The organism is Cetobacterium sp. ZWU0022 (assembly GCF_000800875.1).
In the GTDB taxonomy this organism is placed as follows: Bacteria; Fusobacteriota; Fusobacteriia; order Fusobacteriales; family Fusobacteriaceae; genus Cetobacterium_A.
In genome coordinates this window covers 1-57,671 of the sequence record NZ_JRJZ01000089.1, presented here as the reverse complement: position 1 = coordinate 57,671, position 57,671 = coordinate 1, and the positions used below count along the sequence as shown (strand labels likewise).

The following is a 57,671-nucleotide window of genomic DNA, read 5'->3' as shown; positions in this document are numbered from 1 at the left end:
TCGAATTTATTTAAATTTAAGATATAATTTGTATAATTTACAGCTTCAATATGACCATTTTCTATTTTTTCCTTGTTAAAATATTCTAGGAATATTTTTCTAAATCCTTCAATACCAACTTTTTCAACAAGGAATCTAAGTCTAGCTTGCATTCTATTAACTCTGTCTCCACGGTCATGGAAAAGTTCAATCATAGCTTTAACAGCTTTTAATAAATCTTCTTCAGGTAAGAATTCAAGTAAAATATGTCCAATTTTACTACCTCTTCCCATTCCACCACCAGCAAAAACTTTAAATCCTTTTTTTCCATTGATCTCTTTAGCTACAAATCCCATATCTTGGACAGCCATAACAAATTCATCTTCAGTGTTATTAGAGAAACCAATTTTTAATTTTCTTCCAAAATCAAAAGCTTTATCCATCAGGAAAACTTCATTTTCAATCATTTTTGCATAGGGAGCAACATCGAAATTACTTTTTTTATCTACACCAGTGTATGTAGAAACTAAAATACTTCTGAAAGTATTTCCACCTCCACCTCTAAAGTACATCTCTTTTTCATTACAAAGGTTAATTGTTGATTTTACTTTATCGAATTCAACTTCGTGAAGTTGATAGTTTTGTCTAGTAGAAAGATGTAAGTAAGGTATATTTTCACTATACATAATATCAACTAAATTTTTAAAATTCTCCTTTGAAAGTTCGCCTCCAACAGCTTTCAATCTAAGCATCATTTTTTTACCTTTTTGTTCATAAATCCCAAATTTAGATCCTTTCTTTTTTAAATCAGGGGATTTGATGATGTTGTTTGAGTAGTCTGTGATTCCTGTTTCAAGTTCGAGATACTCTTTTTCAATTTCGTGCAGTTTACTTTTAATTCTTTCCATAATAAAACTCCTTTATTAGAACATATTCTTTTTTAGTATTTTACAACTTTTTGAATAATAATTCAACAAAAGAATTTGTTTTTTACAAAAAATTAACTCTAAAAACTATACAAAATAAGTTTTAATATGTTATAATAGTACAACATTAACTAAAAACGGGAGGGTAAAATGAAAAAAGTATTATTAATGATTTTTTGTTTATCACAATTAGCTTTTGCTTATAAAGCGAAATCAGAAGATTTAGGAAAATATTCGATAGAGGGATACAAACCACAAATTGAAGAAGCTATAAAGAAATCGGGGGTAACTTTTGATAATTTAGGAGATGTATACGAGGCACCTAATTTGGGATATTATAATTTTGCGACGATAGAAAAAGATGGAAAAGTTGTAGCTTATACTGGATTAACACATGTAAAATCTTATAATAAGCATGAGGCATTAATAACAGTTATATCTCCAGAAGGAAAGTTACTAGGTTTTTATTTACCAGATGCAAATGACAAACATCAGAATGTTCACGATCAAGAATGGATAAATAAATATTTAGGAAAAGCTGCCGAAGAATTACCAGTGGATTCTTTAGCGGGATCAACATTCCATGCAAATAGTGTAAATGGAGAACTTAGAAATACATTAAAAGCTTTTGATTATAAAAAAGCTGATTTTAAAAAATAAATTTAAAATAAAAAAGCCCTTTAGGGCTTTTTTTGTTTTAGAATTATTCTAAGAAATATTTTTTAGTAAGTTCAATAAAACTTTTTGAAGCTTTTGTTAAATATCTTCCTTTTTTATAGCTAATAACGACGTCCCAGGTAGGATTTCCTTTCAGATGGAAAAAGGAAAGTGTTTCAGAATTTTTTTTAGCATAATATAAAGGTACAATTCCGCAGCATAAAGATGATTCAACAGCCTGTACAATACTGCTGGTGTAGGTAGTTTCAAAGAGAACTTTCGGATTTACATCAGCCTTAAGTAAGATTTCATTAATAAGATTTCTATTGGTAGACTCTTGATTCATAAAGACGAAAGGTTCATCTTCGAAATCTTTTAAATCGATATTTTGATTGGAATTTTTATTGTTGAACGGATGAAGTTTAGAGGTAATTAATACCATCTCTTCAGAATATATTACGACATGCTCATCTTCGGTTCGTTGGTCTTTAGAGAGAGTCATAAAGCCGATATCTATTTCGCTAGTAGATATTTTTTTTTGCTGCTGATAAACAGGTAATTCTACAGGAATTATTGAGATATTTGGATGGAGCTCTTGGAATTTTTTAAAAATAGATGTAAAAAGTTCAATGCCTCTTCCAGGACTTAGTCCTACAACTAATTCTCGTTTTTTATTTTCAATACAATCATAAATTTTATTATAAGCATCTTTTTTTATGTTGAGAATTTTATTGGCGTGTTCGAGATAAATTTTTCCAACAGGAGTAAGCTCCCAATTGGGTCTATTTCTATAAAAAAGTTTCGTTCCAAGTTCGTTCTCTAATTTTAATAGTTGTTGATTCAACGCTGATTGAGATATAAAGAGCTTTTTAGCAGCATGAGTAATGTTCTTTTCATTTATAATTTCAATTATATATTCTATTTGTTTTAAATCCATAAATATACCTCCGAAACAAAATACTTTAAAATATTATAGAACTTATTTTTTTTAAAATCAAGAGAGAATAAGAAAAAATAAGAGATATCTTAAAAAATAGAATTTTACTTAATAGACAAAAAAATATATAATTGGCATTGAAAATAATGTTTGTAATCGAAATGAAAAGATCGTTAATGAAATGGGAGGTTTGGAAAAATGATAAGAAAGATAAAAAGATGTGTTTTGGGGTTGGTTTTAGCTGGAACGGTAATAGGATGTGGAAAAACTGAAAATACAAATACCTTTAAAGGAAAAAATATACGAGCGGTCATTGGATCTACTTCAACATCGGGAGATTCATATTTGATTGCAGATATGACTTCGAGAAATTTAGAAAAAGCTTTAGAAGCTAAAATAAAGGTTGATGCAGTTGGAGCAGCAGAAGCTTTGGCGACAATGCAAAGTACTAAGCCAGATGGGAACACAATTATGATTTTCCATGATATGACTTATTTAGGAGTAGACTTTGGAGCATACGATAAAGAGTATGATTTAAAGAATATGACAATAGGACCAAGAGTAGCTCAAAATCCAGGGGCAGTTTGGGCAGCTAAAAAAAATGCACCGTATGAAACATTGGTTGATATTCCAAAATATTTACAAGAAAATCCATCTGAAATAATAAGAATGGCTTGCGAAGCTGGGGGAGTATCGCAAATTGGATTTATCACATATTATGACTGGGTTCTTCAAAATTATGGGCAAGATGTAGCAAATAGAATTGTAGTTGTTATTGGTGGATCAACAGCTGACAAAGCTCAACTTTTATGGGATAACAACTGTGATATAATTTTCGCAGACTATACTTCTTTAAAAGATTACTCTGAAACAGATGATATGAAAATTGCGATGAAATTTGTTGGTTTATTAGATAATATAGATGGAGTAGATGTAAAATCATATAAAGATTTAGGAATTACTTTAAGTGGTGAAGAGTTTAGATTCTCTAAAGATTTCTTAATCTATATGCCTAAAGGAGTTTCAGAAGAGCTTTTAAAAGAGTTGGATTTAGCTGTTGAAAAAATTTCTGTATCACCAGAGTATAATGCAGGATTACAAAGAATGGACTACCGTTCTGCTTTCTTAGACTCTAAAGCTGCAGCAGAATTTATAACAGAAAAAAGAGAAGATATAAAAAAATTAATTGAAACTTCACCATCATTAGATGAGTTAGTTAGAAAATAGGAGTAGATATGAGAATAAATTATGTACCATCAACTTCACACTTAATTTTTCCGCCGATTATATTTGGAATACTGGTATTTTTGATTGCAATTATGGTTATTCAAAAAATAATAGCTTGTAGAAAAGATAATGTAAAAATATTAAATTTAAAAGAATATAGATTTTTCGAAGAAAACTTCGACAAAATTAAACTTTTTGGGACATTACTATTGTTTATTCTGTATATAAAAAGTATGGTAATATTTGGATTCTTGATATCGAGTATAGTTTTTATAACAATGTTCAATATTATTTTTGCAGGGATAAAGAGTGGTAAAAAATCTATATATAATTCAATTATTATATCGTCTGTATTTTCAGTTAGTATTTGGTTCCTGTTTGGATACGTATTTCAAATTACATTACCTTAAAAAGGAGAGAAACATGATAACTTTTGGATTTGTACAATTGGTTATGATAATTATAGGAGTATTGGTTGGAATAATATTTGGAGCTCTTCCAGGAATGACTGCAACAATGGCAATCGCAATATTTCTTCCGTTAACATACGCTTATGATTTAAATACATCTTTATTCTTACTACTAGGACTTTATGTAGGAGGGATAAGTGGAGGATTGATCCCAGCAATTTTAGTTAATATCCCAGGAACACCATCGTCAATAACGACAGGATTTGATGGACATCCAATGGCTAAAAAAGGAGAGGGAGAGAGAGCTTTAAAAATTGGAATAACAGCATCGTTAATTGGAGGAATAGTTAGCTTGATAGCACTTTGGTTATTTACTCCACCTTTAGCAAGATTAGCTATAAAGTTTTCAGCTGTTGAAAAATTCTTGATAATATTGTTTGCAATGACAGTAATAGCTGCTTTATCAAAAGGGCATATGATAAAAGGTATATTTGCAGGTTTCTTAGGAACTTTTGTAGCTTTGATTGGGCAGTTCCCAGATAATAATATGGTAAGAATGGTTCCTAATTTTGTAAGAGTAGAGCTGAGAAGTGGATTTCAATTGTTACCTGTTTTAATTGGACTATTTGCTTTAGCACAAATTTTCCAAGAAGCAGAAAAAGGAATGAAAAGTAACAATTTATCAGCTGAGATGAATGGAGAAAGTTTAAGATTTAAACTAAAAGATTTTAAAGGACAAGGCTTAAACTTATTGAGGTCTAGTGCAATAGGAACATTTATGGGAATTTTACCAGGAGTTGGAGGAAGTGCGGCATCACTACTTTCATATTCTCAGGCGAAAAATTTCTCTAAGACACCAGAAGAATTTGGACACGGTTCATTAGAGGGGCTTGTAGCTAGTGAAAGTGCAAATAATGGATTGACAGGTGGAGCGTTGATACCTCTTTTATCTCTAGGAATTCCAGGAGATAGTACAACAGCAGTGCTTGTAAGTGCTTTTATGTTACAAGGGATTCAAGTAGGACCACTATTTATAACTAGAAATCCAGAAATATGGCACACAATTTTATTCGGATTATTAGTAGCGAACATATTGATGTTTGTAATGATGTTTTACCCGATAAAATATATTGCTAAAGTTATAACTATACCGAAGCAAAGAATGTATCCAGTAATAATTTTGATGTGCGTTGTAGGAACGTACGCTATTAGAAGTGGGAATATGTTTGATGTATGGACACTACTTCTATTTGGAGTTGTTGGATATATATTTGGAAAAGTTGGAATAGCGAGTGCGCCATTCTTAATAGGATTTATCCTAGGAAGAGATCTAGAAAAGTATTTCGTAGATTCGATCAAAGGATCTGGAGGAAGTTTGATGTGTTTCTTTCAAAGACCGATAGGATTGGGGATTTGGGTGTTGATACTTCTTTCGATAGGATACGCTATATATGATAATAATAAAGAGAAAAAAATAAAGATAAAAAAGAGGGAAGAAAATGGAGAAGGGGTTGTGTATTAAGGTTCATTCAAATGATAACGTGGCAATAGCAGTTAAAGATATATCTGCAGGCGTTGAGGTTTTTTCAAATATTAAAACGATTGAAAATATACCTCAAGCTCATAAAGTTGCTTTAAAAGATTTAAAAAAAGGTGACAAAATAATTAGATATGGAGTAGTATTAGGTTATTCATTAGTGGAAATAAAGAAGGGACAATGGATCAATGAAAATATGTTAAAACTTCCGAAGTCACCAACTTTAGAAGATATGGAGTTTGGAGTGGATTTAGAGAGAGAGCTCCCAAATTCAAAGATAAAAACATGGATGGGATACAAAAATCCTGATGGTGGATATGCTGGAACAAGAAATATTTTAGGTATAAATACAACGGTTCAGTGTGTAACAGGTGTTGTTAATAAAGCTATTGAAAAGATGAAAAAAGAACTCCTACCAAAATATAAAAATGTAGATGATATCGTTGCAATTAATCATGCATATGGATGTGGAGTAGCAATAAATGCTCCAGAAGCTGTTATTCCGATTAGGATTTTAAAAAATGTTTTAAAACATCCTAATTTTGGTGGACAAGTAATGGTTGTAGGTCTAGGGTGTGAAAAATTAACAGTAGAGATGTTGTGTGATGAAAAAGATATAAATGAAGAGAACGTAATAATTCTTCAAGAAAAAAATGGATATAAAGATATGATTGAATCTTTAGTTCTTATGGCGGATAAAAAACTAGCTATATTGAACGAACGTAAAAGAGAGGAGTTAGATTTAAGTGAGTTATTTATAGGTATGCAATGTGGTGGAAGCGATGCATTTTCAGGAGTGACAGCTAATCCAGTTGCAGGATATGCAACAGACTTACTAGTTTCTGGAGGTGCAAGTGTAGTATTTTCAGAGGTAACAGAGGTAAGAGATGGAGTTCATATAATAGCTCAGCGTTGTACAAATCAAGAAGTAGGAAAAAAATTAGCTAATGAAATGAAATGGTATGATAATTATTTAGAAAGTGGAGAGGTTGATAGAAGTGCCAATCCAACTCCTGGAAATAAAAAGGGTGGGCTTTCAAATATAGTAGAAAAAGCAATGGGATCTATTGCAAAATCAGGAAGTGCTCCAATAGTTGAAGTTCTTTCGCCTGGAGAGAAACCAACTAAGAAAGGGTTAATATATGGTGCAACTCCTGCAAGTGATATAGTATGTGGACCTTGTCAACTCGCATCAGGAATAGGACTTCAGGTATTTATGACAGGAAGAGGGACTCCTTATGGGCTAGCATTAGCTCCAGTTATAAAGGTGTGTTCAAGAGATGAGATGAAGGATAAATGGTCAGACTTGATTGATATAAATGCAGGTCCGATATCGACTGGAGAATCATCAATCGAAGAGGTTGGAGAAAAATTATTTGAAGAGATAATTAAAGTTGCTAATGGAGAGAAAAAAAGTTTAGCTGAAGAGTATGGTTTACATAATGATTTTTGTTTATTTAATCCAGCACCTATAACATAAAAAATAAAAAAAAGACGAAATGTGAGGAGAGTACAAAATGATACCAAAGATAGTAGAGATGAATGTAATTCCGGTTGCGGGTTATGATAGTATGCTTTTAAATTTAAGTGGTGCTCATGGGCCATATTTTACAAGAAATATAGTGATATTAAAGGCGGATAATGGAGATATTGGATTAGGAGAAGTTCCTGGTGGAGAGAAGATAAGAAAAACTCTTGAGGATGCAAAGGAACTACTTGTTGGGAAAAGCATAGGTGAGTATAAAAACTTAGTAAAAACAGTATATGAAGAGTTTAAAGATAGAGATAAATCAGGAAGAGGAACGCAAACATTTGATTTAAGAACTACAGTTCATGTAATGACAGCTGTTGAAGCAGCGTTGTTGGATTTATTAGGGAAATTTTTAAAAGTTCCTGTAGCTGCTCTTTTAGGAGAGGGACAACAAAGAGAGAAAGTTAAAATGTTGGGATACTTATTCTATATAGGAGATAAAAATAAAACTGATTTACCTTATATAGATTTAGATGATGAAACAGATAACTGGGGAAAAGTTAGAAGAAAAGAAGCTATGACACCTGAAGCAATTGTAGAGTTAGCGAAGGCAGCATATGAAAAATATGGATTTGAAGACTTTAAATTAAAAGGTGGAGTACTAAAAGGTGAAGAGGAAATAAAAGCAATAAAAGCATTGCATAAGGCATTCCCTAACGCAAGAATAACACTAGATCCAAATGGTGCTTGGTCATTAGAAGAAGCGATAAATTTATGTAAAGATATGCAGGGGATATTAGCTTACGCTGAAGATCCGTGTGGAGCAGAAAATGGATTTTCTGGAAGAGAGGTAATGGCTGAGTTTAGAAAGGCAACAGGATTACCTACAGCGACAAATATGATAGCTACTGATTGGAGACAAATGCAACATTCGATAGCATTAAATAGTGTTTCTATTCCTTTAGCAGATCCACATTTCTGGACTATGGAAGGGTCAGTAAGAGTAGCTCAAATGTGTAATGAGTTTGGATTAACTTGGGGATCTCATTCAAATAACCATTTTGATATTTCGTTAGCGATGTTTAGTCATGTTGCAGCAGCAGCACCTGGAAATATTACTGCGATAGATACTCATTGGATTTGGCAAGATGGGCAAAACTTAACAAGAAATGCACATAAAATTGTAAATGGAGAAGTATCAGTACCTAAAGACGTTCCAGGATTAGGAATAGAGATAGATATGGAAAAATTAATGGCAGCACATAAGCTTTACGTAGAAAAAGAATTAGGGGCAAGAGACGATTCAGAAGCTATGCAATATTTAATAAAAGATTGGAAATTTGATAATAAAAAGCCTTGTTTGGTAAGATAATAGAAGAGAATATAGAGGAGGAAAAATGAGAGTAGGATTTATAGGATTAGGAATAATGGGAAAACCAATGTGTAAGAATGTTTTAAAAGCAGGATATGAAGTTACGGTTTTCGATAGAAATACAGTAGCAGTTGAAGAGTTAAAAAATGCTGGAGCTAAAGTTGCAGCATCAGGAAAAGAAGTTGGAGAAAACAGTGAGGTATTGATAACGATGTTACCAAACTCACCACATGTAAAATCTGTTTTATTTGATGAGAACGGAGCTTTAGAGGGATTAAAAGAGGGAACAGTTGTAATTGATATGAGTTCGATAAATCCTGTTGAAAGTAAAAATATAGCAGAAGAATTAGCGAAAAAAGGAGTATTACTACTAGATGCGCCTGTATCAGGAGGAGAACCTAAAGCTATCGATGGAACAATATCAGTTATGGTTGGAGGAGATGAAGCTGTATTCAATAAATATTATGATTTAATGAAATCTATGTCTGGTTCAGTTGTAAGAGTGGGAGGCGTAGGAGCTGGAAATACAACAAAATTAGCGAATCAAATCATAGTTGCATTAAACATTGCTGCGTTAAGTGAAGCGTTTATTCTTTGTGAAAAAGCAGATGTAGATCCACAACTTGTATTCGAAGCTATTAGAGGTGGATTAGCAGGAAGTACAGTAATGAACGCTAAAGCTCCAATGATGATGGAAAGAAACTTCGATCCAGGATTTAGAATAGATTTACATATTAAAGATTTACAAAATGCATTGGATACATCTCATGCGATAAATGCGTCATTACCATTAACAGCTCAAATCATGGAAACTTTACAAGCTTTAAAAATGGATGGGAAAGGTGATAGAGATCACTCAGCTATAGTAAATTATTATGAGAAGCTTAATAACATAACTGTTGGCAAAAAGTAGGAGTTAAAGAGGAAGGATGGAGGCAAAAATGAATTTAGAATGGCTAAAAGGGATATATGTACCAATTCTTACACCTATGAAAGAGGATGAAAGTGTTGATTTTGAAAAATTAAGAAAACAAGTAAATTTCATAATAGATGGAGGAGTTCATGGTATTCTTGCGCATGGGAGTAACAGTGAGTTCTATATGTTTGAAGATGACGATTATGAGGAAATATTTAAAGTAATACTTGAAGAAGTAGCAGGGAGAGTACCTGTAATTATGGGAATTGGAGCGATAAGAACATCTAAATGTGTAAAGTTAGCAAAATTAGCAGAGAGATTAGGTGCAGATGCAGTTGCTATTTTACAACCGATGTTTTTAAAACCAACTGATGAAGAGCTATACTATCATTTTAAAACTATAGCTGATTCAGTAAAAGAATTACCAACTTTGCTATATAATAATCCTAGAATCGGTTATACACTTTCTTCGGATTTGGTTGAGAGATTAGCAAGAGATGTAAGGAATATTGTTGGAATAAAAGATTCGAGTGGAGATATCAATCAACTATTAGAATTTATTAGAAAGACAAGAGATTTAAAATTCAAGGCTTTTGGTGGAAAAGATACTCTTCTATATTCATCACTGAATATTGGAGCAGTTGGTGGAGTATGTACAACAGCAAATATATTCCCAGAACTAGTGACATCAATATATAACACATATGTTGATGGAGACTTGAAAGAGTCTTTAGAATTACAATTTGAACTAAATCCTGTGAGAATGTCAATGGATAAGGCCAGTTTTCCAGTAGCAACAAAAGATATGGCTAACATAAATGGAATGGATGTAGGAAAACCAATAAAGCCAAATCATGCGTCGCCTAGTGGTGTAGTTGAGAGTATGAGAAAAGAGATGGCAAAAGCAGGATTATTAAAGGGGTAAACCTATGAATAGATCGGAAATTAAAGTTGTTGTGGCGATAGATTCTTTAAAGGGAAGTATATCTTCGAAGAATGCAGCGATATCAATTGAAAAAGGAATAAAAAAAGTTTTAAAAGGTGCGATAGTAAAAAAAATTACTATCGCAGATGGTGGAGAAGGAACTGTAGAAGCAGTTGTTGAAAGTACAAAAGGCGAATACAAAACCTTAGAGGTATGTGGTCCTTTTGGAAAAAAGGTAAATGCGAAAATAGGGATTTTAAAAGATGATATAATAGTTATGGAGATGGCGGAATCATCGGGATTAAATCTAGTACCGAAAGAAAAGTTGAATCCACACATAGCAACAACGTATGGTGTAGGAGAGATGTTAAAGTATGCACTAGATATGAAAGCAAAAAAGATATATATCGGATTGGGTGGAAGTGCAACGAGTGATGGTGGGGCAGGAATGCTAAACGCACTTGGAGTGAAATTTTACGATTCGCTTAAAGAGGAAATCGGATCTACACCAAAAGAGTTAAGTGCGTTGGAGTTTGTAGATTTTTCAAATTTAGATAAGCGTTTAAAGGATACTGAGATCTGTATTTTATCGGATGTAAATAACCCACTGTGTGGAAAGAATGGAGCGGCATATATATATGGGCCACAAAAGGGAGCGACACCAGAGGATGTTATTGTTTTAGATAAAATTTTAAAAAGATACAGTGAAAAGATTGATGGGATTTTGGGTGTAGAAAACGCTGAAAAACCTGGAAGTGGAGCAGCAGGAGGATTGGGATATGCGCTTCTAGCACTTTGTGGAGGAACTTTCAGTCAAGGGATAGAAGAGATTTTAAAAATTGCAGATTTTGAATCTGAAATTTCTGATGCGAATCTAGTAATAACTGGCGAGGGACGAATTGATAATCAATCAATAAATGGAAAAGCACCTGTGGGGATCGCAAAACTATCTAAAAAACACGGGAAGCCAGTGATAGCGATTGTTGGAAGCTCGAGTTTAGAGCTAGATAAAATATATGAAAGTGGAATAGATTTGGTTTTAGATATAGTGAATGAGCCAATGGCTTTAGAAAAAGCGATGACAAACGTTGAAAAATTATTAGAATTTACAGCAGAAAAAGCTATGAGAGCATATTTATTAAACAGATAAATAGAAATAGGAGATAAAACTCCTATTTTTAATATCGACATAATTCTGAAACAAAAATTTTGTATTATAAGTTATAACATAAAATTTTGTTAAAGGATGTGAGAATGTGACTATAATTTTACTTATTTTAATCATTTTTTTATTAACAGAAAGAAGAGAAAATATTACATACGATTCTATAGGAACTAGAAAGGGTAGTTTTAGTTTAATCTATTTTTTAGTAGGAATTTTTATAGTTATGATAATAGGTCATATAATAACATTTTTCGGAACTAGATATCTATATTTAAATGGCATGTCACCATTTATGTTTAGAGGGTTTGGAAATTTTTTATTAGGTTGTTAGGATAAAAAAACTAAAAAATAGGAGAAGAAATGAAGAGTAATAAAATAGAATTTGGATTGATGATTTTGGTAGGGATGATATTTTTAGGAAGTACGATTTTAACTAAGATTTCGGTGGTTTGATAAAAAGGGGCTTTTTTTAAAGCCCCTTTTTAGTTATGTTATTTATAGAAGTTTTCACCCATTTTCCAGCAATCTCCGACTTTATCACCAAGTTTGTAGTATGACTTAGTAGGCATTTCAAAAAGTATAGGTTTTAGAAGATCGTAGTTAATGTTTCCATTTTCATTTAAGACTTCAGGTTTTATATGCGTATGTCTAACTTTAAAGATATATTGATTGTGCTCCTTAGTTTCAAAATTATCAGTTAGTTCACACTCCATAACAATAGGAGAAAGATTGATCATAGGAACATTTCGTATTCCCATAGTATATTCAAAAACATTTGATTTATCAACTTTTCTACCACTAACTATCCCAACAAAATCTGTAGCTTCTAGCATCTCTTCTGTAACTATATTCACAGAAACAGCATATTTATCCTTAATAATTTCATTGCTAAAATGAAGCTTATTGATACTTAGCATAATCGAATCTAATCCAATAAGTCCAACATGAGCAACATTAATCCAATTAATTTTCTCATCTTCATCAATCATTCCTACAACTACAGTGGGAGTAGGATATAAAGCAACAATTGGTCCAGCATTTTTCCACATAAAATCACCTCATAAAAATAGTCGTATACTTCATAAGTCAATACTGTCAAAAAAGAAAAATCCTTTTATAAAAATATTATTTTTTTTGTTGATAAGTTTCAAAGAATTCATGATTAGCAATTCTATAGATTTCAGAGTAATCTAAGGGTGAAACTAAGAAATCATTCTCTTTTACTATCATTTTTTCTCCCCACGGTGCAATAATGAAAAATTCCTCTTTATTTTTAACTTTTATAGCTTTTATCTCTCCGATTGGTTTGAAAACATTCCAAGTAGAGTTTTCTTTTTTTAAGAACACATATCTTTTATCAAATTTATCTTTTGGAACAATGTACTCCTCTTTAGCTTCCGTTGTATTTTTAACTATGTAGCTTGGAACAGTAACGGTATTAGTTGTTTCTAATCCATCTTTAGTAAAGGTTTGAATAGTTTCACCTAATACAGCTTCTCTAGCTAAAATTGGTTTGAATTTTTCAAAAACAACACTTGTCTCTAAATTCGGTAGAAGTTGATCTTTTAATTGAGATTGATTGATAACTCTAGTATTTGCGTAAAGCAATGAACTAAATAGTAATCCTGTAAATATAAATTTTTTCATTTTTCCTCCAAAAAGTGATATTCATAAAAATAGTTATTGATAGCTTAACATATTTTTTTCTAAAAAACATTAGAAAGATTGAAAAAGAAAATTAAAAATAGTATACTTAAGTTGTATAAATGGAGGTGCATTAATTTATGATTGGAGTATTTTATAGTAGTCAAAGAGGAAAAAGTGAGTTTGTTACAACTTTAATTAAGGATAGATTAAAAGAAAAGTGTGGTGTATATAAAGTTTCGGATGAAGATTTAGTTGAGAAAGTAAATGGATACAACAAGTTAATTTTTATAATTCCAACATATGGTTTTGGAGTTCCTCACCAAGACTGGATAAATGTAATTGAAAAATTAAGAGGGATAGATTTTAGTGGAAAAGATGTGGGATTAATAGGAAGAGGAAATCAGGGTTTTTATGCAGTTACTTTTGTTAATGGAATGAAACTTATTTATGATGTATTATTAGAAAAAAGTGCTAATATAGTTGGAGAAACTTCAATAGAGGGATATGATTTTGTGAAGAGTACAGCTGTAGTGAATGGCAAATTTATAGGATTAGTTTTAGATGAGATGTTTATGTTAAATGAGATAAAAGATAGACTGAATAGTTGGTTGATAGAGAATTTTGAAGAGGTTTTAAATGAAGAATAAAAAGAGATATTTAAAGTTTATAGAAGTTTTCCAAAATGAGAGAGATTTCTTTGAGTGTCATGAGATTTTAGAAGATGTTTGGGTAGAGGAAACAAAGTGTGAAACAAGAAAACACGTAGCGATAAATTTGCTGCTAATTTCGGTTGGATTGCTTCATTGGAGAAATAAAAACTTTAAGGGCGCAGTTCAAGTTTTAGAAAATTCACTTAATAACTATGAAGAGGTTTCATTTTTGATAGAAGAACTAGGGATAGATTCAAAAGAGTTAAAAGATATGATTCAAGATACAATATCAAAAATTAAAAAGCAAAAAGATTACGAAGAGCTTTACCTGCCTTTGTATAAATAATAAAAACTACCCTGCTATTTATAGCAGGGTAGTTTTTAAATTATTCTTCTATAGAACAATATTTTTCACAATGAACTTTAGACTCATCGTATCTATCTATAAATTTATTTTCCTCTTCTGAATATCCAAATGACACAACACCAAATGGGATTATATGTTCTGGTAGATTAAAATATTTTTTTATTTTTTGAACTCTTTCAACTTCAGGATAGAATCCAAGCCAAACACCACCTAATCCTTCTTCAACAATCTGAAGTAGCATATTTTGAATAGCTGCTCCTAAATCTTGCTGTAGCCACATATCATCTTTTTCTATTAATTTTGAATTTCCTAAAACAACAATAGAAATTTTTGATTTTCCAGCTGGCGTTGCATGAGGGCTCATTAAAGAGATTTCTTTTTTCTTTTCATCACTTTCAACAATTATAAACTCCCACGGCTTAAAATTATGAGCTGATGGTGCTTGCATAGCAGCTCTTAAAATACGCTCTATTTTTTCACACTCGACATCTTTATCAGTAAAATTTCTAATACTTCTTCTATAAAAAATTGAATTCATTTTAAACTCCTTCATTTATTTTTTTAAGTTAAAAATACATCTTTTTCCTGGTGTAAAGTAGCATTTATTACACGATACACATTTAGGTCTTTTTAAATCTCCAGACATCCAGATATTAACTAAATCAGGTTCGCAAGTAAGTGGTCTAGATAAAGAGAAATACTGCACTTTAGAAGAATTTAAAATATCTTCCATAACATCCACATGTCTATTTCCACCGATTAAAATAATAGGAGTTTCTATCTCTTCTGCTAATTTTTTAGCATAGTTTTTAAAGTATGATTCATTTTCTTTTGAAACAATAACCTTTGTTCTTGCAGCACCCAAATTATTTTCTCCAACCTCTTTTATCGACTCATTTCCACCAGTAACCTCTATTGCATCGATTCCAAGTTCAGACAACTTTTTAGCTACAAACATACTATCTTCTTCTGTAAGACCTCCATCTTTAATGAAGTCAGCAGAATTTAATTTTATCCAAATAGGAAACTCTTTTCCTACAGCCTCTCTCATTGCTGTAAAAATTTCAAAAATGATTCTTCCTCTATTTTCGATACTACCACCATACTCATCTTCTCTTTTGTTGTAGTACGGAGATAAAAATTGACTTAATAAATATCCATGTCCTCCATGTATTTCAACACCATCAAATCCAGATTTTTTAACTCTTAATGCAGCATCAGCAAATGCTTTAACTAAGTATTTAATCTCCTCTTTAGAGATCTCTTTAGCCCAAGTTCCTGTATTTTCATTTTGCATAGTTGATGGGCCCCAAATAACTCTATCTCCAACTTTATAGTTTGTCATAAATCCACCATAAACTATTTGCATGATAATATTAGCTCCATATTTGTGGATTTTATCAGTAAATATTTTGTATTCATCTATAAAACTATCATTATATATTCCCATCATTCCAGGGTTAGGTTGTTCATCTTCAGTAACAAAAGCATATCCAGTTATAAGAGTTCCTGCTCCACCTGCTGCTAGCTCTTCATATATAGCTGAAAGCTCAGGAGTCATATGACCTTTTTCATCTGCTAAATCTTCCCAAAGTGCTCCTCTTATTATTCTGTTTTTCATTTCTAAATTACCTAATTTTGTTTTATCAAAAATACTTTTCATGGTTTCTCCTTCTAACTATTTATAAATTTATATTATATGTGGATTATAATTTATTTTTTTATTTCAAACAAGTAGGCACATTTTTGTAAGGTTAGTTACAAAAAAGTAAGAATTGTGTAAAGTAAGCTATAATAGAACGAAAAATATTTTGAAATTATTTTATAATTTGACATTATTGATTGAAATGTTAAAATGAAAAAAGAATTATAAACTGAAAGGAGATGAAATGTTAAATTATAAAGATAAAAACTATTTTTGCCAATTAGATTTAGGATTGGAGTTTATTCGTGGAAAATGGAAAGGCCTTATTATTTGTCATTTAAAAAATGAACCTGTAAGATTTTTGGAGCTTCAAAGAAGAACGAAGGGTATTACTCAAAAAATATTAAATGAACAATTGAAAGCACTAGAAGAAGAAGGAATTGTTGAAAGAATTGTTTATCCAGAAGTTCCACCAAGAGTTGAATATAAGCTTACACAAAAAGGATTGGCTCTTTTACCAGCTTTAGAAATGATTGAAAAATGGGCTGAAAACTATTTAGATTCTTGTGACATTGGAGATTAAATAAAAAAGTGGAGTTATAAAGATAACTCCACTTAAAAGTTTATGAGTATTTTTTAGGGAGTAATTAAGTTATTTAAATCATAACGAATAATATTTGAGAACTTATCTTCTAAAATATCTTTAATTATATCTCTTTCGTCATCATAAAAAGTTGAATGGTCATAACTTCTTACTCTAATAGTATAATTTTCACTGAAGTCAAAATATTTTGTAAATGTTTTTCTATTCGGTGAATAAATTTTGTAAAATCCACTTATTGTAACTCTTTTATTAGCAATAAATATTTTATTTTTATCTTTTATCTCTTCTCTTGTTTCAAGTGTTCTAATATATACATTTGAGAAGTTAAAATCAATAAAATAATTTTTAGATGTAGGTGTTATTGAACTTGAAAAACCTTTAAATATGGTATAATTTCCAAGATTTCTATTAATATTCATATCAGAGGCATGAATTAATGCGTTTGTAACTAAGTAGTCTAATTTAGAAAATCCTCTGAAAGATGAAGAGATATATAGGTTGATAGTAACATCTCTTTCAAGACTCTGAATAGCACTATTTATTATATAACTATTTATATATTTATTTAAAGTTTTATAATAGTTAATATTTTGTATTTTTTGATTTCTTTGAATGTAGATTTTCTCATCTTTTAAAACAAAATCTTCAAATATCTTAGTAATTTTTAACTTTGAAGAGTTAAAATCATTGTAATCAATTTTAACTGTAGGAAATTTAGAATGTATTTTTCTAAACTCTTCAACAGTGAGTAGATATAGATTTAATGAGTTCAGATTTTGTTTTGAAAAATATTTGTTTTGAAGCAATTTATTTTTTATGGATGTAATTTCAGAGTATTGTTTTTGATATTGAGCTATACCAACACCTGAATCAGGTGAATAGTTCAACCCAGATATTAAATCAAGGGTTCCTTCAGAGGTCAATCCTCTCGAATAGTAGATCTTAATGGAATTATCAATCTTACTGTTTCCAATAGAGGTCATAATAGCACTACAACTGGTTAAAAATAATATCGAAAAAAATATTAGAGCGATTTTAAAAAAAGAATATTTTTTCATAATTGAGGATCCTTTCATTATTAATATAATAGCTAATTATAACATAGATTTCAAAAAAATAATAAGTATATATTTTTCACAAGGTTATTGAACTTTACATACAAATATGGTATTATAATCAATAAAAGTTTACTCGTATATTTTGGAAATAAGGTCCAAAAGTTTCTACGTCCTAACCACAAATATGGATGCTATGGGTAGAGATTATACTAAAAATCTCTTAAAAATCTATTTTAAGTGGTAATTGAGTGTAAATTCTATCCTAGATTAGAGTTTACACTTTTTTTATTATTTAATCGGAGGTTTTTTGTGAAACAAATTTTAATAAAGAATGCATATATAGTTTCTATGAATGCAAAAAGAGAAATTTTTAACAACGGTTCTATCTTAATCGAAAATGATAGAATAAAAGAGATTGGAAAAATAGATGAGAAAAATTTATTAGCAGATGTAGAAGTTTTAGATGCAAAGGGGAAAATTGTATTACCAGGATTTGTAAATACTCATGTTCATTTATCTCAGCAACTAGGAAGAGGGATTGCAGATGATGTGGATCTTTTAACTTGGTTAAGAGAGAGAGTTTGGCCATATGAAAGTAGTTTTGATTATGAAAGTTCTTTAATATCATCAACAGCTTGTTGTGTTGAGATGATAAAATCTGGAGTTACAACATTTTTAGAATCTGGTGGACAATATGTGGATGCTATGGTTGAAGCGGTAAAAACTACAGGAATTAGAGCAGCACTTTCAAAATCAGTTATGGATGAGGGCGTTGGACTTCCAGAAAACTGGATAAAAACAGCGGATGAAGAGATTGCAACTCAAAAAGATTTATATGATAGATTTAATAATACCGCAGATGGAAGAGTAAAAATATGGTTTGCATTGAGAACTATATTTAATAATTCGGATGAGTTAATATTAAAAACAAAAAAGATTGCAGACGAGTTAAATACAGGAATTCATATGCATATAGCAGAGATAGCAGCAGAGAATGATTATGTAAAAGCGAATAGAGGAGATTCAACAGTAGAGCATCTACATAAATTAGGTGCTTTAGGACCAAATTTATTAGCGGTTCATACAGTTTGGCTAACTGATAGAGAGATAGATCTGTTTAGACTATATGATGTAAAAGTATCACATAATCCAGCAGCAGCAATGAAAGTTGTTTTAGGATTTGCAAGAATTCCAGAGATGTTAGAAAAAGGATTGAATGTTTCTATAGGAACAGATGGAGCACCTTCTAATAATAGAATGGATATGATGAGGGAGATGTATTTAACATCACTTATTCATAAAGGAAGAACTTTAAATCCAAAAGCTGTTCCAGCAGAGCAAGTATTAGAGATGGCAACAGTTCACGGAGCTAAATGTGCACTATTAGATAAAGAGATAGGAAGTTTAGAGGTTGGAAAAAAAGCTGACTTAATAGTTTTAAATCCAAATACACTTCACTCATTACCACTTCATGACCCTATAGCTAATATAGTTTATACAATGTCGAGTGAAAATGTTGAATCGACGATGTGTAATGGTCAGTGGTTAATGAAAAATAGAGAGATTTTAGTTTTAAATGAAGCTGATTTAATTGAAAAATTAAAAATCAAGGCAGAAGAGATAAAAAAGAAAGCAAAGATTGAATTACCAAATAGATTTCCAGTAGTGGACATAATATAGTGGAGGATAAAGTGAGCACATTAACAGATAAATTAAATAGATTTTTTAAGATAGAGGAGAGAGGAAGTTCTGTTAGAACAGAGGTTTTAGGCGGACTTACAACGTTTTTAACAATGGCATATATAGTATTCGTTAATCCAGCAATACTATCAGCTACTGGAATGGATAAAGGAGCACTAATAACAGTTACTTGCCTAGCAACTGCGATAGGAACAGGAATAGCTGCACTGTGGGCAAATGCACCATTTGCTTTAGCACCAGGAATGGGATTGAATGCATTCTTTACTTATACACTAGTTTTAGGGCAAGGAGTTTCTTGGGAGGATGCATTAGGTGTTGTATTTATATCAGGACTATTCTTCTTGCTTATGACACTAGGTGGAATAAGAGAAAAGATAGCAAATGCTATTCCATCAGTTGTTTCAACAGCGGCGACATCAGGAATTGGATTATTTATAGCATTCATAGGACTTAAAAATATGGAGGTAATTGTAGCCAATCCAGCAACTTTTGTAGGATTAGGAAAGTTCTCTTTACCAACTGTTTTAGGAATTTTAGGATTGGCTATAATGGCTGTTTGTGAGATAAAAAGAGTTAGAGGTGGAATTTTAATAAGTATAGCAATAACAACTATAATTGGTATGTTTTTAGGAATAGTAGATGCACCAACAGCAATAGTTTCAATGCCACCGGCAATAACACCGATCTTTATGAAGGTTAATATTTTAGGAGCTTTAAAAATATCATTAATAGGATCGATTTTCTCGTTTATGTTTATAGATTTATTTGATTCTTTAGGATTTATGATGGCTTGTTATAAAAATATGGGACTAGTTCAAGGGGATGAAGGAGCAAAAGGTTTAAAAAGAATGCTTCAAGTAGATGTATCTTCAACTTTAATCGGAGCTGTTTTAGGAACGAGTACAGTAACATCGTTTGCTGAATCAGCAGCTGGAATAGCAGCTGGAGCTAGAACAGGATTAGCTTCATTAGTTACAAGTGGACTATTTTTATTAGCGTTACTTTTCACTCCTTTAGTAGGAGTAGTTCCAGGGTACGCATCAGCACCAGCATTAGTACTAGTTGGAGTATTTATGTTTAAATCTATAGGAAATATAGATTTTACAGATATGAAGTTAGCTGTTCCAGCATTTATAACTATAGTTATGATGCCGTTAACTTACAGTATTAGTATTGGATTAAGCTTTGGATTTGTTGCTTATATAATAACTCACGTAGCTGCGGGAGAGATAAAGAAAATAAATTTAACACTTTGGGTAATCGGTGCATTATCAGTTTTAAATTTGGTTGTATCTTAATCAATAACTTTGAAAGAGAGAATTTATTTCTCTCTTTTTTTTAAGAAATTTTTCAAAGGAATTGAGAAAATTCCGAGGAAAATGTATAATGTAAATTGACAAAACTAATTTGGAGGAAGATATGGACACGTTATCACTAGTATTAATATCTATAGGATTGGCTATGGACGCATTTGCAGTTTCATTGACAGAGGGATTGGCAATGAAGAGATTAAAAAAAAGGAACATATTTAGAATTGCACTTGTTTTTGGAGGATTTCAGGCTTTGATGCCGTATATTGGATGGAGAATAGGTGGAGTTTTTGCAGAAAAAATATCGCAGTATGATTATATTGTAACAACAATACTATTATTATTTGTTGGTGGGAAAATGATTTATGATGGATGGCAAGAGCAAGAGTGCGAAGAGAAAGGTAAATGCGATATGGTGTCGAATTTACTTTTATTAGGGTTTGCTACAAGTATTGATGCTTTGGCTATTGGATTTTCATTCTCATTGGTTCCAAATTTAGATATATATTATTCGATAGAAATAATTGGAATAATAACTTTCTTTATAGCTTCAATTGGAGTTTTCTTAGGACATAAGATGGGGCATCTAATAAGTTATAAAACAGAATATCTAGGTGGAGGAATTTTAGTTTTAATGGGGTTGAAAGCTTTCGTAAGTCACTTTATCTAAAGAGGAGAGATCTATGGAACGATTGTTTTTAGTAAATTTTATGTTTTTATTAGCAATTTTACCAATTATATATTTAAGACGTAGTTATTTTAGAAGAAATATTTTTTTAGGAAGATTTTTGGGTAACTATATTTTTATAACTCACTATATATTTTTTCTATTGATTATACTAGGAGTTGTAAATCATTTTTACAACTTAACTAAATTTGATATGTTAACTGTAGCTTTTATAGTTTTACCGATATTTTTTGTTTTTTCTTATTACAACTTTTCAGTTGCTAGAGTAATAAAAATGGAGATTCATTTAAAAAATCATAATATAGGTAAAAAGTTGAGAATAGCTTTTATATCTGATGTTCATCTATCTGCATTAACTAATAAAAAAAATATAGAGCGTTCGTTAGAGCGAATGTTTGAAGAGGAACCAGATATTCTTTTAATAGGTGGAGATTTAATAGATTATAGTTGTAGAGATATAAAATCGAATTTTTCAAATAGTTTTAGAAGGGTAACGCCTAAATATGGTATTTATGCTATTGTTGGAAATCATGAATATCAAGGCGGAGTTGAATCTAATATAAAATATATTGAAAACTTGGGGATAAAAATTTTAAGAGATGAAGTTTTAACAGTTGATGGAGTAAATATAATTGGAAGAGATGATGTTACAAATAAAAGAAGAAAAAAAATTGCGTATTTAACAAAAAAAATAAATACTGATTTACCAACAATCCTTCTAGATCACAATCCGAATTCAATAGAGGAAGCAATTTTAAATAAAATTGATTTAGAGCTTTGTGGACACACACATAGAGGACAGTTTTTTCCATATAATTTAATTGTAAAAAAAATGTATAAGAATTATCATGGATATAAAAAATTTGAGGAAACTCATACACTTGTGAGTGCTGGATTTAGCTCATGGCTTATACCGTATAGAGTTAACAGTACGAGTGAGATAAATATTATAGATTTATATTATTAAATTAAAAGCCTAGCAAAAATACTTTTTGCTAGGCTTTTGTTTTAGATGAAAAATATAAATAGACTTCCTAAAAGAATTAGAATTGCAAAATTTAAAATTGAAAAAATCTTAAAATATTCTTTTTTATCTTCAGGATATTCATCAAGATATAGTTTATACGATATTAAACTAGCTAACGATGCGATTAAAGTTCCAAGACCACCAATATTAACTCCTATAAGAAGAGGTTTCCATTCTGCTGTGAAACCAGAAATAAGAATTGCAGCAGGAACATTACTGATAATTTGACTCATAAAGATTCCAGTTAAATATATTCCTAAATCAGTTGCCAGTAAATTTGTCATTATCTCTTTTATAAAAGTTATATTAGAAAGATTACCAACAAATATAAAGAAGCTGACAAAAGTAGCCAAAAGAATCCAATCTAATTCTTTTAAAATATTTTCTTTTCTTAAAATAAGATAAGTTAGATTTAAAAGAGTTACATAGGTTATTGGAAATTTAAAAAATATATTCATCAAAACTAAAATAAAAATAGTTGATGAAAATAAAACATTTAAATTTTTATTCAAAATAGGTATGTCTAACTCAAAATATAGCTGATCCTTTGGTGTAAAAAAATTAATAACTAAAAGAATAATTAAACCTAAAGATGATATTCCAATTGTAATTTTAAAAAACTCTATAGCTAAAGGTGCAAATTTAGAAAATATAAAAATATTTTGAGGGCTTCCCATAGGGGTTAAAGCACTTCCTAAATTAGCAGCAATAGTTTCTAAAATAACAATTTTTAAAGTTGAAAAATTTGATTTTTTTCCAATTATTATAGTTAGAGGTACAAAAGTTATAAGTGCCACATCATTAGTTAAAAACATACTAAAGAAAAAAACTAAAAATATTAGAGCAGCACATATAACTCTTTGATTATTATACTTTTTTAAAAAACTGATAGCTATAAAATCCAAAATACTCTCTTTTTTGTAGAGTTCAACAACAACCATCAGATTAAAAAGTATCATCAATACATGAGTATCAATATATGAAAATTTTGGTAATGAAATAAAACTGCTCAAGGCAGCAAAAAGGGTCGCTATAAGAAATAGCGACTCAGATTTTAATCTATTAAATAACTCTTTCAAAATTTATCCTCTCCAGTATACTATTCAAAATGACAGAGAATAAGTTCATATATTATGTTTGCCATCAATCGAGATGTTCTATCATCATAGTCGAATGTAGGATTGATTTCAGCAACATCAATTGTTAAATTTTTAGAATATCTAGCAATTGTTTTAAGTAGTGGTAAGGCATTTCTAGGATTTACACCAAAAGTTTGAGGTGCACTAACTCCTGGTGCAGATGTAATATGAAATACATCAGTACATAAAGTTAGATGAATATAGTCATTCCTATTTAAAATAGAGTAAAGTTCATCGTTAGGAATTGTTCTTATCTCTTCTGCAAAATAGTATTTTACACCAAGATGATCAGCTCTATCAAAAAGCCTTTTTGTGTTAGAGAATTTTTGAATTCCAAAAACATTGTAATCAAAATTAAGGTTCTTTTCTTTACATATATCAGCTATTTGTAAAAACATAGTTCCTGAATTTCTTCCGTTAGAGTACTCTCTCATATCAAAGTGGGCATCAAAGTTTATGATTCCAATTTTAGGGGTTGTATTTTTTTCTAAAGCGTATTGTAAAATACCACTATAGTTAGCAAAGGCTATATCATGTCCACCGCCTAAAAGAACAACTAAGAAATTTCTCTTCTTAAGTTCTGCAACAATATTAGCTAATTCAGTATGTGCAGATTCAAGATCATGCCCAACAACTTCAATTGGAAACTTTAAATCATAAAATTTTAGATTCTCTTTAAATATAGGAAAGCCTGACAAAGCTTTTTTAACTTGAATCCATCCATCTTTAGCTCCCAATCTTCCAGAGTTTCTTCTCACACCTTCATCCGAGTTAAAACTAACAAAACATACTTTTTTTTCATCGAAGTCCACATTAACTAACTCTTCAAGAGTCATAATTTTAACAACTTGATGAATTCTAAGAACATCTAACTCTTCACCGTCTACTCTTCCATTCCAGTACATAACTCACTCCTGTTATTTATCTAATAGTTTATTAATTAAGTCTTCACTAGCAATATATGGTAGTGTGATGTGATCAGTTCCAAGATTATTGTTGTTAAACTCGATAACTGTTTCAATAGAGTGTGGGTTTCTTGCCCAAGCTCTTCTTGCAACCCCTCCCATAACATCCCAAGGCATAGCTGTAGATAAGATCTCATCTACTCTCTTGCTTCCATCTAGGACCATTCCAAATCCACCGTTGATAGATTTTCCTATTCCTACTCCTCCACCATTGTGAAGAGCAATCATAGTCATTCCTCTAGCTGCATTTCCGGCAAAACATTGGGTTGCCATATCAGCCATGATATTACTTCCATCTTTAATATTTGAAGTTTCTCTGAATGGAGAATCAGTTCCAGATACATCATGATGATCACGTCCTAACATAACAGGACCAATCTCTCCTTTTCTAACCATGTCATTGAATTTTAAAGCTATAGCAGTTCTACTCATAGCATCTTGATAGAATATTCTAGCTTGAGTTCCAACAACAAGGCCATTTTCATCGGCATCTTTAATCCAAACATAGTTATCTCTGTCTTGGTATCTTCTATTTGGATCAACTAACTCTAGAGCGGCAGCATCAGTTTTAAGTAAATCCTCTTTTTTTCCAGATAAACAAACCCATCTAAAAGGACCATATCCATAATCGAATAATTCAGGACCTAAAATATCTTCAACATATGATGGGAATATAAATCCACCTTTATCGTCTCTTCCATTTTTTGAAATCTCTTTAATTCCTATATCATATATAGATTTTAGGAAGCTATTACCATAATCAAAGAAATACACACCTTTACTAGTTAAACTTTTAATAACATTATAGTGTCTTTCTAAAGTTTCATCAACTAATTTTCTAAATGTTTTTCTGTCTTCAGCTAGAAGTCTAGTTCTCTCTTCAAATGTTATTCCAACAGGACAATATCCTCCATCGTAAACAGCATGACAAGAAGTTTGATCAGATAGAAGATCTATATGAATGTTGTTTTTGTCAGCGTATTCTAATAGATCTACAATATTACCGTGATAAGCTATGGCATATGGAGTTTTAGAATTCATTTTCTCTTTTGCTAAAGTGAAAACTTCAGCTGGAGTAGAAAGGAATTTGTTTATCCATCCTTGTTCTAATCTAGTTTGAATTCTAGATAGATCTACTTCTGCAATAATAGAAACCCCTTTAGCAATTACAGTAGCTTTTCCTTGAGCTCCACTCATTCCACCAAGACCTGACGTAACAAAAAGTTTTCCTCTTAAGTCACCATCAGCAGGAACTCCACAGAAAAGTCTACCAGCGTTTAAGATTGTTGAATAAGTTCCATGAACAATTCCTTGTGGACCGATATACATCCATCCACCTGCTGTCATCTGTCCATAATTAGCAACTCCAAGGGCAGCGGCTCTAGCCCAGTTGTCATAATCATCAAAAGCTCCAATCATAAGAGCGTTTGTAATTATAACTCTAGGAGCTGAAGGGTGAGATTTAAAAAGTCCAGTCGGGTGACCTGAAGCTACAACAAGAGTTTGATCCATTGTTATATTTTCAAGATACTTTTTAATTAATCTATATTGCATCCAGTTTTGACAAACTTGTCCTGTTTCACCATAAGTAACAAGTTCATAAGGATAAAGAGCGATGTCAAAATCAAGGTTATTATCAATCATAACTTGGATAGCTTTAGCATCGGTACAGTTTCCTTTGTATTCAAATATAGGTTTACCATAGATATTTCCAGTTGGTCTAAATCTATACCCATATATTCTCCCATAAGTCTTAAGTTCATCTAAAAACTCAGGAGCAAGCATTTCATGAAACTCCTCAGGAATATATCTAAGAGCATTTTTAAGAGCAAGTGCAATTTCATCTTTTTCTAAGTGAACAACTCTTTTAGGAGCTCTTCTGATTTTAGGATCAAATTTTTGAATCTCTAAAGGAATATCAGCAGCAGTTAATTTAATAGTCATCGCATTGAAAATTTCTTGATTTAACATAATCTCCTCCAGTAAATAAAATATATTTAAGAACAGTAATTTATTACCTCATAAAGTCATAAAAATAAAATATATTCTATATAGAATTAGAATTAAAAAAATATACTGTATAAATAAAAATAAAAAAAGTGAAAAAATTTTTTCAAAAAAAGATTGACATTTTCATATCAAATCTGATATTATCATTTCAAATAAAAAATTAAAGGAGGAAAGCAGATGACTATGAGAAGGATTTTAAGGACACAAACTAGAATTAACAAAAAGAATATATTTTTGTGTGCCCTAAAAAACAATCTCATTAATGTTGTTATGCTATAGATTTTTTATTATTCTATAAAGTTACAATTGTATTTTGAGTCAGTGTTTTGATAGCACTGACTTTTTTTATACTCAAAAATAAAATATATAAAAAATAAAAATTAGGAGGTAAGTATTATGAAAAAGATGTTATCAGTAGTTTTATTTTGTATTATGGGAGTTTTAGGTTTTGGAAATGATGTTTTATATGTGGGAACAAATGCGGAGTTTGCACCATTTGAATATATGGAAAATGGTGAGATAGTTGGATTTGATATTGATTTAATAAATAAGGTCGGAGAAAAAATAGGAAAGGAGATAAAAATAAAAAACATAACATTTGATGGACTGCTTCCAGCACTTCAGACAAATAAATTGGATTTAGTCATTGCTGGAATGACTATGACAGCTGAAAGAGAAAAGTTTGTAGATTTTTCAGATGATTATTTTGTAGCTAATCAAGTGATAATAGTACCTGAAAAGGATTCAACTATTGCAAATCTAGATGCATTAAAAGGGAAAAAAGTGGGAGTAGTATTAGGATATACGGGAGATTTGATGGTTTCAAAAATTGAGGGTATAGATAAAATCCAATACAATTCAGCACCGGGTGCAATCATGGCTTTAAGTTCTGGAAAGATAGACGCTATGATTCTTGATTCAGCACCAGCAGGAAGCTACATATCACAAAATAAAGGGTTGAAAGTTGTAAAAATTGATGCAGAAGAGGAGAAGTATGCTATAGCTGTTGCTAAAGGGAAAAAAGAGCTTGTAGAATCGATAAATAAAGCTTTAAAAGAGATAAAAGAAGAGGGAACTTACGACAAACTTATTATAAAATATTTTAACTAGGGAGGATATTAATGAAAGAAAAGGTTATTTTAGCGTACTCTGGGGGATTAGACACATCGGTTATAGTACCTTGGTTAAAGGAAAATTATGATTACGAGGTTATAGCTGTTGCTGTGGATGTTGGACAAAAAGAGGATTTTAAAGCCATTGAAGAGAAAGCTTATGTGACAGGAGCATCAAAATTTTATTTGGTGGATAAAGTAGAGGAGTTTGTAAATGATTATATATTTCCAACTCTGAAAGCTGGTGCAATATATGAAAATAAATATCTGCTAGGAACTTCTATGGCAAGACCAGTAATAGGAAAAGCCTTAGTAGAGATAGCACACAAAGAAGGAGCGAAATATATTTCGCACGGGGCAACAGGAAAAGGAAATGATCAGGTTAGATTTGAATTAGCTATAAAGGCTCTTGATCCATCTTTAAAGGTAATAGCACCGTGGCGTATTTGGGATATAAAATCTAGAGAGGAGGAGATAGAATATTTAGAGAAAAAAGGGATAACTCTTCCATTTCATAAAAAATCTCCATACAGTAGAGATGAGAATCTTTTTCATGTGAGTCACGAAGGGTTTGATTTGGAATATCCATCAAAAGAGCCAAATTTTGAAAATGTTTTACAATGGGTAAAAACTTTAGAAGCTGCAAACGAGAAGAGTGAATATATAACTTTAGAGTTTATTAAAGGAGTTCCTGTAGCTTTAAATGGAGAGAAGTTATCAGGTGTTGAAATCATAAAAAAACTTAATAAAATAGGATCAGAGCATGGAATTGGTGTTTTAGATATGGTCGAAAATAGATTGGTTGGAATGAAATCAAGAGGAGTCTATGAAACGCCAGGTGGAACGATTTTATATTTTGCACATGAAGAGTTAGAAAGATTGTGTTTAGATAAAGATACCTACCAAGAGAAAGTAAAACTTTCTCACGATTTTTCAAAATTAGTTTATAATGGGCAGTGGTTTACAACTTTAAGAGCGGCAATATCAGCTTTTATAGACGTTACACAGGAGTTTGTGACAGGTGAAGTGAAATTAAAATTGTATAAAGGAAATATAATTTTAGCAGGAACAACATCACCATTTTCATTGTACTCAGAGGAGTATTCAACGTTTGAAAAAGATAGTGTTTACAACCAACAAGATGCAGAAGGATTTATAAATCTATTTGGTCTACCGATTAAGATTGAAGCCTTACTAAGAAAAAAGTTTTGACATTCTAAAAAAAAAATGATATTCTACCTTAAATTAATATTTTGATAGAGGTTGCGAAATTCAAAAGTAAACAAACTAAGATTTAGTAGGTCAAAGAGGTTTGTTGAAAGGGAAGTTCGCCGAAGTTCAACTTTTTCTACTAGAAAGATGAGCTGGGTGTATAAAGAAGATTTATACAACTGTCACCGAAATGGTGTTGTGCTATCGTAGATTATTATTTTAAGCTAACATAGTTGAAATGAGTTTTTCAGGCGATAGTTATTTTTTTGACTATCGTTTTTTTTATTATAATGTCATCGGAGGAGGAACTAATGAGAGTAGTAAAAAAATTTGGTGGAAGTTCAGTTGCAACAACAGAAAAAATAAAAAATATAGCTATGGATATAGCTAAAAATTATAAAGAGGGTGATGAAGTTGTAATTGTAGTTTCAGCAATGGGTAAGACAACGGATGCACTTATAAAGTTAGCTAAGGAGATATCGGATACCCCTGATGTAAGAGAACTAGATTCTCTTTTATCCACAGGAGAGCAGCAAACAACATCTCTTTTGAGTATGGCTTTAAAAGAGCAGGGGTGTAAGGCAATATCTTTAACAGGAGCTCAAGCAGGAATTAGAACTGGTGGAGTTCATACAAAAAATAAGATAGAGAGCATAAAGATAGATAGAATAGAAAAACATCTAAAAGATGGAAAAGTAGTTATAGTTGCGGGGTTTCAAGGTATAAATGATAATGGTGATGTAACAACTCTTGGAAGAGGAGGATCAGATACGAGTGCTGTAGCTTTGGCAGCAGCTTTAAAATGTGATTGTGAGATTTATACAGATGTTACCGGAATATTTGGAGTAGATCCTAGAGTTTATAAAAATGCAAAAAAACTAGAAAAAATTTCATACGAGGAGATGATGGAGATGGCAAATTTAGGAGCTGGTGTAATGGAGACAAGAGCGGTTGAGATAGGAAAAAAGTATGGAGTTAGAATATATGTTGGGCAAACTTTAGGGGTTGAAACAGGTACATATATTTGTGATAGTAGTGAGATAATAGAGAAAAAAGCTGTGACTGGAATATCTATAAATAAAAATGTTATAATGGTAAATCTAGAGAATTTTTCAGGAGTACCTAAAAATGTAGCTACTGTTTTTAATAATCTGGCAAAGCATAGTGTAAATGTAGATATGATATCACAAAATGAGGTTCAGAATATAAAAGGAAGTATAGGATTCACTTGTCCTTTAACAGATGATCACTTTCTAAATAACTCATTAGAGGATATTAGAAAAGAGATTCCTGCAATAGAAGTTACAAAAAGAACGGGAGTTGTAAAAATATCTTTAGTAGGAATAGGAATGATAAGCAACTTTGGAGTAGCAGCAAAAGTATTTGAAGTTTTAGCAGATATAGATGCAGCGTTTTATCAGTGTACAACATCAGAGATTTCAATATCGTTAATCATAAAAGAGGATGAAGCGGTAAAAGTAGTAGAAAGACTAGCAGAAGTATTTTCAATATAATAGGAGGATAAAGCAATGTATAATATAGCGATAGTTGGAGCGAGTGGATTAGTTGGAGGAACATTTTTAAAAGTTTTAGAGGAGAGGGATTTACCGATAGATAATTTATATCTATTTGCATCAGCTCGTTCAGCAGGAAAAGAGGTTATTTTTAAAGGAAAAACTTTAGTTATAGAGGAGCTAATTGAAAATAGTTTCGATAGGGATATAGATATAGCACTATTTTCAGCAGGAGGAGATATTAGTAAAAAATTTGCACCTATTGCGAGTGAAAAAGGTGTAGTTGTGGTTGATAATAGTAGTGCTTGGAGAATGGATAAGGATGTTCCTTTAGTTGTACCAGAAGTAAATCCTGAGGATATATTTAAAAATAAAGGTATAATAGCTAATCCAAATTGTTCAACGATTCAATCGGTTGTTCCTTTAAAAGTGATTAATGATCTTTATGGAATAAAAAGAGTTGTTTATTCAACTTATCAAGCTGTATCTGGAAGTGGAATAAAAGGCATAGAGGATTTAGAGAGAGGACTTAAAGGAGAGGCACCAAAAACTTATCCTCATCCAATAGTGAATAACTGTTTGCCACAGATAGATTCTTTCCTAGAAAATGGGTACACAAAAGAAGAGGAGAAAATGATAAACGAAACTCGTAAAATTTTAGGTAATTGGGAGCTTCCTGTGACGGCAACTTGTGTTAGAGTTCCAGTTATGAATGGGCATTCTGTATCTATAAATGTTGAGTTAGAAAGAGAGCCTAATATAGAGGAGTTAAAAGCTAAATTTAGAGAGTTTGATGGAATAATTTTAGAGGATGATGTACAAAATAGTATTTATCCTTTAGCTGCGTCAGCAACAGGAAAAGATGATGTTTTTGTTGGACGTATCAGAAAAGATTTTAGTATCCAAAATGGATTAAATCTTTGGGTTGTAGCTGATAACATAAGAAAAGGAGCAGCAACGAATGCAATTCAGATTGCAGAGGTTTTAATGAAAAAGTAGTTCGAGGAGAAAATATGTTAAAAGTAAATCCAAATTTAGATAAAATAGAGATATCTGTTATTAGAAAAATAGCAGAAGCGTGTAGAGAGTATGAAGATGGAGAGAAAGAGCTTATCAATTTAACAATTGGTGAGCCGGATTTGCCTCAGCCAAAAGAGGTTATAGATGGAACTATAGAGTATATGCAAGAGGGGAAGTTAGGTTATCCGCAACTTGGTGGGATGATAGAGCTAAGAGAAGAGATTGCAAAATTTTATAGAGAGAAGTATAAAGTTGATGTAAAATCAGATGAGATAATCATAACAGTTGGAAGTACAGAGGGATTATCAACGGCAATTAGAACTGTTATTTTACCAGGTGATGAGGTTATCGCACCTCTACCAGTATACCCAGGGTATGAACCTCTGATAAATTTAGCAGGAGCTAATTTAGTAAAAGTAGATACTTCGAAAGACAACTTTGAATTGACAGTGGAAACTTTAAAAAAATATGTCACTTCAAAAACAAAAGCCATAATTTTAAACTATCCATCAAATCCTTCAGGAGTTGTTATATCAAAAGAAAATAGAGATGAAATTTTAGAGTTTGTAAAAGAAAATCATATCTACATAATAAGTGATGAGGTTTATAGTGAGCTTGTTTTTGATGTAAATCACAATACGTTTTTAGATGATAGATACAGAGAGAATGTAATTTTAGTAAATGGATTCTCAAAGTCTCATTCATTGACAGGATGGAGAGTTGGTTATATTATAGCTCATAAAAAATTGAGAGATTATCTTGTTAAAGTTCATCAATATGCGGTGACATCACCAAGCATTATATCTCAAAGAGGAGCTCTTATTGCTGCTAGAAAATGTCAGGATATATCGGAACAGGTAGGAATTTATAAACAGCGTGCTCAGTTAGTATATAGAAAATTGAAAGAAGCAAATATATCTGCAATAGAACCGAAAGGAGCTATATATATATTTATTTCATTGGATGGAATAACTGAATTAGGTTCTTTAGAGTTTGCTCAAAAACTTTTAGAAGAAGAGAGGGTTGCTGTTGTTCCTGGAGTTGCGTTTGGAATGGATAACTATATCAGAATATCTTTGGTTAAGGATAAAGAGATTTTAAATGAGGCTATTGATAGGTTTATAGATTTCATCAGTAAAAATTAATAATCGAATTGAACTTTTAAAGGTAGAGGAAAAAAAGAGGTTGACCATTTTGGTCAGCCTCTTTTTTTATTTTAGAAATTAACTTTGTTTATTTCATCGCTGAATTTTTTAGCGATTAGCTGAGGTCTAGTTATAGCTCCACCTACAACAACAGCATATGAACCCATCTCCATAGCAGACCTAGATTTTTCAGGTGTATCAAAATTCCCTTCAGCAATAACAGGTTTTTTACATTTAGCTATAAGTTCTTTTAAAACATCAAAGTTATTTAATCCTTTAGAATGCTCGGTATAACCAACTAAAGTTGTTCCAATAAAATCAAACCCTAACTCTTCGGCACGAATCCCCTCTTCAACAGTTGAGATATCCGCCATAAATTTTTGATTTGGATACTTTATTTTTAAAGATTTTAAAAGCTCAATATCAGCATTTATAGTTGCATCAAGAGCGATAACATCTATATCAGTTGCAATTAAAGCTTCTAATTCTTTTTCTGTTGGAGTGATATATGAAACCATTCCTTCGTAATCTTTTTTTATAATTCCAATGATAGGAAGATCAACTAATTTTTTTATTTCTAAAATATCCTCTACGCCATTAGCTCTAATCCCAACTGCTCCGCCCATTTCAGCGGCAACAGCCATTCTTCCCATAATAAAAGAACTATGTAGTGGTTCACTCTCTAACGCTTGACATGAAACAATAAGACCTTTATTCATTTTCTTGATTTCCTCCTTAATTATTTTCTATGATTTCGTTTATTTTTTGTTTTATAGGATCAGCCATTGCTCCAAAAATAGCTTGTATTCCACCTTGAACTTCTAAAACACCAGTTGCTCCTAAATTCTTAATCTTGATTTTATCAACTTTAGAAACATCTTTGACAGAAACTCTAAGTCTAGTTATACAAGCATCAATATCGTCAATATTTTCCTTTCCACCAAGAGCAGCTAAAATCTCTTTAGATGTCTCATATAAAGAATCTTTAGTGATAATTTTAATTTCTTGGTCATCACCTTCTCTTCCAGGTGTCGCAATATTAAAACGTTTTATTAAGAATGAAAAAGTAAAATAGTATAGAGCAAACCAGAAGGCTCCAACGATTAAAACATAAATCCAGTTTGTAGTAGCATTACCTTGTAAAACTCCGAAAAGAGTGAAGTCTATTAATCCACCTGAGAAAGTATTTCCGATAGATATATTTAATAAATCAGCTACAAGGAAAGATAATCCATCAAAGAAAGCATGAACACCATATAGCCAAGGAGCAACAAATAAAAACATAAATTCAATAGGTTCTGTTATTCCTGTTATGAAAGATGTAATTGCACCACTAAGGAATAATCCCCCAACAGCATTTTTTTTATTTTGAGGAGCACACTTATACATAGCAAGACAAGCACCAGGAAGACCAAACATCATAGTAGCAAAACGTCCAGCAAAGAATCTAGTTCCTTCTGTAAATAAACCAGTGTGATTTGGATCAGCTAATTGTGCAAAGAAAATATTTTGTGCTCCAACAATAGATTTACCAGCGATTTCAGCAGTACCACCAAGTTCAGTATACCAAAATAGGGGATAAATCATATGGTGTAAGCCGATAGCACCACTAAGTCTTAAAAGAAAACCATAAAGAAATGTTCCTAAAATTCCTAAACTTGCAATAGATTTACCAGCAAAAGTTAACCAGTTTTGAAAAGTTGGCCAAGTCAGGAAGAATAGTATTCCGATACCTATTGCAGTAAAAGATGAGATAATTGGAACAAATCTTGAACCACCGAAGAATCCTAATACTGCAGGCAATTTTACATTACTATATCTATTATGTAAAAAGGCAACAATAGAACCAATAACAATAGAACCGACAACTCCAGTATCAATTGAGACTACAGAAGGATTGAAAGCTGTAATTAATCCTTTTATAGATGCATTCATAACAAGAAAAGCAACAGCTCCAGCTAAACCAGCAGTTCCTTTGTCTTTTTTTGCTAAACCGATAGCTAAACCAATACACATTATTAGTGCTAAGTTTGCAAAAATAACTTCTCCAGAAGCTGACATGACTTTTAAAATTCCTTGTAAAAAAGGAATGTTTAAAAATGGATATGCATTAACAGTATTTGAATTAGAAAGAGCTCCACCTATACCTAGTAGTAATCCCGCAGCAGGTAAAATAGCGATAGGAAGCATAAACGATTTACCAATTTTTTGTAAATTTTTAAACATGATAATCCTCCTGAAAATTTTTTGAATATATTGATGAAAAAATGAAAATTATTTTCTAGTGTATGCAATAAATATATCATATAACTAAAAAAAATACAATAGTAATAAAAAAAATACATATAATTATTTTTTAAAAAAATATTGACATTTGAGAGAGATTGATATAGAATCTATAAAAAATTAAAGAAGGAGGAGCTCATGAACAAATTTAAAAACATGTTAACTATAATTATAATAATATGCTTTTGGGTTTGGATTTGATGAGTTATATCTCTGAAAATATTCAAGCCTTATTTTGTTATAAAAATAAAGGCTTGAGCAAAAGGTATGAAGTTTTAAGAGCTTAAGTCTATAGATTTAAGCTCTTTTTTTTTATAAATTTTTAAAACTGAGGGAGGCCAAAATGAGAAGCGAGATTGTAACAAAAGGATTAAGTAGAGCACCACATAGAGCACTTTTTTATTCAATGGGATTAACAGAGAGAGAGCTAGAGCTTCCCAAAGTGGGAATCGTAAATTCATATAATGAGATTGTTCCAGGTCATATTCATTTAAAAAATCTTGTCGAGGAGGTCAAAGCTGGAATAAGAATGAATGGAGGAGTTCCGATGGAGTTTAATACAATAGCTATTTGTGATGGAATTGCTATGGGGCATGAGGGGATGAAGAACTCTCTTCCGACAAGAGAACTTATTGCAGATTCAATAGAAGCAACAGCATACGCAATGCCCTTTGATGCGCTTGTTTTTATGCCTAGTTGTGATAAAGCTGTACCAGGAATGTTGATGGCAGCTGTAAGATTAAATCTACCATCAATTTTTATAGGTGGAGGACCAATGTTGGCTGGAAAATTTAAAGGAAAAAAAGTGGGGATTTCAGATCTGTTTGAATATGTTGGAAAAGTTCAAAGTGGAGAGATGTCAGTAAATGAATTGAATGAAGCGGAGCACGAGACTTGTAAAACATGTGGATCATGCTCAGGAATGTATACTGCAAATACGATGAATTGCTTAACAGAAGCATTGGGAATAGCACTTCCAAAGAACGGAACGGTACCCAGTGTATATTCAGAAAGAAAAAGATTAGCCAAAGAATCCGGATTTCAGGTAATGGAATTATTTAGAAAAAATATTAGAGCGAGAGATATTATAAATGAAAAAAGCTTATATAACTCAGTTCTTGTTGACATGGCACTTGGAGGGTCGACAAATACAACTCTTCATTTACCAGCAATAGCTTATGAATGTGAGGTAAAACTGAATCTAGATATGTTTGATGAAGTGTCAAAAAAAACAAAGCAGATAGTTAAATTATCTCCAGCAAATTCACATTTTATAGAGGAGTTTGATGAAGCCGGAGGAGTAAGTGCTGTTTTAAAAATTTTAAAAGAAAAAGATTTGTTGAAATCTAATCAGACAGTTTTACTAAAAAATATATTAGAGATTGCAGAAAAAGCAAAAATATTAGATAAAGATATAATTAGAGATTTTGAATCTTCATATTTTGATACAGGTGGAATCTCTATACTGAAAGGAAATTTAGCTCCGAAGGGTGCAGTTGTAAAATCAGGAGCGGTTCATGAAAGCATGTTAGTACATAAAGGGGAAGCAAAAGTTTTTAATTCTGAAGAGGAAGCTTATGAAAGTATTTTGAGCGGAAAAATAAAGAAGGGGGACGTAATAGTTATTCGTTATGAAGGTCCAAAAGGTGGGCCTGGAATGAGGGAGATGTTATCACCAACAGCAGCTTTAGTAGGTATGGGATTAGATATGTATTGTGCTTTACTAACAGATGGAAGATTTTCTGGTGGGTCTAGAGGGGCTGCTATAGGTCATATATCACCAGAAGCTTCGGATGGAGGACTTATAGCTTATGTAGAAGATGGAGATTGTATAGAGATAGATATTCCTAAAAATAGAGTTGAGCTTTTGATATCAAAGGAGGAGATAGAAAAAAGAAAAGCGAGTACAACACTTTTAAAAAGAGATATAAAAAATAGAATGCTTCAAAAATATGTAAAATTAGTTTCAGATTCATCTGAAGGAGCAGTAACTAGATAGGAGGAGAAAGTGGAAAAAATATCGGGAGCAAAAATAGTTTTAGAGACACTAAAATATTTAGGGGTTACAGATATTTTTGGATATCCAGGGGGAGCCGTAATTCCTATTTATGATGCATTGTATGATTTCAAAGGAATAAATCACTATATGGCAAGACATGAGCAAGGAGCAGTTCACAGTGCAGATGGATACGCAAGAACTAAAAAAAATCCAGGAGTTTGCCTAGCCACATCAGGACCAGGAGCAACAAATTTAGTCACAGGTATTATGACAGCACACATGGATTCGATTCCGATTTTGACAATAACAGGTCAGGTAGGAACTGCAGCTTTAGGGAAAGATTCTTTTCAAGAAAGTGATATTATTGGAATAACATCACCAATAACAAAAAATAACTATTTAGTAAGGAGTCTGTTTGAGTTACCTAAGGTATTGAAAGAAGCGTATGAATTATCTAAGCACGGAAGACCAGGGCCGGTGTTAGTAGATATCCCAAAAAATATTCAAGAGCAGGAGATGGAGTATTCTCAATTTGAAGAACTTTTAAAAATTGAAGTGGAGAGTATTAAAAAATTTAAATCGTTATACACAGAGAAAGAGATTTTCGACTTTGAAAAATATTTGAAGAATTCTAAAAAACCAGTTTTGATTGTAGGAGGTGGAATTTTAAATAGTAGATGTGTCGATGAGGTTAGAAAGTTTGCAAATAGAATAAAAATTCCTATAGTTTCCACTCTTATGGGATTAGGAATATTTAATAGAAGTGATGAGGAGTATCTTGGAATGATTGGTATGCATGGATTAAAAGAAGCTAATAGAGCTGTTGATGAATGCGATCTGCTTATAGCTATTGGAATGAGATTTGATGATCGAATTGTAGGAGATAAAACAAAATTTTCACCGAATTCAAAAAAAATTCATATAGACATAGATAGAGCTGAGATGAATAAAAATATAGTTGTAGACTTACCTATTATAGGGGATGCAAAGGAGGTATTGGAAAGAGTTTTAAAATTAGATTTAAAAGAGAATTTTCAAGAGTGGCGAACGACTTTAAAAAGAGATGAATTTATAGAAAAAGAGTGCTTGAATCAACTAGCAGTTTTAAATGTTTTAAACGAAGTTATAGATGAAAATTATATAGTGGTTACAGATGTAGGACAACACCAGATGTTTACAGCTCAGTATCTAGATATAAAAAAACCATTTCAATTTTGCACATCAGGGGGAGCAGGAACCATGGGATATGGACTTCCGGCTGCAATAGGGGCACAAGTGGCAAACAGAGATAAAAAAGTGATACTGATTGTTGGAGATGGTGGTTTTCAGATGAATCAACAGGAGTTAATTTTATTAAGACAATATAATCTGCCTGTGAAAATATTGATATTTAATAATGGGGCTTTAGGAATGGTTAAACAATGGCAAGAGCTTTTCAATAACAGAAGATATTCGAGTGTGATTTTGGACATAAATCCAGATTTTGTTAAATTGGGAAATGCTCATTTCGTGGATGGTGAAAGGATAGATAATCTAAAAAAATTAAAAAATATTAAAAAGTTTTTAGAAAATGATAAGCCATACCTTTTGGACATTAAGATGTCATATGATCATAATGTTTATCCAATAATACCAGCAGGAAAATCTTATGAGCACACAATCGGAGGTGAGTAATTATTGGAAGCAAAAAGAATTCTTTTGATTATGAAAAATAAACCAGGTGTTTTGAATAAAATATCTGGATTGTTTCAGAAAAGGGGAATAAATATTGAAAATATAACTGCAGGAGAGGGATATCCAGAAGAAACAGTTCGAATGACAATAACAGGTTTTTGGGATGAGTATACATTGAATCAAGTAATTGTACAAGCTGAAAAATTATTTGATGTTGAATTTATAAAAGCATTTTGTAAAGAGAGTGTTTTTAGAGAGTTGGTTTTAATAAAGGTCAAAGTTGATTCTAAAAGTCGACAAGAGTTACTTCAAATTTTAGATATTTATAGAGGATCAGTAGTAGATGTTGGACTTCATAGTTTGATTTTAGAGTTGACAGGGGATATAGGAAAAATAGATGGGTTTTTAAAATTGATTAAAAACTTTGAAATATTGGAGCTCGCCAGAACAGGTGTTTCTGGAATGACTAGAGGGATTGAGATTTAAAATAAAAAATAAAATTTTGAGGAGGAGAGTTATATGAGTTTATCAGGAAAAAAAGTTGTGGTATTTGGATATGGATCTCAAGGGCATGCACACGCACTAAATTTAAAAGAGTGTGGATATGATGTCAGTGTAGCTTTAAGAGAGGATAGTGGAAGTTGGGATAAAGCAGAGAAAAATGGATTCCAAGTTTTAAATTTGAAAAATGGAGCGGAAATTGCAGATGTAGCAATGCTTTTAGTACCTGATGAAAATCAACCGGAACTATATAAAAATTATTTAAAAGACGGACTTAAAGAGGGTGCCTTTTTAGGATTTGCTCACGGATTTAATATTCATTACTCACAAATTAATCCAAGAGAAGACTTAAATGTTTTTATGGTTGCCCCAAAATCTCCAGGGCACAAAGTTAGAGAGAAATTTTTAGAAAAAGAGGGAGTTCCAGCTTTAATCTCAATTTATCAAGATCCATCAAAAGAAACCTTGCAGTTAGCAAAAGATTGGGCAAAAGGCGTTTGTTTAGATTTAGGAGTTTTAGAAACTACTTTTAAAGAGGAGACTGAAACAGATTTGTTTGGAGAGCAAGCTGTTTTGTGTGGAGGATTAGTAGAACTTATGAAAGCAGGGTATGAAACTCTTTTAAATGCAGGGTATGATGAGAAGTTAGCATACTTTGAGTGTGTTCATGAGATGAAGTTAATAGTAGATTTGATTTATTCGAAGGGATTTGCGGCAATGAGAGAATCAATCTCTAATACGGCTGAGTATGGAGATTATGTAACTGGTAAAAAAATTGTTACAAAAGAGAGTAGAGAAAATATGAAAGAGGTTTTAGAGAATATTCAGAATGGAAGATTTGCAAAAGATTTTATCTTGGAAGGTCAGACTGGATATCCAATTTTAAAAACGATGAGAAATAGATGTAAAACTGATAAGATCGAGTTAGTTGGAAATGAATTGAGAGATATGATGTTTTCGAAAAAATAGTAAAAATTTGAAAATGTAAACAAAATGAAGTATGAATTTAAGGATAAAGAGTTTGTAATGGGGTGGAAAAAATCATAAACTGAAGAAAGACCAGATCATGAAAATGATTCGGTCTTTTTTCATAGATACTTCAATTATTTAAAGTTTTTACTTTAAAATTGCTTCAATGGTAAGTTGCATTTTCTCTCTTAGATTTGAATCCTCTAATAAAATAGTCGAAATTAAATCAAAGAGATACATAGTTGAGAATTGTGTATTTATAAAATCTCTTTTATTTATAAAATTAGATGCACAGATTAGAATTAAATTATCAGAAAAATCTTTTAAGCTACTATTAGGTAAACTAGTGACTCCAATTGTTTTAGCACCATTTTTTTGAGCTACTCTAAAAGAATTCACAAGTTCTTTAGTTTCTCCAGAGATAGAGATTCCAATAACAAGATCACTTTCTTTTAAAATGGCACTATTTATAATCATCATATGTGAATCCGTGATAGAAGAGACATTGAATCCCATTCTTAAAAGTCTTTGCATAAACTCTTGGGCACTTAAACCAGAACTCCCAACTCCATAGATATATATTTTTTTTGCGTTTTTAATATCTTCAATAACTTTTAGAATGAGTTCTTTATTAAGAAGTTGATTTGTTTTTTCAACAACCTCTGTATAATAATCGTGAACAGCAGAAAAGATATCCTCCTCTTTATTAGAAGAGTTTGCAGATTGAGTATTCAGCTTCATCTTCATTTGAACGAAACTCTCACAATTTATTTTTTTTGAAAATCTTGTAATAGTTGAGGTTGAAGCTCCAATAGCTTTTGATAAATTTGTGATAGATATATTTTCAATATTATTTTTATTTTCTAGGATATAGTTAGCAATCTCTTTTTCTTTAGAGGAAAAACTATTGTATTTTTGTTTTATTTCATAGATTACATCCAAAAAAGTACCTCCCATGGAATATGATAATATAATAGTATCACAAATATTTATTTAAAAAAACTGTTATTTGTATGATATAATTATTTTTGAGAAAGATTCTATTGGAGTGATTTATGGAAAAGAAAATAAGAGTAACATTACCAAAAAGAATAGCTGAAATATTAGAGAGTGATATTGAAGAATTTTTTATAAAAAAAAATACATTATTGAATTATCTATATGAAGAGTATGCAAAAGAGGATTATACAAAGCTAGAAGTTGAGGTTGATAAAAATGAAACTTCAGTTATACAGTTCAATTTAAACAAAAAAAATCTTAGAGGATATTATAACTTTTTAGAGGAAAACAGGATTCAAAATGAATCAGAATTTTTTAGAGAGATTTTAACTGATTACTCTGAAAATTGTAAAAAGAAAAGAGAGCTTTTCCTTTTCAAGGAAAAAGTGGAGAGAATTAATGATTCTATTGCCGAGAGAAAATTGATAAAAGTAAACTTCAGAGATGGTAAGAGCATTGAGGTTGAACCATATTTGATTGAGAGTTCTAAGTTAGAGGTTGCAAATTATCTGTTTTGTTATAATTTAAAAGAAAAATTGTGGAAAAATTATAGAATAAAATATATAGATTCAGTTTATACAAAAAATAGCAATTTTAAAATAAGAGATATCGATTTTGTTCAAAGGATGAAAGAGGATTTCGATCCATTTATTTCTTTTGGGAAAAAAGTAAAGATAAGATTAACAAACTCTGGAGAAAATCTGTTTAAAGAGCTTCAAACAAATCGGCCTAAAGTTATTCAAAAAAATTTAAATGAATATATCTTAGAGTGCTCTGAAGAGAAAGCTAAAAGATACTTTAGTTTCTTTTTAGATGAGGTAGAGATTTTAGAGCCGATTGAATTGAGAGAGTGGTTTAAAAATAAATACGAGAAAGCTTTAGAGCAGTATAAAAAATAAAGGAACCACGCTGAAAAAATTTCAGCAGGTTCCTTTTTTTATTAAAATTTAAAATTAAGACATTTTTTTTAGTTCGTCAAGAGAATAACCTAAAGAAACACCTTTATCCCATCTAATAATAGGAGTTTTAAATAGAACAGGACTTTCTAAAAGAAGTTCCTCAGTATCATAAACCATGTATTCTAAGTTTCTTTTTTTATATTCATTACTAGATTTATCTAATAGCTCTTCGATATCAAAATATCTTAAAAAAGTTTCTAATTCTTTTTTAGAAGGGGCTTTTTCAATAAGATCAATAAATTGAAACTTGATTACTCTCTCTTTAAAAAATCTTTGAACTTTTTTAGTTTCATTGCAGTTTTTTCTACCAAAAATTTGTATTATCATATCACACCTCTATATATCTCCATTTTCCCTGTCTAAATCTGTATAAACAAGCAATTCCTCTGTAAGTTAAATCTATAATCATAACCATCCAAGCACCATTCAATCCAAAGTTAAATACATAAAGGAAAAGATATGTCATAGGGATTCTTATAAGAAACATTCCTAAAGATGTTATCCAAAGAACAGATTTAGTGTCACCAGCACCTCTTAAAGCACCGCTTAAGACCATAGATACTGCAAGTATCGGTTGAGCTATTGAAACTATTCTAAGTGCAGAACTAGCCATAGGAACAATGTTTTGTTCTTTTGTAAACATAGATATAACAAATTTAGGGAATACCATAAAGATAAATCCAAATGCAGTCATAACAAACATAGCTAAAAACATGTTTAGATAACCAGCTTTTTTAGCATCTTGGTATTTTTTAGCTCCAAGATGTTGACCAACAAGAGCAGTTCCAGCAACTGAGAATCCCAATCCTAAATTGAAAGAGAATGATTCAGCTGTAAGGGCAATTTTATGTGCTGCATACTGAAGTGTCCCTAAGTTTATAACCATAGCTTCAAATATAAGCATTCCAATTCTAAATATACTTTGTTCACCAGCTGATGGCAACCCAACTTTTATAAGCCTTTTGCAAACCTCTTTTTTTATTTTGAAATCTTTTTTAGTTAAAGCAATGCAATAGTTTCTCTTATATATAATAAGGAAAGAGAAAATAAGTGTAACTACTCCTCTTGATATTGTAGTTGCAATTCCAGCTCCCAAAACTCCAAGATTTAATACAAAAATAAATATGTAGTTAAGAAGGATATTAGAGAAAATACTTATAGTGTTGTTAATCATTGGAATCTTTGATTTACTTATAGATCTAAACCCATAAGAGAAAATGATATTGAAACATAGGAATGGAATTCCTAAAGAAACAACTTTTAAGTAACTTAAAGCATCACCAATAGGTTGGTTTTTACTGATAAGTTCTAAAATGTTTTTTCCAAAAATGATAAATGCAACTGTGACAATAAGAGCGGCAGGAATTCCTAAAATTAAACTTTGACTCATGCCATCTCGAGCCTCAGAGTAGTTTTTAGCTCCGTATGCTCTACTAACCATAGCTGTAGTTCCAACACTTATAGCAAAGAATATTGGTATTACAGTTAAGATAGGTGCAGTTCCAAGTCCTACTGAAGCGATTGCTTCGGGACCTAGTCTTCCAACCATGATTAAGTCGAAGAAGCCAAGTAATGTTTGTACGAACATATCGACAATAGTAGGTAAAGCAATTGTAAAAATTGATAAAATCTCATTTTTGTTTTCTCTCCATAAAGAGCGAAGTTGTTTCAAAATAATCCCTCCAAATTTTCATTCTAAAGGGTATTATATATTAAAAAAACTAAAATTGATATATAAAATTTTTAGCAGGTAATTTTCTTTGAATAATACCATTTTCATATAACCAGTTTATATTATTTTCCCAAATATTTTCATTTTGATCTAAGAATTTGGCATTTTCAGTTTCCATAATTGGCAACAGAATCTCTAAGCTTTCTTTCTCAACAGTTTCACTCAGAGGAAACTGTTCTACAGCTTGTTTTGAAAGTAAAAGTTTTAAAGCTTCTTCGGGGTTGTTTTGCACGTCGTAGAATCCTTTTCTCATAGCCTTTAAAACTTTTTCATAGCTGTCTTTGTTTTGATTTAAAAGTTCTTCATTTGCAACTAAGATAAGTTCATAAGCTTGAGGAATACCAAAATTATCTATTAGGAAGTAATTTATATCAATTCCCTTCTCTTTTATAACAGGAACCTCGTGATTAACCATATTTCCGATTGTAAAATCAACTCTATTTGTTATCATTGCAGTTAGAAGCTCAAAGCCAACATCGATTATTTTTAGAGATTTAGGGTCTAAGTTTTTAAATTTCATCATAGAGTTAAGGTATGTTTCGGACAAGATACCACCGCTTGTTCCAGCAATTTTATTTTCAAAATCTTTAGGAGATGTTATATTTTTTTCTTTTAAAGAGATAACTGTATTTACAGATCTTTGAAGAACAGCTCCAAAAGATTTTATAGGAACATCTTCGTTTGTTTTCGCTATAACGACACTATTTAGATAAGATATTCCAATATCAGCTTTTTTTGCAGCTGGTAAAGTTAGAGAATCAGATGGCGAAGATGGATATATAATATTAAGTTTTATTCCTTCCTCTTCAAAATATCCCTTTTCAATTGCAGTATATAAAAAAGAGTGAACAGCATTAGGATACCAATCTAAAATTATAGAAACTTCTTTCAAATCTTTAGTTTTTTCTGAATTTTTTGAGTTACAACTTAAAAATAGAGTTGTTAAAATAAATAAAGTCAGTAGTTTTTTCATTATTTTCTCCTCCAATGTAAAATTTTATTTTCTAAACTAGTAATCATTCTAACCAAAATAATTGCTAAAAGAGAGATGATTACAATAGGAGCAAATACTCCAGCTCCATCAAGTTGAGACATCATTCTTTTACTGAAATATCCAAGTCCAGAAGTAGCTCCAAGCCATTCACCAATTGCAGATCCTATTAAAACTAAAGGAACACTCATCTTTAAAGCTGAGAAAAAATTTGGAAGTGCTCTAGGTAGTTTCAGTTTGAAGAAAATCTGTATTTTTGTAGCTTTTAAGCTTTTGAAATAATTAATCTCATCTTTTTCGATGTTTTGGAATCCGTTGTATATAGTTATGGTTATTGGGAAAAATGAGATTATTACAGAAACAATAACTTTACTCCAAATAGAATAACCAAACCATAAGATGAAAATAGGTGCTAAAGCTGTGATTGGAATAGTTTGACTCGTGACAATCAAAGGATAGATCGAGTCATAAACTATCTTATTAAAATCCATAGCAATAGCCAAAGTAACTCCTAATATTAAAGTCAAGATAGATGCAGTAACGGCTATTGTTAAAGTAGCGGGTAGATGAGTCAAAAAAAGACTCTCTTTTAAAGTCCATATTTTAATAAGAATATTTAAAGGAGTTGGAAGAATATATGCTTTATTTATAGCTTTTCCTAAAACCTCCCAGCACATAAAAAATATTAGTATAGACAGTGTTCCAGGATTAAATTTTTTCATTGTCAACTCCCTTCACAGATGTTAGAATCTCTTTTTTTAACTTTGCTTTTTCCTCAAATGTCATATTTTTAGGAACTGTAAACTCATCAAATGATGAAATTGGTTTTTCCTTACAAACTAATATACGATTAGATAAAAACATAGCCTCGTCAATATCATGAGTAATAAAGATCATACTTTTTTGAAGAGTAGTTAGACTATTTAGAAGCCACTTTTGTAAATCTTCACGAGTGATGGCATCAAGAGCAGAAAATGGCTCATCTAAAAGTAAAAGCTCTCCTTTGTTCATAAGAGTTCTTATTAAAGATATACGCTGTTTCATTCCACCAGAAAGTTCATCTGGATAGTTGTCAGCATAGGATAAAAGATTAAATCTTTTTAAAAGATTTAAAGCGTTTTCTTTTTCTTTAATCAGATCACCCTTTTCAATCTCAATTGGAAGAAGAATATTTTGAAGAATGGTTCTCCAAGGTAGCAAAGTATCCGACTGAGGCATGTACGAGATACTATTTATAGATATATCTCCGTTAGTTGGAGTTTCAATATTTGCTAAAAGTTTTATGATGGTTGATTTTCCACAACCACTGCCACCAACTATACTGATAAGTTCGTTATTCTTAACATTAAATGATAGATTTTTTAAAATCGGAAGTTCATCATTATAATTAAAAGTAAGATTGCTAACATTAAGAATATCCATTTTAATGAGACCCCTTATATGACATATCCCAGAATTTATACTCGTAGATACTACAGTTGATAAATATAGTTTTTAGATGCTCTTTCTCTTCTTCAGAGATATTTGCACAATATTTTTCAACAATTTCAATATTCCAATTTGTAAGTTCTTCATAGGTAGATGATGAATATGTTTTAATCCAATCCCCATAAAAATCTTGCTCGATTCCATAAAGTTCTTTTAATTTATCACCAATCATTTTATAACTCCACATACATGAAAGAGCAGCAACAGCAATCTCTTTTATATCTCCACAATGTGAAACTGAAAGCATATAACTAGTGTAAGATACATTATCTAAAGTTGGTTTCACTCTCGAAATATCCTCTTCAGTAATGCCTAATTTTTTCATATAAACTCTATGTATTCCCATCTCAGAGTTTAAGATTCCATCTGTAAGTTTTGCAAACTTTTTCATATCATTTTCATTTTTACTTTTTATAACTCCTAGAGCAAAAAGTTTTGCATATTCTAAAAGGTATAGGTAATCCTGAATAATATAAAACTTAAATTTTTCTTTGTCTAAACAGTTTTCTCCAATCTCTTTTACAAATGGATGCTCGTAGTAGCTATCCCAAATATCTTTTGCACTTAAATATAACTCTTTTGAAAACATAAAATCCTCCTGTAAAATTCTTTAAAATAAAAAAAGCTATTTTCCAAAAAATTAGGAAAATAGCTTTTAGAACACAATTATAGAAGATAAATGTGTGTTAAGACTACTTCCCTACGCTAGTATTAACTAGATCAGGTTCTAAGGGTAAAATCTCAGCCCGAAGGCACCCCTAGTAGTTTATAAATTATTTAATTATTAGAACGGGAATTCGTCCTCATCGAAAGATGATCCACCGAAGTCATCTTTTGATGGTGCCTCAGCAGCTCTTGGTGCTGAGTATGATGGTGTTGGTGCGAAGTCGTTTGATGGAGAAGCCTCTCCTCTTCCTTCAACAAACTCCATACTTTCAACTAGTACATCGTAACTAGTTCTTTTTTCTCCATTTACTTCATATCTATTCATTTGAAGTCTACCGTTAACAGCAACTTTTCTTCCTTTTCTTAGGTACTCACCAATAAGTTCAGCTGTCTTTCCGAAAGCGACACAGTTGATGAAATCTGCTTCACCTTTAGAAAAAGGTCTGTCAACAGCTAAGCTAAATCTTGAGTAAGCTTTACCACTTTGTCCAAATTTAAGTTCAGGATCTCTAGTTAAACGTCCGATTAATACAACTAGATTCATAAATACCTCCTATATTTTAGTTTATACATTCAAATTATAACAGAAAAATAGAAAAAATAATATTTATTTATAAAATAATTTTTTTTATAAAGGTAGTCTGTATGGTATAATAATATGAAAAATGTAAAAAGAATGAAAGGGGATAAAGATGAAAAAAGCAGTTTTATTAGATGTAAGTGCAATAATGTACAGAGCTTTTTATGGAAATCTTAATTTTAGAACTAAAAATGAGCCGACAGGAGCAGTTTATGGATTTATAAATACACTATTAAGTGTAATAAACCAGTTAGAACCTGATTATATAGGAGCTGCGTTTGACGTTAAAAGAGCGACTCTAAAAAGAAGTGAGATGTTTAAGGATTATAAAGCAAAAAGAGATGCAGCCCCTGAGGATTTAGTAGTTCAAATTCCAAGAATAGAGGAACTTTTAGATTGTTTTGGAATAAAAAAATTTAAAATAGATGGCTATGAAGCAGATGATGTACTTGGGAGCTTGGCTAAAGATTTAGCAGCGAAAGGAATTGAGTCGTATGTGATAACAGGAGATAAGGATTTATCTCAAATTTTAAACGACCATGTAAATATAGCTCTTTTAGGAAAGGGAGATGGCGGAGGTTTAAAAATACTTAGAACTGAAGCAGATGTAATCGAACAGCTAGGTGTAAAACCAGATATGATACCTGATCTGTTTGGATTAATTGGAGATACGAGTGATGGAATACCGGGTGTTAGAAAGATAGGGTCAAAAAAAGCTATACCTATGTTAGAAAAATATGGTCATTTAGAGGGAATATATGAAAATATAGATTCGTTAACAGAACTTCCAGGGATTGGAAAATCATTAATAAATAATTTAATTGAAGATAAAGAGATGGCGTTTTTAAGTAGAGAGTTAGCTACTATCCAATATATACATTTGGATTTAAAAGATGAAGAGTTAGAATATAAAAGAGATAATGTAAGATTGCTGGAGTTCTTTAAGATGTTAGAGTTCAAATCTCTGATAAAAAAGTTAGGACTTGAAAATCTAGTAAATACAGAAACTTCACAAATCTTATCTGAAGAAAAAACTGAACCACAAATGACATTGAATATAGAGCCAGAGAAAGAGAAGGTTGTAGCTTCGACTCCGGTAAGTGGCGGAATGCAGTTAGGATTATTTAATTTTACAGCTCCAGCCCAAACAACAGTTTCGGATGAAAAAGGATTTTTCGTTTTAAAAGGTGAAGAAATTTTTAAAAAGTTATCTTCTAATGAGAAAGTAGCAATCTATCTAGGAGATAAAGGAGTAGCAGCTTCTTTAAAAAGTAGAGATTACTATTTACCACTAGATGATAGTGAGAGTATTGACTCGTTTAAAAAACTATTAGAATCAGATACTCAATTTATATCTTACGGATTTAAGAATATTTTAAGAAAAGGTTACTCTATAAAAAATATGGAGTTTGATACAATGTTAGCCTATCATCTTTTGACATCTCAAACTAGAGAAGAGATTGAGGTTATGTTAAGAAATGTTATAGAGGAAGATGTTGAGAAATATTCAGATGTATTTGGAAAAACCAAAATAGATGAGATATCAAATGAAGAGTATGGGAAATTTTTAGCTAAGAGAACTCGAGGAATGTTATTAGCATATCCAGAGCTTTTAAAAGAACTAAAACATAATAATCTATACGAAGTACTGAAAGAAACAGAGATGCCTCTAATAAAAGTATTAGCAGCTATGGAGATAGAGGGAATAAAAATATGTCCAGAATATTTTGCAGAGTATAGCTCTGAATTAGAAAAAAAATTAGAAGGTTTAACTAATAAAATATATGAGGAAGCAGAAGGTGAGTTTAATATTAACTCTCCAAAACAATTGGGCGAAGTTTTATTTATCAATCTAAATATCCCACCTGTAAAGAAAACAAAAACAGGATTCTCAACAGATAGTGAAGTTTTAGAAAAATTAGATGAACAAGGTTATCCAATAGCTAAATATATTTTAGAATATAGAAAGTTAAGTAAGTTAAAATCGACATATGTAGATCCACTTCCTAAGATGGCAGATGAGAACAATAGATTACATACAACATTTAATCAAACAGGAACAGCAACAGGAAGATTGTCATCATCAGATCCGAATCTTCAAAATATACCTGTTAGAACAGAAGAGGGAATGAAGATAAGAGCTGGTTTTGTAGCTAAAGAGGGCTGCGTACTTTTAGGTATAGATTACTCTCAAATCGAATTAAGAGTTTTAGCGGAGATATCACAGGATGAAAACTTGATAAAAGCTTATGCTGAAAACTTAGATTTACACAGTTTAACCGCTAGAAAATTGTTCCAATTGTCAGATGAAGAGAGTGTATCGAGAGAGCAAAGAGATGCCGCGAAAACAGTAAACTTTAGTATAATATATGGAAAAACAGCATTTGGATTATCTCAAGAGTTAAAGATAACTCCGAAAGAAGCTTCTGATTATATCAGTAGATATTTTGAGCAATATCCTTCAGTGAAGCATTTAGAAAAAGAGATTATATTGTCTGCTGAAGAAAATGGATATGTTGAAACATATTTTAAAAGAAAAAGAATAATAGATGGAATCAATTCAAACAATAGAGTTATAAAAAGTCAGGCTGAAAGAATGGCTGTAAATACAGTTATCCAAGGAACGGCTGCTGAGGTTTTAAAAAAGGTTATGATAAATTTATACAATCTTTTAAAAGATAAAAATGATATTCATATGTTACTTCAAGTACACGATGAACTTATATTTGAAGTGGAAAAAGATAAAGCCTTAGAGTATAAAACTGAAATAGAGAAAATAATGAGAGAAAGTATAAAATTCTCTAAAGTAAAACTAGAGGTAAATAGCTCTATAGGACAGAATTGGTCTGAAACAAAGTAGGAGGAAAGATTGTGTCGTATACTTATAAAGTAAAAAATGAGATACTTCATAGGTGTGAACTATCAGAAGATGAAAAGTACGCTGAAATAAGAGCGATACTCTTATTGAAACACGCCATAAATGAGAATAGTATAGAGTTAAAATTAGAAAACAAAGAGATAGCAGAAAGAATATATTCAATGCTGAGAGAGTTAACAAAGTTAAAGATATTTATAAAGTTCTCTAAAAGTAAAAAATTTGGAGAGCATAATACATATGTAATAAATATACCATCTCAACCGGGTGTAAAAAAATTTGTAGATGATTTAGATAAATATAGTTTACACAGTGATAACACAGATGAAACAATAGAAAAAGGATTTATAAGAGGAATGTTTTTGGGATGTGGATATATAAAATCTCCTGAGAAAGAGTATGCTTTAGATTTTTTTGTAGATAATGATGAGTTAGCTGATGATCTGTATAATCTTTTAATAAAAATGGAGAAAAGAGCATATAAAACCATCAAAAGAAATAAACCTTTAGTTTATATGAGAAATGCCGAAGATATTATGGATATAATAGTTTTGATAGGATCGATGAAAGAGTTTTATAACTATGAAGAAACTACTATGATTAAAGATTTAAAGAATAAAACCATCAGAGAGATGAACTGGGAAGTTGCTAATGAAACGAAAACATTAGACACAGCTAGAAAACAGATAAAAATGATAAATATAATTGGAAATAGGATGGGATTAAATAATCTTAGTCCTGTTCTTGAAGAGATTGCCTTTTTGAGATTGGAAAATCCAGAGGCTTCTTTACAAGAGTTAGCAGAAATAATAGGAATATCTAAATCTGGAATAAGAAATAGGTTTAGAAGATTAGAAGAGATACATAATGAACTTTTAGAAAAAGAGAGAGAAGCATAAGGGGAGTACTATGAAGATAATAGACGATATTTTGCTAACTGAAGAAAAATTTGGAGATGTTTATGTTGCTATAGGAGCTTTTGATGGGATTCATATGGGTCACAGAGAGTTGATATCTAAAGCTGTCGAAAAAGCAAAAGAAAATGGAGGGAAATCGGTAGTATTTACCTTTTTGAATCATCCTTTAGAGATTACAAATAGCATTAAAGCACCTAAATTGATAAGTTCTTTAGATGAAAAGATTCATATAATAAAATCTTTAGGTGTAGATTATTTAATTTTACAACCTTTTACTAAAGAGTTCTCAAGTATGAGTCCTGAGCAATTTGTAAAAACAGTTCTTAAAAATACTTTGAATACAAAAGAGATTTATGTGGGATTCAATTTTTCTTTTGGAAAAGGTGGAAGAGGAACAGTTGGGAATTTAAAAGAGTTTGCTAAAGTTTTGGATATTGAAGTAAATGTTATAGAACCTGTAAAATTAGAGGAACAGATAATAAGTTCGACTTTTATAAGAGAGATGTTAGCGACTGGGAATCTAGATATCGCTAATAGATGTTTAGGGCAGCCATTTTTGATTATTGGCGAGGTTGTTCACGGAAGGAAGTTGGGGAGAATTATGGGGTTCCCAACAGCTAATTTGAAAATTCTAAATAAAATATATCCTCCGTTTGGAATATATGGAGGTAGAGTTAGAATAGAAGGTGAAGAGAGTAGTTGGAATGCTGTTATCAATATCGGAAAAAATCCAACACTGAAACCTGATGAGAGAAGTATCGAGGTACATATATTGGACTTTGATAGAGATATATATGGGAAAAGAATATATGTGTCGTTAATGGAGTTTTTAAGAGAGGAAAAAAAATTTAATTCGATGGATGAGTTAAAAGAAACAATAAAAAATGATGTTCTGAATTGGAGAGCTAAGGTTAAGGTAATAGAGGATGGAGATAGTATTAAAGATAGATAATTTTGAAGGACCGTTGGACCTTTTATTACATCTTATAGAGAAGAAAAAAATGAAAATATCTGAAATAAAAATATCTCAGATTATAGATGAGTATCTTCAATTTATAGAAAAAGCACAGAGTGACAATTTAGGTATAAAGGTAGAATTTTTAGAGATCGCTTCAGAACTCTTAGAAATAAAAGCTGTATCGATATTGAGTGTAAATAAAGAGGAAGAGAAAGAAAAGGATTTAAAAAGAAGACTAGAGGATTATAAAGTATTTAAAGAAGTAGCAACAGTTATAGCAACTATAGAGTGTGAATACAATATAGCTTATACAAGAGGAGAGGGAAGAAAAATCACCAAAAATATCCCGAAAGAGTTTGATTTGACAACTTTGAAACTCCAAGATGTTTTCAATAGCTATGTTAAGTATCTTCCTAAAGATGAGGAATATTTAGAGATTGAAGTAGAGAAAAGATACTCTTTAAAAGAGGAGATGGATAGAATAAAGGTGATACTTTATTCAGCAGAGAAAACTGTAGTAGATCTTTTTAGAAGAGCAGAGAATAGGACACATTTAGTTTATATATTTTTAGCGATATTAGATTTATATAGAGATGGAATTATATCAATAGAGGGTGAAGGTAGCTTAAAACTCTTTAGGAGGGACTAAGTTGGAATATAATTATAAAATATATACTCCGGAGCGGTATGCTTTAAGTATGGCAAAAGTATCGCTAGAAAAATGTTTAGAAAAAATTTCGAATGAGAATTTTTTAGATATAAAAATAGTGGATATCTCTTGTGGATCAGGAAATCTTCTTTTAGCTATGTTAGAAGAGTTGTTGAAAACTTCTAAAAAGATATTTGGAGAATATAGATATAGCGAAAAGTGGTTAACAGGGTATGATATAGACTCAAAAGCATTGAATATATTAAAGAAAAGAGCGGAGGCTCTTTTCTTTAAATATGGAATAGATGGAGAGTTAAACTTAAAAGAGTGTGATTCACTTTATGAGATTATAGATGAAAAGTATGATATTGTTATTGGGAATCCACCATATTTAGGCGAAAAAAACCACAAAGAAGTTTTTCATACAATAAAAGAAACAGATTTTGGAAAAAAATATTATAAACCCAAAATGGATTACTTCTATTTTTTTATTGAAAAAGGAATAGATATTTTAAAAGAGGATGGGATTTTAGTTTATTTGACAACAAATTATTGGTTGAAGGCTGATAGTGCTGAAGGTTTGCGAGAAAAGTTGAGGCTAGAGGGAGAGTTTTTTAGAATTGAAAACTATAGTCACTCTATATTTAAGGATGCGATAGGACAACACAATATCATATTTTATTGGCAGAAATCTAAAAGAAATAGCGAAGTTTTTATACAAGATGATGAAATAGAATATACGATTGAGCAGAATAATATTTTTGCCCAGGAGCACAGTAAAATAATTTTAATACCACCGTTTTGTAAAAAAAATATCGAGAAGATAAGAGGCAACAGTAATAAAACATTGGGAGAGTTATTGAATGTAAATCAAGGTATAGTTAGTGGAGCAGATAGAGTTTTTGTTTTTAATGAGTACAAAGAGGAGTTTAAAAAATATTTAAAACCTTTTTACAAAAATAAAGATATAGGAAAATATGAGGTTTCTAAAAAACCACCGTTTTGGATAATATATTTGAATGGAAAATCAGAGCTCGATGATAAATTGATGAACTATCTTTTAGAATATAAAGGTAAATTATCTTTGAGAAGAGAGGTTGTCAATAATAGAATAAATTGGTGGGAGCTCCAATGGGCAAGAGATGAGGAGATATTTTTAAAACCCAAAATTGTTGTTAGACAAAGATGTAAAACAAATAACTTTGGATATACAGAAGATCCTTTTTATAGTAGTGCTGATGTATATTATTTGACGGCTAAAAATCCAGAGATAAATTTATTTTATATTCTTGGTTATTTAAACTCGAAAGTTTTTTATTATTGGTTTAATTATATCGGTAAGAAAAAAGGAAAGAATTTAGAGTTTTATTCAACCCCTTTAAAAGAGTGTCCGTTGTATTATCCAAATGAAGAGAGTGAGATCAAGGTGATTGTTGATTTAGTTAGAAAACAACTTGAGAGTTATAGTGAAGATATTCAAAAAGAGATAGATCTTTATTTTAGTAAGATTATGAATATAGATATAAGGGAGGAGCAATGAGCTCCTCCCTTTAGTTTTATTTTATGATTTTAATTATAATGCTTTTATGTCATTAGCGATAAATTGTGCTTTAGCACCAAATATAGCTTGAACTCCATTTTGTCCAACTTTTAAAACTCCAGAAGCTCCTAATCTTTTTAACTCAGCGTCATTAACGATTGAAGAATCTTTAACTTCAAGTCTTAATCTTGTGATACAAGCATCAACAGAGATTATGTTTTCTTTTCCACCAAGAGCAGCAAGAACTAAAGCAGCTAATTCACTTCCTTCAGCTTTTGGTGCATCATCAAGATCAGATCCAACTTCTCTTCCAGGAGTAGCTAAATTGAACTTTCTAATGAAGAATCTGAATCCGAAGTAGTAAATAACAGAGAATCCTAATCCAACAACGATAACCATTGGCCAGTTAGTTTTGAATCCTTCAGTTCCAGGTAAAACACCGAACATGATATAGTCAATAACTCCACCAGAGAATGTCATACCAATTCTAACTTTAAACATATTCATTAACATGAATGATAATCCTGCGAATACACAGTGAATTCCATAAAGGATTGGTGCAACGAATAGGAACGAGAACTCTAAAGGTTCAGTTATTCCAGTTAAGAATGAAGTAAGAGCAGCAGAGAATAGAATTCCAGCAGCCATTTTCTTGTTTTCAGACTTAGCTTCGTGATACATAGCAAGAGCAGCAGCAGGTAATCCAAACATCATGAATGGGAACTTACCAGTTAAGAACTTACCAGCTCCAGCGTAAGTAGCTGAATCGAATGAGTGAACTCCATCTTTAAACATTGCGAACCAAATTGCTTGGTCTCCGTTAACAATTTGTCCAGCAGCATTTGTATATTCCCCAAATTGGTACCAGAATGGTGAGTAGAAAATGTGGTGTAATCCGAATGGGATTAACGCTCTTTCTGTTATACCAAATAGTAATGTAGAAATATTTGTATTTGTCTCATTAGCTAAGAAAGAAAGTTGAGCAAGTCCAGCTTGAACTGGTTGCCAGATGTAAGGCATTGCTAAACCTACTAAGAAAGCAAGAACAGCAGTCATAATAGGAACTAATCTTTTACCAGCAAAGAATCCTAAGAAAGCAGGTAATTCTGTTCTATAGAATTTTTTGTAACAGATAGCAGCGATGATACCAGCGATTAATCCTCCGAAAACTCCAGTTTGAAGAGTAGGGATTCCTAAAACTTCAGCGAAAGCTGGGTTTCCAGCAGCGATTCCATTAGCGGCATCTGTAAGTGATCCCATAGTTGTGTTCATTATTAATAAAGCAACAATAGCAGCAAGTGCAGCGATTCCGTCTCCTCCAACAAGACCGATAGCAGCTCCTACAGCAAATAATAGTGGTAAGTTACCAAATATTATTCCCCCAGCTTGCTCCATTAAAGGTATTCCTAATTTGTTTCCAGCAGCAAGGAATATACCAGCAGCTGGTAGAATTGCAACCGGTGTCATTAAAGCTTTACCGATTTTTTGAACTTCAGCAAATAATTTCATAAAACTCCTCCATATATTATATTGTGATAATAAAGAATCATTAAGTCACTAAAAGAATACATTTTATTTTGAAAAAAGTCAAGAAAATTATCAAAATAAATGAGCCTTTTTTTTACGCATCATTTGTGTTATAATTTAACAAAAGAATTTAAAAGGGAGTAAGTTGGGTATGCAAACGGATGAAAAAAATAGAAAATATAAGATACTTGAACCCTTTTTTAAGAAGGAGAAAAAGCTTAGAGATATAGAGAAAGAAACTCAAATATCTTATGCAACACTTAAAAGATGGGTAAGTCAGTACAAGGATTCTGGAGAAAAAGGATTGACCAAAAAAATAAGAGCTGATAAGAACACATTTAAGAAGGTTAACGAAGACGTTTTAGTTCATTTGAAGGCTCTATATAAGGAGTATCACTCTTTACCAGTTACAAAGTTATATGAAAAAGCTAAAAATACTCTTAATTCATATAATAGTATGATAAGTTACCCAACCTTTTTTAGAATAATAAATAACTTAGATGAGAATATAAAACAAAACTCTATAAAATCTGTAAAAAAAGATCAAGTATATGAATATGCTATTATACAAAAAGCAGTACCTATTCCTTTTTTTAATAATAAAAATAAGATTTTTTACCTAACAATATTTTACAATAAAGAAAACTATAAGATGATTAATTTTCTTTTTGAAGAAAAAAAAAGAGATTTAAAAAATCTATTTAATTTTATAAGAGAAAGTATTATAATTGAAGGAGCCTATCCTAAAAATATATCTTTAGATTTTAAGATAGATGGTGTATCGAAGAGTTTATTAAGAAGTGTATTTTTTGAAACAAAAATAAATATTATTCAAGAGGAAGCAGATGAAAATATGCTTGGTTTTGTAAGGTATATAGATACAGATATTTTAAAAGAGTTCAATAGAGAAAAATTAATAACTTTAGACAAAATAAGTAGCTTTATAAAAAAGTATCTTTTTATAGAGATAAATGAAAATAAAAAACTTTTACCAGAAGATATAAATAAACTTTTATATTTTTTAAATAAATATAAAAGAAAAATATATAATAATGGAGTAAGAGTGAAAAATAACTTATATAATAGCCCAACTTTAAAAGAGTACGAAGGAAGTATAGTAGATGTTTTTTATAATGAATTTTTAAAGGAAAGTGTAGATATATATCAAAAGGATAAGTTTATAGATAGTGCTAAATTAATAAAAGAATACTAGGAGAGATTATGGTAAAGAATTTTTTAAAAGGAATTGTAATAGGAATAGCTAATGTGTTACCGGGAGTTTCAGGAGGTACATTAGCAGTAGTGTTAGGAATTTATGATAAATTGACAGAAGCGGTGGGAAACTTTTTAACAGCTTCAATGGAGAAAAAGATAGAATATGCCAAATTTTTAGCTCAAATAGGAGCAGGAGCAGTTTTAGGAATAGTTGCTTTTGCAGGAATTATTTCTAAGATGTATGAGTTATATCCTAAAGGAACAACAGTAGCGTTTTTATTTTTAATTCTACCATCAATTCCAGTTATTTTAAAAGGAGAGAAATTTTTTAAAAAAGAAAATTTAATAGCCTTCTTTAGTGGAGTGGCTTTTACAGGAATTTTTATGTTTTTAACAAAAACATTAGCAGGAGAGGAAGTTGTTAGAACAGCTCAGACAGCTTTTACAGCAGGGTATGGAGTGAAACTATTTTTCTGTGGTATAGTAGCTGCTGGAGCAATGGTAATTCCAGGAATTTCAGGTTCACTACTATTAATATTGTTAGGAGAGTATTATAATGTTTTGGGATATATAAAAAGTTTTGCAATATTACCACTGATATTTTTTGCTGCTGGAACAGGAATTGGATTAGTTTTAGTTGCGAAAGGAATAAATATTCTTTTAAATAAATATAGAAGTTATACATTAAATTTCATTGTTGGAATAATAGTAGTATCATTGATTGAAATTATCCAAACGTTATTCATATAAAGTAACTACTCAGCTAGTAACTAATAAAGTTTAATAGGAAAGATACTTTTTTCAAATTAA

Annotated in this window: 55 protein-coding genes and 3 riboswitches (1 of these 58 running past the window's edge); of the genes, 34 read left to right on the top strand and 21 right to left on the bottom strand. The window is 31.0% G+C overall.

Features of this window, described 5'->3' with window-relative positions; all coding sequences use genetic code 11:
- Positions 1 to 887: the 5' portion of a nitrite/sulfite reductase gene (locus L988_RS07945; protein ID WP_047383207.1), read on the bottom strand. 736 nt of this gene lie to the left of the window's left edge; the window shows 887 of its 1,623 coding nt (coding positions 1-887); the start codon lies at positions 885 to 887; the stop codon falls past the left edge of the window.
- A 168-nt stretch (positions 888 to 1,055) separates the two neighbouring features.
- Between L988_RS07945 and L988_RS07940 the strand changes: the two genes are divergently transcribed.
- A complete protein-coding gene (locus L988_RS07940) occupies positions 1,056 to 1,565 on the top strand; it encodes a hypothetical protein (protein ID WP_047383205.1) in 510 nt (169 codons plus the stop codon).
- A 43-nt stretch (positions 1,566 to 1,608) separates the two neighbouring features.
- Here the strand turns inward: L988_RS07940 and L988_RS07935 are convergent, their stop codons facing one another.
- Positions 1,609 to 2,499: a LysR family transcriptional regulator gene (locus L988_RS07935; RefSeq protein ID WP_047383204.1), complete on the bottom strand. Its 891-nt coding sequence runs from the start codon at positions 2,497 to 2,499 to the stop codon at positions 1,609 to 1,611.
- Positions 2,500 to 2,697: 198 nt separating this feature from the next.
- Here L988_RS07935 and L988_RS07930 point away from each other — a divergent pair, with 198 nt between their 5' ends.
- From L988_RS07930 to L988_RS07890, 9 genes are all read left to right on the top strand, one after another.
- Positions 2,698 to 3,726, top strand: a complete 1,029-nt coding sequence (locus L988_RS07930; RefSeq protein WP_047383202.1) for a hypothetical protein — start codon at positions 2,698 to 2,700, stop codon at positions 3,724 to 3,726.
- Positions 3,727 to 3,734: 8 nt separating this feature from the next.
- On the top strand, positions 3,735 to 4,136 hold the full coding sequence (locus tag L988_RS07925; protein WP_047383201.1) for a tripartite tricarboxylate transporter TctB family protein: 402 nt from the start codon (positions 3,735 to 3,737) through the stop codon (positions 4,134 to 4,136).
- A 13-nt stretch (positions 4,137 to 4,149) separates the two neighbouring features.
- Entirely contained in the window at positions 4,150 to 5,658 is a 1,509-nt protein-coding gene (locus L988_RS07920; RefSeq protein ID WP_047383199.1) for a tripartite tricarboxylate transporter permease, read from the top strand.
- Complete coding sequence (gene garD / locus L988_RS07915; protein WP_047383197.1) at positions 5,636 to 7,153, top strand: galactarate dehydratase; 1,518 nt, start codon at positions 5,636 to 5,638, stop codon at positions 7,151 to 7,153. The genes L988_RS07920 and garD overlap by 23 nt, the downstream gene beginning before the upstream one ends.
- A gap of 37 nt (positions 7,154 to 7,190) precedes the next feature.
- Positions 7,191 to 8,516, top strand: a complete 1,326-nt coding sequence (locus L988_RS07910) for an enolase C-terminal domain-like protein (protein ID WP_047383196.1) — start codon at positions 7,191 to 7,193, stop codon at positions 8,514 to 8,516.
- Positions 8,517 to 8,541: 25 nt separating this feature from the next.
- Positions 8,542 to 9,429, top strand: a complete 888-nt coding sequence (gene garR, locus L988_RS07905; RefSeq protein WP_047383195.1) for a 2-hydroxy-3-oxopropionate reductase — start codon at positions 8,542 to 8,544, stop codon at positions 9,427 to 9,429.
- A gap of 28 nt (positions 9,430 to 9,457) precedes the next feature.
- Positions 9,458 to 10,357 carry a dihydrodipicolinate synthase family protein gene (locus L988_RS07900; protein ID WP_047383236.1) on the top strand — a complete coding sequence of 300 codons (900 nt, stop codon included), beginning with the start codon at positions 9,458 to 9,460 and terminating at the stop codon, positions 10,355 to 10,357.
- Between the two features lie 4 nt (positions 10,358 to 10,361).
- Entirely contained in the window at positions 10,362 to 11,507 is a 1,146-nt protein-coding gene (locus L988_RS07895) for a glycerate kinase (RefSeq protein WP_052191753.1), read from the top strand.
- 106 nt (positions 11,508 to 11,613) lie between these two features.
- Positions 11,614 to 11,853 carry a hypothetical protein gene (locus L988_RS07890; protein ID WP_047383192.1) on the top strand — a complete coding sequence of 80 codons (240 nt, stop codon included), beginning with the start codon at positions 11,614 to 11,616 and terminating at the stop codon, positions 11,851 to 11,853.
- A gap of 160 nt (positions 11,854 to 12,013) precedes the next feature.
- Here the strand turns inward: L988_RS07890 and L988_RS07885 are convergent, their stop codons facing one another.
- Both L988_RS07885 and L988_RS07880 read right to left on the bottom strand, forming a co-directional pair.
- A complete protein-coding gene (locus tag L988_RS07885) occupies positions 12,014 to 12,571 on the bottom strand; it encodes a flavin reductase family protein (protein WP_047383191.1) in 558 nt (185 codons plus the stop codon).
- Positions 12,572 to 12,647: 76 nt separating this feature from the next.
- Positions 12,648 to 13,169, bottom strand: coding sequence for a hypothetical protein (locus L988_RS07880; RefSeq protein WP_052191752.1), 522 nt, complete (start codon positions 13,167 to 13,169; stop codon positions 12,648 to 12,650).
- Positions 13,170 to 13,306: 137 nt separating this feature from the next.
- Between L988_RS07880 and L988_RS07875 the strand changes: the two genes are divergently transcribed.
- Positions 13,307 to 13,816, top strand: a complete 510-nt coding sequence (locus L988_RS07875) for a flavodoxin domain-containing protein (protein WP_047383190.1) — start codon at positions 13,307 to 13,309, stop codon at positions 13,814 to 13,816.
- Complete coding sequence (locus tag L988_RS07870; RefSeq protein WP_047383189.1) at positions 13,806 to 14,165, top strand: DUF309 domain-containing protein; 360 nt, start codon at positions 13,806 to 13,808, stop codon at positions 14,163 to 14,165. Before L988_RS07875 ends, L988_RS07870 begins: the two co-directional genes overlap by 11 nt.
- Positions 14,166 to 14,205: 40 nt before the next feature.
- Here L988_RS07870 and L988_RS07865 read toward each other — a convergent pair whose 3' ends face one another.
- Together L988_RS07865 and L988_RS07860 are read right to left on the bottom strand one after the other, a co-directional pair.
- A complete protein-coding gene (locus L988_RS07865) occupies positions 14,206 to 14,724 on the bottom strand; it encodes a nitroreductase family protein (protein WP_047383187.1) in 519 nt (172 codons plus the stop codon).
- A gap of 15 nt (positions 14,725 to 14,739) precedes the next feature.
- On the bottom strand, positions 14,740 to 15,849 hold the full coding sequence (locus L988_RS07860; protein ID WP_047383185.1) for an NADH:flavin oxidoreductase: 1,110 nt from the start codon (positions 15,847 to 15,849) through the stop codon (positions 14,740 to 14,742).
- A 226-nt stretch (positions 15,850 to 16,075) separates the two neighbouring features.
- Between L988_RS07860 and L988_RS07855 the strand changes: the two genes are divergently transcribed.
- The gene (locus tag L988_RS07855; RefSeq protein ID WP_047383184.1) at positions 16,076 to 16,414 is read left to right on the top strand and encodes a helix-turn-helix domain-containing protein; all 339 of its coding nucleotides are present in this window, start codon (positions 16,076 to 16,078) and stop codon (positions 16,412 to 16,414) included.
- A 53-nt stretch (positions 16,415 to 16,467) separates the two neighbouring features.
- On the opposite strand, the gene L988_RS07850 is transcribed toward L988_RS07855, so the two are convergent.
- Positions 16,468 to 17,418, bottom strand: a complete 951-nt coding sequence (locus L988_RS07850; protein WP_156111942.1) for a hypothetical protein — start codon at positions 17,416 to 17,418, stop codon at positions 16,468 to 16,470.
- 188 nt (positions 17,419 to 17,606) lie between these two features.
- A riboswitch (purine riboswitch) is annotated at positions 17,607 to 17,707 on the top strand.
- 95 nt (positions 17,708 to 17,802) lie between these two features.
- Between L988_RS07850 and L988_RS07840 the strand changes: the two genes are divergently transcribed.
- From L988_RS07840 to L988_RS07825, 4 genes are all read left to right on the top strand, one after another.
- Positions 17,803 to 19,173 (top strand): amidohydrolase, encoded by a 1,371-nt coding sequence (locus tag L988_RS07840; RefSeq protein ID WP_047383178.1) that lies wholly within the window; start codon positions 17,803 to 17,805, stop codon positions 19,171 to 19,173.
- 11 nt (positions 19,174 to 19,184) lie between these two features.
- On the top strand, positions 19,185 to 20,492 hold the full coding sequence (locus tag L988_RS07835) for an NCS2 family permease (RefSeq protein ID WP_047383176.1): 1,308 nt from the start codon (positions 19,185 to 19,187) through the stop codon (positions 20,490 to 20,492).
- 121 nt (positions 20,493 to 20,613) lie between these two features.
- Complete coding sequence (locus tag L988_RS07830) at positions 20,614 to 21,174, top strand: manganese efflux pump MntP family protein (protein WP_047383174.1); 561 nt, start codon at positions 20,614 to 20,616, stop codon at positions 21,172 to 21,174.
- A gap of 13 nt (positions 21,175 to 21,187) precedes the next feature.
- Complete coding sequence (locus L988_RS07825) at positions 21,188 to 22,159, top strand: metallophosphoesterase (RefSeq protein WP_047383172.1); 972 nt, start codon at positions 21,188 to 21,190, stop codon at positions 22,157 to 22,159.
- Positions 22,160 to 22,200: 41 nt separating this feature from the next.
- On the opposite strand, the gene L988_RS07820 is transcribed toward L988_RS07825, so the two are convergent.
- Genes L988_RS07820 through L988_RS07810 form a run of 3 tightly spaced genes read right to left on the bottom strand, consistent with a single transcriptional unit; the run spans position 22,201 to position 26,294 of the window.
- Entirely contained in the window at positions 22,201 to 23,298 is a 1,098-nt protein-coding gene (locus L988_RS07820) for an SLC13 family permease (RefSeq protein WP_197053954.1), read from the bottom strand.
- A gap of 20 nt (positions 23,299 to 23,318) precedes the next feature.
- Positions 23,319 to 24,263 carry a formimidoylglutamase gene (hutG, locus tag L988_RS07815; protein ID WP_047383170.1) on the bottom strand — a complete coding sequence of 315 codons (945 nt, stop codon included), beginning with the start codon at positions 24,261 to 24,263 and terminating at the stop codon, positions 23,319 to 23,321.
- Positions 24,264 to 24,275: 12 nt separating this feature from the next.
- Positions 24,276 to 26,294 (bottom strand): urocanate hydratase, encoded by a 2,019-nt coding sequence (locus L988_RS07810; protein WP_047383169.1) that lies wholly within the window; start codon positions 26,292 to 26,294, stop codon positions 24,276 to 24,278.
- Between the two features lie 435 nt (positions 26,295 to 26,729).
- Here L988_RS07810 and L988_RS07805 point away from each other — a divergent pair, with 435 nt between their 5' ends.
- From L988_RS07805 to L988_RS07785, 5 genes are all read left to right on the top strand, one after another.
- The gene (locus L988_RS07805) at positions 26,730 to 27,443 is read left to right on the top strand and encodes a basic amino acid ABC transporter substrate-binding protein (RefSeq protein WP_047383167.1); all 714 of its coding nucleotides are present in this window, start codon (positions 26,730 to 26,732) and stop codon (positions 27,441 to 27,443) included.
- 11 nt (positions 27,444 to 27,454) lie between these two features.
- The gene (locus tag L988_RS07800) at positions 27,455 to 28,657 is read left to right on the top strand and encodes an argininosuccinate synthase (RefSeq protein WP_047383165.1); all 1,203 of its coding nucleotides are present in this window, start codon (positions 27,455 to 27,457) and stop codon (positions 28,655 to 28,657) included.
- Between the two features lie 37 nt (positions 28,658 to 28,694).
- Positions 28,695 to 28,869: riboswitch (Lysine riboswitch) on the top strand.
- Positions 28,870 to 28,968: 99 nt separating this feature from the next.
- Complete coding sequence (locus L988_RS07795) at positions 28,969 to 30,171, top strand: aspartate kinase (protein WP_047383163.1); 1,203 nt, start codon at positions 28,969 to 28,971, stop codon at positions 30,169 to 30,171.
- 15 nt (positions 30,172 to 30,186) lie between these two features.
- Positions 30,187 to 31,170 carry an aspartate-semialdehyde dehydrogenase gene (locus L988_RS07790; RefSeq protein WP_047383161.1) on the top strand — a complete coding sequence of 328 codons (984 nt, stop codon included), beginning with the start codon at positions 30,187 to 30,189 and terminating at the stop codon, positions 31,168 to 31,170.
- 14 nt (positions 31,171 to 31,184) lie between these two features.
- Positions 31,185 to 32,336, top strand: coding sequence for a pyridoxal phosphate-dependent aminotransferase (locus L988_RS07785; RefSeq protein WP_047383159.1), 1,152 nt, complete (start codon positions 31,185 to 31,187; stop codon positions 32,334 to 32,336).
- Positions 32,337 to 32,407: 71 nt separating this feature from the next.
- Here L988_RS07785 and L988_RS07780 read toward each other — a convergent pair whose 3' ends face one another.
- Complete coding sequence (locus tag L988_RS07780) at positions 32,408 to 33,076, bottom strand: N-acetylmannosamine-6-phosphate 2-epimerase (RefSeq protein WP_047383157.1); 669 nt, start codon at positions 33,074 to 33,076, stop codon at positions 32,408 to 32,410.
- Positions 33,072 to 34,562 carry a PTS transporter subunit EIIC gene (locus L988_RS07775; protein WP_047383155.1) on the bottom strand — a complete coding sequence of 497 codons (1,491 nt, stop codon included), beginning with the start codon at positions 34,560 to 34,562 and terminating at the stop codon, positions 33,072 to 33,074. The genes L988_RS07780 and L988_RS07775 overlap by 5 nt, the downstream gene beginning before the upstream one ends.
- A gap of 403 nt (positions 34,563 to 34,965) precedes the next feature.
- Here L988_RS07775 and ilvD point away from each other — a divergent pair, with 403 nt between their 5' ends.
- Genes ilvD through ilvC form a run of 4 tightly spaced genes read left to right on the top strand, consistent with a single transcriptional unit; the run spans position 34,966 to position 39,765 of the window.
- Positions 34,966 to 36,621, top strand: coding sequence for a dihydroxy-acid dehydratase (ilvD, locus tag L988_RS07770; RefSeq protein WP_047383154.1), 1,656 nt, complete (start codon positions 34,966 to 34,968; stop codon positions 36,619 to 36,621).
- Positions 36,622 to 36,630: 9 nt separating this feature from the next.
- Positions 36,631 to 38,295, top strand: coding sequence for a biosynthetic-type acetolactate synthase large subunit (gene ilvB / locus L988_RS07765; protein ID WP_047383152.1), 1,665 nt, complete (start codon positions 36,631 to 36,633; stop codon positions 38,293 to 38,295).
- Positions 38,296 to 38,298: 3 nt separating this feature from the next.
- On the top strand, positions 38,299 to 38,781 hold the full coding sequence (gene ilvN / locus L988_RS07760) for an acetolactate synthase small subunit (RefSeq protein WP_081982912.1): 483 nt from the start codon (positions 38,299 to 38,301) through the stop codon (positions 38,779 to 38,781).
- Between the two features lie 33 nt (positions 38,782 to 38,814).
- Complete coding sequence (ilvC, locus tag L988_RS07755) at positions 38,815 to 39,765, top strand: ketol-acid reductoisomerase (protein WP_047383150.1); 951 nt, start codon at positions 38,815 to 38,817, stop codon at positions 39,763 to 39,765.
- A gap of 147 nt (positions 39,766 to 39,912) precedes the next feature.
- On the opposite strand, the gene L988_RS07750 is transcribed toward ilvC, so the two are convergent.
- Positions 39,913 to 40,707, bottom strand: a complete 795-nt coding sequence (locus tag L988_RS07750; RefSeq protein ID WP_047383148.1) for a MurR/RpiR family transcriptional regulator — start codon at positions 40,705 to 40,707, stop codon at positions 39,913 to 39,915.
- A 113-nt stretch (positions 40,708 to 40,820) separates the two neighbouring features.
- Here L988_RS07750 and L988_RS07745 point away from each other — a divergent pair, with 113 nt between their 5' ends.
- Positions 40,821 to 41,663: a WYL domain-containing protein gene (locus tag L988_RS07745; RefSeq protein WP_047383146.1), complete on the top strand. Its 843-nt coding sequence runs from the start codon at positions 40,821 to 40,823 to the stop codon at positions 41,661 to 41,663.
- A gap of 54 nt (positions 41,664 to 41,717) precedes the next feature.
- On the opposite strand, the gene L988_RS07740 is transcribed toward L988_RS07745, so the two are convergent.
- The 7 genes from L988_RS07740 to L988_RS07710 all read right to left on the bottom strand — a co-directional run bounded on the left by L988_RS07740 (position 41,718) and on the right by L988_RS07710 (position 47,144).
- Positions 41,718 to 42,050: an arsenate reductase family protein gene (locus L988_RS07740; RefSeq protein WP_047383144.1), complete on the bottom strand. Its 333-nt coding sequence runs from the start codon at positions 42,048 to 42,050 to the stop codon at positions 41,718 to 41,720.
- A 1-nt stretch (position 42,051) separates the two neighbouring features.
- Entirely contained in the window at positions 42,052 to 43,395 is a 1,344-nt protein-coding gene (locus L988_RS07735) for an MATE family efflux transporter (protein WP_047383143.1), read from the bottom strand.
- 49 nt (positions 43,396 to 43,444) lie between these two features.
- Entirely contained in the window at positions 43,445 to 44,428 is a 984-nt protein-coding gene (locus tag L988_RS07730; protein WP_047383141.1) for an ABC transporter substrate-binding protein, read from the bottom strand.
- Positions 44,428 to 45,168 (bottom strand): ABC transporter permease, encoded by a 741-nt coding sequence (locus L988_RS07725; RefSeq protein ID WP_047383139.1) that lies wholly within the window; start codon positions 45,166 to 45,168, stop codon positions 44,428 to 44,430. The genes L988_RS07730 and L988_RS07725 overlap by 1 nt, the downstream gene beginning before the upstream one ends.
- Positions 45,155 to 45,868: an ATP-binding cassette domain-containing protein gene (locus tag L988_RS07720; protein ID WP_052191750.1), complete on the bottom strand. Its 714-nt coding sequence runs from the start codon at positions 45,866 to 45,868 to the stop codon at positions 45,155 to 45,157. The genes L988_RS07725 and L988_RS07720 overlap by 14 nt, the downstream gene beginning before the upstream one ends.
- Before the next feature lies 1 nt (position 45,869).
- On the bottom strand, positions 45,870 to 46,523 hold the full coding sequence (gene tenA, locus L988_RS07715; protein ID WP_047383138.1) for a thiaminase II: 654 nt from the start codon (positions 46,521 to 46,523) through the stop codon (positions 45,870 to 45,872).
- Positions 46,524 to 46,614: 91 nt separating this feature from the next.
- Positions 46,615 to 46,704: riboswitch (TPP riboswitch) on the bottom strand.
- Positions 46,705 to 46,718: 14 nt separating this feature from the next.
- Positions 46,719 to 47,144 carry a single-stranded DNA-binding protein gene (locus L988_RS07710; protein WP_047383136.1) on the bottom strand — a complete coding sequence of 142 codons (426 nt, stop codon included), beginning with the start codon at positions 47,142 to 47,144 and terminating at the stop codon, positions 46,719 to 46,721.
- A gap of 148 nt (positions 47,145 to 47,292) precedes the next feature.
- Here L988_RS07710 and polA point away from each other — a divergent pair, with 148 nt between their 5' ends.
- The 5 genes from polA to L988_RS07685 are packed head-to-tail and all read left to right on the top strand — an operon-like array spanning position 47,293 to position 54,119.
- A complete protein-coding gene (gene polA / locus L988_RS07705) occupies positions 47,293 to 50,040 on the top strand; it encodes a DNA polymerase I (protein WP_047383134.1) in 2,748 nt (915 codons plus the stop codon).
- Positions 50,041 to 50,051: 11 nt separating this feature from the next.
- Positions 50,052 to 50,954: a DNA-binding protein WhiA gene (gene whiA / locus L988_RS07700; RefSeq protein ID WP_047383132.1), complete on the top strand. Its 903-nt coding sequence runs from the start codon at positions 50,052 to 50,054 to the stop codon at positions 50,952 to 50,954.
- 10 nt (positions 50,955 to 50,964) lie between these two features.
- A complete protein-coding gene (locus L988_RS07695) occupies positions 50,965 to 51,924 on the top strand; it encodes a bifunctional riboflavin kinase/FAD synthetase (RefSeq protein ID WP_047383131.1) in 960 nt (319 codons plus the stop codon).
- On the top strand, positions 51,899 to 52,579 hold the full coding sequence (locus L988_RS07690; RefSeq protein WP_047383129.1) for a ScpA family protein: 681 nt from the start codon (positions 51,899 to 51,901) through the stop codon (positions 52,577 to 52,579). The genes L988_RS07695 and L988_RS07690 overlap by 26 nt, the downstream gene beginning before the upstream one ends.
- 1 nt (position 52,580) lies before the next feature.
- Positions 52,581 to 54,119, top strand: a complete 1,539-nt coding sequence (locus L988_RS07685; RefSeq protein ID WP_047383127.1) for a TaqI-like C-terminal specificity domain-containing protein — start codon at positions 52,581 to 52,583, stop codon at positions 54,117 to 54,119.
- A gap of 33 nt (positions 54,120 to 54,152) precedes the next feature.
- On the opposite strand, the gene ptsG is transcribed toward L988_RS07685, so the two are convergent.
- Positions 54,153 to 55,628 carry a glucose-specific PTS transporter subunit IIBC gene (gene ptsG / locus L988_RS07680; protein ID WP_047383125.1) on the bottom strand — a complete coding sequence of 492 codons (1,476 nt, stop codon included), beginning with the start codon at positions 55,626 to 55,628 and terminating at the stop codon, positions 54,153 to 54,155.
- Between the two features lie 169 nt (positions 55,629 to 55,797).
- On the opposite strand from ptsG, the gene L988_RS07675 reads away from it, so the two are divergent.
- Positions 55,798 to 56,859 carry a Mu transposase C-terminal domain-containing protein gene (locus L988_RS07675; protein ID WP_047383124.1) on the top strand — a complete coding sequence of 354 codons (1,062 nt, stop codon included), beginning with the start codon at positions 55,798 to 55,800 and terminating at the stop codon, positions 56,857 to 56,859.
- 8 nt (positions 56,860 to 56,867) lie between these two features.
- The gene (locus tag L988_RS07670; RefSeq protein WP_047383122.1) at positions 56,868 to 57,611 is read left to right on the top strand and encodes a DUF368 domain-containing protein; all 744 of its coding nucleotides are present in this window, start codon (positions 56,868 to 56,870) and stop codon (positions 57,609 to 57,611) included.
- The last annotated feature ends 60 nt before the right edge of the window (positions 57,612 to 57,671 follow it).

Coding starts and splice junctions, on each gene's coding strand:
- L988_RS07800 (WP_047383165.1), top strand. CDS start 27,455: ATGAAAGAAAAGGTTATTTTAGCGTACTCTGGGGGATTAGACACATCG.
- garD (WP_047383197.1), top strand. CDS start 5,636: ATGGAGAAGGGGTTGTGTATTAAGGTTCATTCAAATGATAACGTGGCA.
- L988_RS07940 (WP_047383205.1), top strand. CDS start 1,056: ATGAAAAAAGTATTATTAATGATTTTTTGTTTATCACAATTAGCTTTT.
- L988_RS07880 (WP_052191752.1), bottom strand. CDS start 13,169: ATGAAAAAATTTATATTTACAGGATTACTATTTAGTTCATTGCTTTAC.
- tenA (WP_047383138.1), bottom strand. CDS start 46,523: ATGTTTTCAAAAGAGTTATATTTAAGTGCAAAAGATATTTGGGATAGC.
- hutG (WP_047383170.1), bottom strand. CDS start 24,263: ATGTACTGGAATGGAAGAGTAGACGGTGAAGAGTTAGATGTTCTTAGA.
- L988_RS07675 (WP_047383124.1), top strand. CDS start 55,798: ATGCAAACGGATGAAAAAAATAGAAAATATAAGATACTTGAACCCTTT.
- L988_RS07790 (WP_047383161.1), top strand. CDS start 30,187: ATGTATAATATAGCGATAGTTGGAGCGAGTGGATTAGTTGGAGGAACA.
- L988_RS07670 (WP_047383122.1), top strand. CDS start 56,868: ATGGTAAAGAATTTTTTAAAAGGAATTGTAATAGGAATAGCTAATGTG.
- L988_RS07885 (WP_047383191.1), bottom strand. CDS start 12,571: ATGTGGAAAAATGCTGGACCAATTGTTGCTTTATATCCTACTCCCACT.
- L988_RS07730 (WP_047383141.1), bottom strand. CDS start 44,428: ATGAAAAAACTACTGACTTTATTTATTTTAACAACTCTATTTTTAAGT.
- L988_RS07805 (WP_047383167.1), top strand. CDS start 26,730: ATGAAAAAGATGTTATCAGTAGTTTTATTTTGTATTATGGGAGTTTTA.
- polA (WP_047383134.1), top strand. CDS start 47,293: ATGAAAAAAGCAGTTTTATTAGATGTAAGTGCAATAATGTACAGAGCT.
- L988_RS07935 (WP_047383204.1), bottom strand. CDS start 2,499: ATGGATTTAAAACAAATAGAATATATAATTGAAATTATAAATGAAAAG.
- L988_RS07720 (WP_052191750.1), bottom strand. CDS start 45,868: ATGGATATTCTTAATGTTAGCAATCTTACTTTTAATTATAATGATGAA.
- L988_RS07775 (WP_047383155.1), bottom strand. CDS start 34,562: ATGTTTAAAAATTTACAAAAAATTGGTAAATCGTTTATGCTTCCTATC.
- L988_RS07825 (WP_047383172.1), top strand. CDS start 21,188: ATGGAACGATTGTTTTTAGTAAATTTTATGTTTTTATTAGCAATTTTA.
- L988_RS07830 (WP_047383174.1), top strand. CDS start 20,614: ATGGACACGTTATCACTAGTATTAATATCTATAGGATTGGCTATGGAC.
- L988_RS07710 (WP_047383136.1), bottom strand. CDS start 47,144: ATGAATCTAGTTGTATTAATCGGACGTTTAACTAGAGATCCTGAACTT.
- L988_RS07895 (WP_052191753.1), top strand. CDS start 10,362: ATGAATAGATCGGAAATTAAAGTTGTTGTGGCGATAGATTCTTTAAAG.
- L988_RS07725 (WP_047383139.1), bottom strand. CDS start 45,168: ATGAAAAAATTTAATCCTGGAACACTGTCTATACTAATATTTTTTATG.
- L988_RS07695 (WP_047383131.1), top strand. CDS start 50,965: ATGAAGATAATAGACGATATTTTGCTAACTGAAGAAAAATTTGGAGAT.
- L988_RS07795 (WP_047383163.1), top strand. CDS start 28,969: ATGAGAGTAGTAAAAAAATTTGGTGGAAGTTCAGTTGCAACAACAGAA.
- L988_RS07785 (WP_047383159.1), top strand. CDS start 31,185: ATGTTAAAAGTAAATCCAAATTTAGATAAAATAGAGATATCTGTTATT.
- L988_RS07740 (WP_047383144.1), bottom strand. CDS start 42,050: ATGATAATACAAATTTTTGGTAGAAAAAACTGCAATGAAACTAAAAAA.
- L988_RS07870 (WP_047383189.1), top strand. CDS start 13,806: ATGAAGAATAAAAAGAGATATTTAAAGTTTATAGAAGTTTTCCAAAAT.
- L988_RS07875 (WP_047383190.1), top strand. CDS start 13,307: ATGATTGGAGTATTTTATAGTAGTCAAAGAGGAAAAAGTGAGTTTGTT.
- L988_RS07900 (WP_047383236.1), top strand. CDS start 9,458: ATGAATTTAGAATGGCTAAAAGGGATATATGTACCAATTCTTACACCT.
- L988_RS07930 (WP_047383202.1), top strand. CDS start 2,698: ATGATAAGAAAGATAAAAAGATGTGTTTTGGGGTTGGTTTTAGCTGGA.
- L988_RS07745 (WP_047383146.1), top strand. CDS start 40,821: ATGGAAAAGAAAATAAGAGTAACATTACCAAAAAGAATAGCTGAAATA.
- L988_RS07810 (WP_047383169.1), bottom strand. CDS start 26,294: ATGTTAAATCAAGAAATTTTCAATGCGATGACTATTAAATTAACTGCT.
- ilvC (WP_047383150.1), top strand. CDS start 38,815: ATGAGTTTATCAGGAAAAAAAGTTGTGGTATTTGGATATGGATCTCAA.
- L988_RS07850 (WP_156111942.1), bottom strand. CDS start 17,418: ATGACCTCTATTGGAAACAGTAAGATTGATAATTCCATTAAGATCTAC.
- ilvD (WP_047383154.1), top strand. CDS start 34,966: ATGAGAAGCGAGATTGTAACAAAAGGATTAAGTAGAGCACCACATAGA.
- L988_RS07920 (WP_047383199.1), top strand. CDS start 4,150: ATGATAACTTTTGGATTTGTACAATTGGTTATGATAATTATAGGAGTA.
- L988_RS07865 (WP_047383187.1), bottom strand. CDS start 14,724: ATGAATTCAATTTTTTATAGAAGAAGTATTAGAAATTTTACTGATAAA.
- L988_RS07910 (WP_047383196.1), top strand. CDS start 7,191: ATGATACCAAAGATAGTAGAGATGAATGTAATTCCGGTTGCGGGTTAT.
- L988_RS07925 (WP_047383201.1), top strand. CDS start 3,735: ATGAGAATAAATTATGTACCATCAACTTCACACTTAATTTTTCCGCCG.
- L988_RS07855 (WP_047383184.1), top strand. CDS start 16,076: ATGTTAAATTATAAAGATAAAAACTATTTTTGCCAATTAGATTTAGGA.
- garR (WP_047383195.1), top strand. CDS start 8,542: ATGAGAGTAGGATTTATAGGATTAGGAATAATGGGAAAACCAATGTGT.
- ptsG (WP_047383125.1), bottom strand. CDS start 55,628: ATGAAATTATTTGCTGAAGTTCAAAAAATCGGTAAAGCTTTAATGACA.
- L988_RS07690 (WP_047383129.1), top strand. CDS start 51,899: ATGGAGATAGTATTAAAGATAGATAATTTTGAAGGACCGTTGGACCTT.
- L988_RS07860 (WP_047383185.1), bottom strand. CDS start 15,849: ATGAAAAGTATTTTTGATAAAACAAAATTAGGTAATTTAGAAATGAAA.